Source organism: Zafaria cholistanensis (genome assembly GCF_008580665.1).
GTDB classification, from domain to species: Bacteria; Actinomycetota; Actinomycetes; order Actinomycetales; family Micrococcaceae; genus Zafaria; species Zafaria cholistanensis.
Genome location: NZ_BKDJ01000007.1, coordinates 112,492 through 168,557 on the forward strand (window position 1 = coordinate 112,492; position 56,066 = coordinate 168,557).

Here is a 56,066-nt window from a genome sequence, read left to right on the forward strand (position 1 = left end):
GGTCCGCGCACTAGCCCGTTCCGGGCCGTGGACCGTGGCGCGCGGCTTCGCCGGCGTACGGCGGGATACTGGTGCCCATGCCCGCCGTCCTTTCCCGCGCGCCCCGCGGCTTCCACGCCATCCTGGCCCACGCCTTCTTCATGCAGACCGCCTTGGCGATCGTGCGTCCCTCCGCCTCCTACCGGGCCCTGGAGATGGAGGTTGGGGTGGCGCTGCTGGGACTGGTGGTGGCGAGTTTCTCGCTGCTGCCGGTGTTCCTGGCGGTATGGGTGGGGCGCCGCCTTGACGCCGGGCACGAGGCCCCCGTGCTGCTGGCCGGCGCCGCGTGCATGCTGGCCGCGGGTGCGGGCCTGCTCTGGGCCACGCCCAACCTGCCGATGCTCCTGCTGTGGAACGCCGTGCTGGGACTGGGGCACCTGGGCGGCATCCTCGGCGAACAGGCCCAACTGGCGGCCTACGACCGGGCAAAGCTGGACCGCTCCTTTGGGCTGTACACCATGGTGGTGGCGGTGGGGCAGGCGCTCGCGCCGCTGTTCATGGGCGCCCTCGGCGGCGGCGCGGTACGCCCGGACACCACGCTGCTGCTGGGTACGTACCTGGCCGGGGCCGTAGCTGTCCTGGCCGCGGCCTTTGCCATGCTGCGCGGGCGCCCACGGACCCCGCGCGGAGTCCGGCCGCCGGCTGCCACCCTGCGCGCGGCCCTCGCCGTGCCACCACGCAAACGGCGGGTCCTGACCGGGGCCATCCTCTTCGGCATGATGGTGCTGTGCGCCATGGACCTGGTCCAGGTGTACCTGCCGGCGCTCGCGGTGGAGCGCGGAATTCCGGTCAGCGTGGTGGGCGCCCTGCTGTCCCTGCGGGCAGCGGCCACCGTGGTTTCCCGGTTCGGCCTGGACCGGCTGGTTTCCCGGTTCGGCCGGGGGCGGCTGCTGCTGGTTTCCTCCTGCGGGTCAGCGGTGCTGCTGGGCCTGCTCGCGGTGCCGATGCCGGCGGCCCTGCTGGGTGCACTGATGGTCGCGATCGGACTGGTGATGGGGGTGGGCCAGCCGCTGGGCATGACGCTGGTTAGCCTGTACGCCGAACCCGGCACCCGCGGCACCTGGATAGGACTGCGGATGACGGGCAACCGGCTGGGCCAGGCGGTCATTCCGGCCGCCGTGGGGTTCTTCGCCGGGGGGCTGGGTGCCGGGGGCGCGTTTCTGTGCATCGGCGCCGCGATGGGAGTTGCCGCGGCGTTCTCCTTCGGTGCCTTCCGCAGCCTGGAGTGAACGCGGCCGCCGGTCCGCCACACCGGCGCGGACGGCACGGGATGCAGACGCGCCGTCCCGGGGGATGGCACCATGGATGTGATGACCACTACAACACGGGCCGAGCGGACGGTCGCCGCCCTGAGCAAGGCGCTGTTTGACTTCCTGGCCGAACACGACCTCTCCGAGCTGAACGTTTCCGAGCTTTGCCGCCTCGCCGGGATCCACCGCACCACCTTCTATGGCCATTACCAGGGGATCGAGGAATTCGCCGCGGCGGTGTATGCGCAAACCCTTGACCGCCTGCTCGATGATACTTTCCCCGCGGGCCCGGCCATCGACACCCTCGAAGCGTTTTCCACCGTATGCCTGGAGGCGCAGATACGCGTCCAGCAACGGATCCTGGAGGAACGTCCCGTCTACCGCTCCCTCTTCACGGCCGGTGGCGCCGGCGCCTTCCGCCATGCCGTGGAGGAAAACGCCGTCCGCCGCACGCGGGTTGGCTTTGGCGTTCTCCGCCAGTTCGGCGTGCAGGAAGCCGATCCGGACGGCCCGGGCGTGGCCTTCGTCGCAGCCGGCTACGCGGCTTGGGTGGAGAAGTGGGCACTTTCCGAATCGGAGGACGCTGAGGGCTGGGCCCGTGACATGCTCCAGTACCTTCCGGTTTGGTGGCCGGCCCCCGGGACGCCGCAGGCCCTGCCGGGGGCGTAACCCCGGCAGGGCCTGCGGTGCTGCGGCGCGGGGGCCGGCCGCTACGGCTGCGCGTACTCGGCGAGGACCTTCCTGCCGATCTTGAATGCAGTGTTCGCCGCCGGGACCGCACAGTAGATCGCTGACTGGAGGAACACCTCCTTGATTTCCTCCGGGGTGAGCCCGTTGCGCAGCGCGGCGTGCACGTGCATCTCCAGTTCCTCCCAGAACCCGCCGGCGATCAGCGCGGTGAGCGTGATCATCGACCGTTCGCGCCGGGCCAGCCCGTCGCGGGTCCAAATAGTGCCCCACGCGTAGCGGGTGATCATTTCCTGGAACTCGTCGGTGAACTCCGTGGAGGTCTCGGTGGCGCGGTCCACGTGCTCGGAACCGAGTACCTCGCGGCGCACGGCCATGCCGGCGTCGTAGGGGTCTCCGGGAAGGCGGGCGGAATCAGTCATGGGTGGTCTCCAACAGGTCTGCGCCGAAAAAGTCCAGCAGCAGGCGGCTGGTCTCCTCCGGGGCTTCGGCGGGGGCAAGGTGGGCGGCCGAGGGCAGGGTGGCGGCCCGTCCGCGGGCTACGCCCGCGGCGATCGATCCGGCCTCGGCGGGCGGGCAGACGGCATCCTGGGCGCCGGCGAGCGCCAGCACCGGGTCGGTGACCGCCCCCAGGCGCTCGCGCAGGTCGAACCCGGCCAAGGCGCCGCAGGCATGGGCGTAGGAAAAGCGGTCCGCCTCCTGCAGGGTGTGCAGGAGGCCGGTGGCAACCGCCGGGTGCTTCTCGATGAAGCCCGGGGCGAACCAGCGCTGCGCCGATCCGGCGACCTGGGTGGGAGTGCCGGCGGCGGCCACCAGTTCGGCACGTTCGGCCCAGGCCTTGGGGGTCCCGATCTTCGCGGCCGAGCAGATGATGGCCAGGCCCGCGAACAGGCCCGGGTGGTCATGTCCCAGCTGCAGGCCGACGGCCCCGCCGATGGACACACCTGCGTAGTAGAGCGGCGCGGCCGGACCGGCACCGTCCGGGCCCTGCGGACCGTTGGCGCGCAGCTCTTCCACCAGGGCGGCAACGGCTGCGGCCAGTTCCGCCATCGAGAACGCCTCCGTGGACGGGGCCGAGGCGCCGTGCCCGGGCAGGTCCCAGGCGGCCAGCCGGAAATGGTCCGCCAGGTACGGCACCGCCGGGCCCCAGAGGGCCCGGGCTCCGCTGCCCAGGGAGGGGCCGAGTATGAGCGTGGGTTTGGTCCCGGCGGGGTCCTGCGCAAGCAGCGTGGCCGTGAGTTGCGGTTGCGTCATGATTCCTTCCACCCGGCGTGTTCGGCCAGGATGCGCTCGATGAAGTCCCGGTGCTGGCCCAGGTACCCGGCCGGGTCCAGCAGCTCCTCCAGCCCCCGGTCGGACAGGGCCTGCACGGGCACCGCGGCGCGCAGGGCAGGCCGCAGCGGGACCCCGGGGGCCTCGGGGGTGCCCAGGGATTCGCGGACCAGCCGCTGCACCGTTGCCTTGCCGCCGTCCACCAGCGGCGCCAGCCGGGAGGCGAGCCGTTCGGAAACCAGCAGGTCCCCGGTCAGCTCCATATTGCGCGCCATCGCCTCGGGATGCACTCCCAGGCCCTCGGCGAGCGCGGCCAGCTTGGCCGCAGCCCCGCCGGCCAGCCGCAGCAGTTCGCGCAGCGCCGCCCACTCGGTGTGCCAGGCCCCGTCGGGGCGTTCGTCCACGGCGGTGCCCGCGGCCAGGAACAGCTGGGCCGCGTGCTGCGGGGCGGCCAGCGCGGCATTGCGGATCAGCACGGAGAGCACCGGGTTGCGCTTTTGCGGCATCGCGGAGGAGCCGCCCTTGCCCTCCTCTTGGGGCTCGGAGACCTCGCCCAGTTCCGGGCGGGAGAGCAGCAGCACGTCGGCGGCCATCTTGCCCGAGGCGGCGGCGACGTCGGCCAGGGCAGCACCCAGTCCGGTGACGGGCAGCCGGTTGGTGTGCCACGGCGCGGCCGGTTGGGCCAGCCCCAGCCGCTCCGCCAGGGAGGCGGCCAGGGCGTCCGCGGTGGTGCCGCCGTCGGGCTCGAGGAAGTCGGTGAGGGAGGCCAGCGTGCCGACCGCCCCGCCCCACTGCAGCGGCAGGGCCGCCAGCGCGGCATCCAGCCGGCGCGCCGCCAGCACGACGCCGGAGAGCCAGTTCGCCGCGCGCAGCCCGAACGTGGTCGGCAACGCGTGCTGGGTCAGCGAGCGGGCCACGCAGAGCGTGTCCATGTGCTCGCGGGCCAGCCCCGCCAGCGCATCCGCCGCACGCAACAGGTCCGCCCGGACCAGCGCGCCGGCCCTGGCGGCCACCACCATCAGCGCGGTGTCCACGATGTCCTGGCTGGTGGCGCCGCGGTGCACCGTGGACGCTGCGGAGGCGCCGGCGCCGTTCTTTTTCAGCTCCCGGCGCAGGTCCGCCAGCAGCGGGATCAGCGGATTGCCGCCGTCCTGGCCCCGCGCGGCGAGCGAGGGGAGGTCGTACAGGGCCGCGTCGGCGACCTCGTCGACCGCATCCGCGTCCTCCGCGGGGGCCAGGCCGGCGTCCGCGAGCACCGCCACCCAGGCGGCCTCCACATCCAGCATCGCCTGGACCACCGGTCCGTCCGCCGTGGCGGCGGCCACCGGGGTTCCGGCCCAGGCGGGGGAGAGGATTCCGTAGTCGGGGTGGGTCATGGTGCTCCCGGGGCTAGGCGTTGCGGGGGTAGCTGAGGAAGACGGTTTCCTCCGGGCCCTGCAGGCTGATGTCGAAGCGCAGGTCCCCGTTGGCCTCACGGACCGCCACCAGCGTACTGCGGCGCTCCGGGGGCAGCGAGGAGAGCAGCGGGTCATTGGCCAGGGCCGCGGTGTCCTCCGGCAGGTAGATGCGGGTGAACAGGCGGTTCAGCAGCCCGCGCGCGAAGACGGTGAGCATGATGAACGGGGCCTTGCCCTCCTCAGTGGGGCCCGGGTTGACCGTGGTGAAGGAGTAGCGGCCCACGTTGTCCACCGCGGTGCGGCCCCAGCCGGTGAAGGTGTGCCCGTCGCGGATCAGCGACCCGGTCTCCTGCGCGATGCTGCCGTGCTCGTCCGCCTGCCAGATCTCCAGCAGGGAGTCCGGGATGGGGGCGCCGTGGCCGTCGCGGACCGTGCCGTGCAGGCGGATGGCGCCCGGGTGGGCGCGGTCCACGAGCTTCTCCCCGTCCGTGAACGGCAGGGCGTAGCCGTAGAAGGGGCCAATGGTCTGTCCAGGGGTCGGGGCCAGCTTCAGTTCGGGTGCCTGTGCCATTTAGTGCTCCTCCTCGGTTTCCATCAGGGTGCGGTTGCTGCCGGTCAGGACGATGTCCCAGTTGTAGCCGGTGGCCCACTCGTGGCTGGTCACGCTGTGGTCGTAGGTGGCCACGAGGCGGTCGCGGGCCGCCGGGTCGGTGATGGACTGGTAGATCGGGTCAAGCGGGAACAGCGGGTCGCCCGGGAAGTACATCTGGGTGATCATGCGCTGGGTGAAGTCTGTGCCGAACAGCGAGAAGTGGATGTGGGCCGGGCGCCAGGCGTTGTGGTGGTTTTTCCACGGGTACGGGGCCGGCTTGATGGTGGTGAAGCGGTATTCGCCGTTGGGCCCGGTGATGGCCCGGCCGACGCCGGTGAAGTTCGGGTCGATCGGAGCAGGGTGCTGGTCCCGCTTGTGCACGTAGCGCCCGGCCGCATTGGCCTGCCAGATCTCGATCAGCTGGCCGGACACCGGCCGGCCGTCGCCGTCCAGGACCCGGCCCTGGACCACAATGCGCTCGCCGATCGGCTCGCCGTTGTGCTGGATGGTCAGGTCCGACTCGAGGACGTGCACGTCGCGTTCGCCAAAGGCCGGGCTCCACAGCTCGATTGTCTCCGGGTCCGCGTGGTGCAGGCTCTTGGTGGGGTGGCGCAGCAGGGAGCTGCGGTATGGGGCGAAGTCGATGCGCGGCTGGGTCTCCTCCGGGGCACCGTCGGCGACGGACGCCCGGTAGGCGGCGTGGATGTCCGCAATCTCGCGGTTCACGGTCTCCTGGGAGTCCGCGGTGGCGGCGGGGTCCAGCACGTGGGTGTTTTCGAAGCTTTCGGCGGTTTCTTCGGTGCTCATGTCCACTCCTTTCGGGTAGGGGCTGCGGGTGGGTTGCTGTGGGGGCGGGGGGCTACTTGGTGGGCCAGCCGGTGTAGCCCTCGGCCAGGTACGCCTTGCCGTGCTCGGAGTTGACCACGGTGTTCAGCTCGCCCAGGGCGCGCTTGATCTCGAACGGGGTGGCGTCCTTGCGGGTGTGCAGCATGCTGGTCATCCAGTAGGAGAAGTTCTGGGCCTTCCAGATGCGCTCCAGGGCGTCGTCGGAGTAGGAGTCCAGCAGCGAGGAGTCCTGCTCGGCGTAGAACTTCTCGATGGCGGCGAAGAGGACGCGCACGTCGTTGAAGGCAAGGTTCAGGCCCTTGGCGCCGGTGGGCGGGACGGTGTGCCCGGCGTCGCCGACCAGGTACATGTTGCCGTAGCGCAGCGGCTCGCACACGTAGGAGCGGAACTTCAGCACCATCTGCTCGAAGATCGGCCCGCGCTTGAGCTGGAACCCGTCCGGGCCGTCCACGCGCTTCTGCAGCTCGTCCCAGATCTGCTCCTCGGTCCACGCGGAGGCGTCCTCGTCAGGGTCGCACTGGAAGTACATGCGCTGCACGTGCTCGTTGCGCTGGGAGATCAGCGCGAAGCCGTGCTCGGAGTTCGCGTAGATCAGTTCCGGGGCGCTCGGCGGGGCCTCGGTGAGGATGCCGAACCAGGCGAACGGGTACTCGATGAAGTTGTCCGTGCGCTCCTCTCCGGGGATGGACCACTTGCAGATGCCCTGCGATCCGTCGGCGCCGACCAGGATCTCGGTGTGGATTTCGAACCGTTCGCCGTTGGCGTCGGTGAAGCGGATCTTCGGCGTGGCGGTGGTCTGGTCCAGGACCTCGGTGTCGGACACGGAGTAGCGCACGTCGCCGCCGTCGCGCTCGCGGGCCGCGGCGAGGTCGACGAAGACCTCGTTCTGCGGGTAGAGCCATACGGACTCCCCAACCAAGGAGGGGAAGTCGATTCGGTGGCTCACGCCGTTGAAGCGCAGGTCGATCCCGTCGTGGCGGTGGCCCTCGGTGAGCACGCGGCCGTTGATGCCGGTCTCGGTGAGCATCCGGACCGAGCCGGCCTCGAGGATGCCCGCCCGGTGCGTGTTCCTGATGGTCTCGTGATCGCGCTTCTCGATGACGATGTTCTCCACGCCCGCCTTGGAGAGCAGGTGGGAGAGCATGAGGCCGGCGGGGCCGCCGCCGACGATGCCGACCTGGGTCTTGAGGATGGTGCGCTCGGCAGCCATGGGTCTCCTTCGGGGGTGCGGGGAATGGGCGTGCGGACGCGCCCCGGGGCATTCGCCCCCTGCCGTCCGGTTTTCTCGCTCCAGTGTGTGTGAGCTGCGCTACCCTTCGCCAAGCCCGTCTCATTCAATGAGAATAGTGGCGTGGCTCTCGGTCATTGCGGCACCGGCCGGGGGCGCCGGCCCGGACCGGCCTTCCCAAGTGGCGCGGGGGTCGCCGGGCAAATGTCTCACAATTGAGACACCCAACTGCTGGCAATGCCTATGAAGGTAGGTACTCTGGAGGCATTGCGTGACGCCAGTCACTCTTATCTGCCGCCGTTGCCGGAAGGAAGTTCATGTCATCGAATCGAGCTGTCGCCTACCAGGGCCCCGGGCGCGTGGAGGTCATCGACACTGAGTACCCCACGTTCGAACTGAAGGACGGGCCGGGGGTGAATCCGGCCAACGTGGGAAGGAAGGTCCCCCACGGAGTCATCGTGCGCACCGTCACCACCAATATCTGCGGATCGGACCAGCACATGGTGCGCGGCCGCACCACGGCCCCGCTGGGCCTGGTGCTGGGCCACGAGATCACCGGCGAGGTGGTTGAGGTGGGCCCCGACGTCGAGTTCATCCGGGTCGGGGACATCGTCTCGGTTCCCTTCAACATTTCCTGCGGCCGCTGCCGGATGTGCAAGGAAGGGAAGACTGGCATCTGCCTCAACGTCAATCCGGACCGGCCCGGCAGCGCGTACGGCTACGTCGACATGGGCGGGTGGGTCGGGGGCCAGGCCGAGTACGTCCTGGTCCCGTACGCCGACTGGAACCTGCTGAAGTTCCCCGACCGCGACCAGGCGCTTGAGAAGATCATGGACCTGACGATGCTCTCCGACATCCTGCCCACCGGATTCCACGGGGCAGTGACCGCCGGGGTCGGGGTCGGCTCCACGGTCTACGTGGCGGGCGCCGGACCCGTGGGACTGGCCGCGGCGGCCAGCGCGCAGCTGCTGGGTGCCGCCGTCGTCATCGTCGGGGACATGAACGAGGAACGCCTGGCCCAGGCCCGCTCCTTCGGCTGTGAAACCGTCAATGTGGGCGAGGGTGACCCCGCCGACCAGATCGAACAGCTCCTGGGCGTTCGGGAAGTCGATTGCGGCATCGATGCCGTGGGCTTCGAGGCGCGCGGCCACGGCCACGGCGAGGCTGCGGCCGAGGCCCCCGCCACGGTGCTGAACTCCCTGATGGACCTGACCGTGGCCGGTGGCGCAATCGGGATCCCCGGGCTCTACGTCACGGGGGATCCCGGCGCGGTGGATGCGGCCGCCCAGCGCGGCAGCCTCTCCCTGAGCCTGGGGACCGGCTGGGCCAAGTCGTTGTCCTTCACCACCGGGCAGTGCCCGGTAATGAAGTACAACCGCCAGCTGATGATGGCGATCCTGCATGACCGGATCCAGATCGCCAAGGCGGTCAACGCCACGGCCATCAGCCTGGACAAGGCTCCCGAAGCCTACGCCGCGTTCGACGCCGGAGCCGCCACGAAGTTCGTGCTGGACCCGAACGGCTACGTGAACGCCTGACGCTTCGGGCCGGGGCGTCCCGGCCCTAAGGGCCGTTGCGCGGGCGGGGCACCCCCGCCCGCGCAACGGCCCGCTGTGTAACCGGTAAAACCCGACCACAGCCTGCCGGCGGCTTCGCCGGCAGGCCGCTTCGCCGTGCCCCCGCGCGCCCGGCCTGCCCGGTCGAATCTCAGTCTCAAATTGAGACAAAAACGCTTCGGACCTCATGACTATGGTTTGTGTGGCAGCTCACACTTCAGCAAATGCGGGCGCCCAACCACCACGTACAGCGCCACATTGTGCAGAGCGGGAGTCATAGTGAAGTCCACCCTTGAGGTCCTCGGGACCACCGGCATAGAGACGATCCGGGTGCCCATGCGCGACGGCATCAGCCTTGCGGCAACCCTCTACCGGCCCGCCGGCGACGGGCATCCCGTCATCCTGGTGCGCACCCCCTACAGCGAACCCATGAGCCGGTCGCTTCCGGTCCTCCCCGCGCTCGCCGAGGGGTTTGCCGTGCTAATCCAGAACTGCCGCGGCACCGCCGGCTCCGAGGGGGAGCTGCGCGCCTTCGAAAATGAAAGCGCCGATGGCCTGGACACGCTGGCCTGGATCGTGGACCAGCCCTGGTGCGACGGCCGCGTCGCGATGTTCGGAGCCTCCTATCTGGGCATGTCGCAGCTCGCGGTCAGTGGCCACCGTCCTGCCGGGCTGCGGGCCATCGTGCCGATCGTGGCCACCCACAGCTACCGTGACGGACTGGTCTACCGCCAGGGCGCGCTGCAGCTGGGGCAGGGCCTGGGATGGCACATGCTGAAGGCGGCCCAGACCCTCGGCGACCGGCGCGCCCGGGGCGAGGACGTGGGCGCGCAGGGCGGGGCCTTCGCCGCTGTCGCCTCCAACCCGGACGCCGCCTACCGAACGCTGCCGCTGACCTCACTGACCGGGGTGTCCGACCTGGTGCCGAGCTGGACCACGTGGCTGGAGCAGGAAAACGAGCCGGCCTACTGGGACCGCATCGGCTATACGGCCCACCGCCGCGCCACGGCGGTTCCCGGCCTGCACGTGGGGGGCTGGTTCGACCTTTTCCTGGGCGGCACGATCGACAACTTCGTGGAGATCTCCACCCGGGCCGCCGACGAATCGGTGCGCCGCGCCCAGCACCTGATCATCGGTCCCTGGACCCACGCCGACCAGAGCGGGGCCGCGGGCGAGCTCTTCTTCGGAGCCGGCTCCGCGGCTGCCATCGGCCTGGAGGCACAGCAGCTGCGGTTCCTGCGCGAAAGCGTTGAGGGCCTCGACTCCTCCCTGCCACCCGTGCAGCTGTTCGTGATGGGGGCGAACGTGTGGCGCAGCGAGAACGAATGGCCCCTGGCCCGCACCGACTGGCAGCGCTGGTACCTGGCCCCCGACTCCGGACTGGGCACCGCGGAGCCGGCCGGGGATGCGGCCCCGCGCAGCTACCGCCACGATCCCCACGATCCGGTCCCGACCCTTGGCGGCGCCACGCTCATCGGCGGCGGGATCGACGGCGGCGCCGAGTACATGCCCGGCTCCCGCGACCAGCGCCGGCTGGACAAACGCCAGGACATCCTGCGCTTCAGCAGCGCCCCGCTGGAGGAGGACCTGGAGGTGACCGGGCCGGTGACCGTGACTCTGCATGCGGCCACCAGCGCCGCCGACACCGACTTCACCGCCAAACTCATCGACGTGTGGCCCGATGGCCGGGCCATGGGTGTCACCGATGGAATTGTCCGTGCCCGCTACCGCGCCGGGATGGACGACCCACAGCCGGTATCCCCCGGCGAAGTGGTCCGCTACGAGATCGACCTGGTGGCCACCAGCCAGCTTTTCCGCCGCGGACACCGCATCCGGGTCGACATCGCCAGCTCGAACTTCCCCTGCTACGACCGGAACTCCGGCAGCGGGAAACCCTCCGGAAGCGTCGAGGCGGAGGACCTGGTCCCGGCCAACCAAACCGTTTTCCTCGACCGCGACCGTCCCAGCTACATCACTCTCCCGGTCATTCCGACCAACTGACCACCCACCGAAGGAGCAATCTTCCGATGCAAGCCCAACGCCGTGTTCTTGCCCTGGCCGCCAGCGCCGCCCTGCTTCTGACCGGATGCGCCGGCAACGCCGTGTCCGCAGGCAACGAAGGAAGCGACGGTCCCAAGGAATTGGTGAGCGTCCCCGGCTTCGATGCCGCCACCAAGACCATCACCGTCGGCTCGATGGTTCCGACCTCGGGGATCTGGGCCCCGGCGGCCACCAACATTGTTGGGGCCGAAGCCTACTTCCACCGCGCCACGCAGCCGGGCGGCCCGTTGGAGGGGTTCACGGTCAAGGTGAAAAACGTGGACACCGAATACAACCCGTCCGTGGCCGTGCCGCTCTACAGCTCGCTCAAGAACGATGTCCTGATGTTCACCAACGTGCTGGGCACCGCCATCAACCAGGCGCTGCTGCCCCAGCTGAAGGCCGATGACATGCTCGTGGTCCCCGCCTCGTCCGACCAGAGGCTGGCCGACGAGCCGAACCTGCTCCCCTTCGGCGCGTTCTACGGCGTCTACCACTCGGCGGCGCTGGACTACATGGCCAACGAGGAAGGCAAGAAGGACGCGGTGTACTGCGTGCTTGCCGAGGACAGCGACTTCGGTGCGGAGGTGGTCGAATCCTTCGAATTCGCCACCGAGAAGTTGGGGCTGACCACCGGCGCCACGGTGCGCTACCCCGGAACGCTGCAGGACTTCACCCCCCAGATCTCCAAGCTCAAGAGCGCCGGCTGCGAAGTGGTCGACCTCGGCGGCGTCGGCGCCGTCGTGCAGAACGCCGCCGTGCGGGCCGTCCAGCTGGACTTCCAGGCGGACTGGATCGCCGGCCACACCGCCTACAACTCATCCCTGGCCACCGGTGCCGCGGCCGATTACATCAAGGACAACGTGCGCTTCGTGGTCACCGGCACCGAGTGGGGCGACGATTCCGCGATCGGGCAGGTCCAGATGGAGGAGGACATCGCGGCTGTGGACCCCCAGGCCAAGCCGATGGCCAACAGCTACCAGACCGGCTACCTTGCGGCGCTGACGACGACGGCGGTGCTTGAGCGGGCCATCGCCGACGGAGACCTGTCGCGCGAGCACCTGCTGGAGGTGGCGGCCTCGCTGGGAACCGTTGATGACCTGGGCCTGGCCGGCGGTGCCTTCAACTACGGAGCCAGCCCCGCGGAACGGCGTTCCGGCACCAGCATGTCCATCTTCACGGTGGACGATTCCTCCCCGACGGGGCTGAAGCTCAAGAAGTACGGCTACGAATCGGCGGTCGCCGCCGAGTACAACGAGTCCGCGACCGCCCAGTGACGCACCGCGCGAAGGAGGAGCCATCATGAGCGAAGCCAACACCGTGCCGCCACCACGCGCCGGCACCGAACTCCTGGCTGTCGAGCGGCTCTCGGTCAGTTACAGCGGCGGCTCCATCATCGCGCTCGAAGGAGTCGACCTGACCGTGCACGAGGGCGAAATCGTCGCCCTGCTCGGGGTCAACGGGGCCGGCAAGACCACCCTGCTGCGGGCCATCTCGGGACTTCTGGGCATGCACGGCGGAACCCTCAAGGGCGGGTCGATCAGCTATGGAGGCCGCGACATCACGGGTGCACCGTCCTGGAAGCGCGTCGGGGCCGGAATCTCGATTTCCTTGGAGGGCCGGCGCATTTTCGCCGACCTGAGCGTGGCGGACAACCTGCGCGCCGGGGGCTACACCCGCCCCCGGGCGCAGGCCGCCCGCACCATGAACGAGGTCTACGACCTCTTCCCGGTCCTCCGGAAGAAGCGAGAGCTGGCCGCCGGCCTCCTCTCCGGGGGAGAACAGCAGATGCTGGCCGTGGGCCGGGCGTTGATGCAGGGCCCGCGCCTGCTGCTGCTCGACGAGCCCTCGCTGGGGCTGGCGCCGCTGATCGTCGCCCAGATCATGCAGATGGTCACCCGGATCAACGAGCGCGGATGCAGCGTGCTGCTCATCGAACAGAACGTCTCGACGGCACTGCCCGTCGCCGACTACGCCTACGTGCTCGAAAGCCGGCGGGTGGCCCACCATGGACCGGCTGCCGAACTGATGGCCGACGGCCGGCTGCGCGAGCTGTACCTGGGTTCAGCGGGCGAACCGGCCACCGTACCCCGAGAGAAGGTCCTGCCATGATGCTCCGTGTCGAAGCGCTCACCCTGTCCTTCGGCGGCGTGCGCGCACTGAACGAGGTGGGCTTCGAGGTCGCCGAGGGTGAGTTCTTCGGGATTCTCGGCCCGAACGGGGCCGGGAAAACCTCCCTTTTCAACTGCCTCAGCGGGCTCGTGGCCCCCACCGGCTCCGTCACCGTGGAGGGGACCGAGCTGCTGGGCCGGCGCCCGCACGAGATCGCTGAGCTCGGGGTGGCCCGCACTTTCCAGAACCTCGGGCTTTTCGGGTCGATGAGCGTCACCGGGAACATCCTGGTCGGGGCGCACCGACAGATCAGCGGCGGTGCGCTGTCGGCCGCGCTGCGCTGGCCCCGCACGTTCCGTTCCGAGCGGCAGGCCCGGGAACGGGCGGACGAGCTGATCGACCTTTTGGGCCTGGGCGCCTACCGGGACGCGACCGTCGATACGCTGCCCTACGGTATCCGCAAGCGCGTGGAGATAGCCAAGGCGGTGGCGTCGGGTCCGAAGCTGCTGTTGCTGGACGAGCCGGTCGCCGGCATGAACCACGAGGAAACCGACCAGTTCGTCGAGTTCGTGCTCGAACTCAAGGCCCGGATGGGGCTCACGATCGTGATGATCGAACACGACGTGCCGATGGTCATGCGTATCTCCGACCGCATCCTCGCGCTGGACTTCGGCGAAGTCATCGGCGTGGGAACCCCGGAGGAGATCCGGCACAACGAACGCTTCATCTCCGCCTACCTCGGCACCCCGGCGGGCGCCGACGCCCCGGCGGAGCCCCAACTGCACGGAGGAAACCGGTGACCAACCTGATCCAACTCACCGTGTCCGGGCTGTCCTTGGGCATCCTCTATGCCCTGGTTGCCATCGGCTTCGCGGTACTGCTCAAGGCCACCGGCCACTTCAACATGTTCCCCGGAGCCCTGGTGCTGCTGGGCGCATACCTGACCTACCAGTTCCACGTGCTGTGGTCGCTGGACTTCGTGCTGGCCGTGGCGCTGGCGGCGATCCTGTGCGCCGCGCTCGGCCTGGCCGGGGAGCGGCTGCTCTTTTCCCGGCTTGGCGGAAAGGGGCACCGCTCGATCGAGCACCTCTCGGTGCTGCTGGTCAGCCTGGGGCTGATCTCCCTGGCCCAGGCCGCGGTCGTGAGCGTGTGGGGGCCGCTGACCCACCTGATCGAGGACCCCTGGGGACTGAGCATGATCCGGTTCGGCGGCGTTGCGATTGCCGTGCGGGACCTCTGGGCGCTCGGATTGAGCCTGATCCTGCTGGCCGTCTTCTACCTGGTCATCCAGCACACCCGGGTCGGCGTGGGCATGCGGGCGGTGGCGAGCGACCCCGAAGCGGCCCGCGCCCAAGGCGTGAACCCGCATGTCATCTCCGCTACGGCCTGGGCCATGTGCAGCGCGGCCTCCGTGCTGGCCGGAATGATGCTGGCCACGGAAATGGGCGGCGGACTCGTTCCCAACCTGGACCAGATCGCCTTCTCCGCGCTGCCGGCCCTGATCCTCGGCGGGCTGTCGTCGCTGCCCGGCTGCATCTACGGCGGCCTGGCGCTGGGCCTGGTGCAGACCTACGCCGCCGGCTACGCCCCCGAGAGCATGGGACAGGGATTTGCCTCCATGCTGCCGTGGGTCGTGATGATCCTGCTGCTCGTCGTCAAGCCCAGCGGCTTCGCCAAGACCCTCGAGACACGAAAGGCCTGAGCCCATGGCACTGACCGAAACCGCACCCCGGCTGCGGCCTGTCCGCACCGGGCAGCCGCCGGCACGACGCCGCGACGACTCCCGGCTGTGCCGCACGCGCACCCAACGCATCCTGCTTGCGGTGGCGTTCGTGGCCATCGTGGCCTTCCCGCTGAGCGTCGAGAGCGCGTTCCTGATCTCACTGACCGGCACCATTGGCATCTTCGCCCTCGCGGCGCTGGGCCTGAACATCCTCTCCGGCTATGCCGGCCAGATTTCGCTGGCCCAAAGCATCTTCGTGGGCATCGGCGCCTTCGCCGGCGTCGCCCTCGGGGGCCTCGCGGAGTTGCCGCTGCTGGTGTGGCTCCCGGGAACCTTCGTGGCCGGGGGACTGGCTGCCGCGCTGGTGGCCCCGCTGACGTTGCGGCTCAAGGGCGTTTTCCAGATTGTGCTCAGCCTGGCGCTGATCTTCGTGGGCCACTACGCCTTCATCAACCTGCCGGCACTGACCGGGGGCAATGGCGGCATCTCCGCCACCCCCAGCCTGTCCCTGGGGTTCATCGACTTCGGCGAGCTGACCGTGGCCGGCATGCGCTACAGCTACGAGCAGGGGCTTTTCATCCTCATCTGGCTGGTGCTGGCGGCCAGTATGATCGCCGTTGTGAACATGCACCGCACCCGGTTCGGCCGGGCACTGGTGGCGGTGCGCGAGGCCGAGACCGCCGCGGAGATCGCGGGGATCAATGCCGCCCGCGTCAAGGTACAGGCCTTTGTCCTGGCCGGCGCCTTTGCCGGGCTGGCCGGGGGCCTGCTGATGGCGCAGCTGCGCTATGTGCAGGCCGAGCAGTTTGGGATCAACATGGGCCTGGAGCTGCTGATCATCGTTGTGGTGGGCGGCCTCGGAACCACTTGGGGCCCGGTGGTCGGCGCCGCAGTCATCAGCTCGATCCCCGTGCTGGCCACCCAGTACGCCGAACACATCCCGTTCCTGCAGGCGGACTTCAGCCAGAGCGGGGAGATCGGCATCCCGGTGGGGCAGGTGGGCCTGCTGATCTACGGCCTGGCGCTTGTCCTGGTCATGGTTTTCGAACCCCGGGGCCTGTCCCACATTTTCGGCGCGGGGGGCCGGTCCCTGCTCCGCCTTGCGAGGCGGGCCCGCACCACGTCGGAGCCGGTCCTGGTTCCGCAGCCTCACGCACACCTTGGAGGGAAAGCATGACGCTCATGACGGCGGCCGTGGTCCGGGATCCGGACCGCGGATTCGAACTGGAGCAGGTGCGGCTGGATGCACCCCGCGCGGACGAGGTCCTGGTGCGGCTGGTGGCCACCGGGATCTGCCACACCGACCTGGGGGTGGCCCGGGGCACCAGCTCCCCCCGCGTGCTCGGCCATGAGGGTGCCGGGGTCGTCGAACGCGTCGGTTCCGCCGTGGACGGGGTGAAGCCCGGCGACAAGGTGATCCTCTCCTTCGCCTGCTGCGGCGAGTGCGACAAATGCCTGGGCGGGACTCCCGCGCACTGCCGCCACTTCATCCCGCTGAACATGGCCGGTGCCCGCCACGACGGGTCACTGACCCTCAACGGCGAGGCGGGGGAACCGATTGCCGGAAGCTTCTTTGGCCAGTCCTCGTTCGCCCAGTACGCCCTGACCAGCCCGCGCAACCTCGTGCCGGTCCCCCAAGACACCCCCGAAGAGCTGCTGCGGATCCTCGGCCCGCTGGGATGCGGCATCCAAACCGGAGCCGGGGCCGTCCTTAACAGCCTGCGCGTGCGGGCGGGCAGTTCAATGGTCATCACGGGAGCCGGCAGCGTGGGCCTGAGCGCGCTGCTGGCCGGCCTGGCAGCCGGGTGCACCACGGTCGCCGTGGCCGACCTGAACCCGGACCGCCTTGCGCTGGCCCGGGAGCTGGGGGCCACCGCCACCGTCAACGTCTCCGACGCCGACGCGCTGGACCAGCTCCGCGCGGCCACCGGAGGAGGTGCGGACTACGCGGTCGAGACCAGCGGCGCCGCCGCGGCCGTGCGCCTGGCCGTCGACGCCCTCGACGTGGGAGGCGTGGCCGGACTGGTGGGACTGGGGCGCCCCGGCGCCGAGATCGTGCTGGACCACGCCACCGTCGGCTTCGGCCGCTCGATCGTGGGCATCGTGGAGGGCGACTCCGTACCCCAGACACTGATTCCGGCCCTGCTGCGGCTGCATCTGGCCGGACGTTTCCCCTTTGACCGGTTGGTGACGCTCTACCCGTTCGACCAGTTCCAGCAGGCCGTCGAGGACAGCATTTCCGGGACCACGATCAAGGCGGTGGTGGTGCTGTGAGCGTGGGAGAAGCGATTCCGGTCCTGCCCGGCACCGAAGGCCTGTATTGCGGAGGCCAGTGGGCCGCCCCGCTCCAGGGCCGCGAGCGTGAACTGCGTGACCCGAGCACCGGGGCCGTGCTCGGCGTCGCCCCCCTGGCCGGCGCGGAGGACGTCCCCTCCCTGGTCGGGGCTGCCCAGCAGGCGGCAGCGGGCTGGGCCGGCTGCGGTCCGCAGCGGCGCGCGGAAGTCCTCGAGGCGATCGCCGAGCGCTGGGAAGCGCGCGGCGAGGAACTTGCCGAACTGGTCTCGCGCGAAATGGGCATGCCGATCACCGCCTCCCGGGGCCACAACGTCTATGGACCGGCGGCAGCCCTGCGCTACTACGCCGGCCTGGCCCGGGACCTGCGGACGGCGGAGAGCCGCGCGCCACTCTTCTTCGAGGGAAGCCTGGACCTGCGCCGGGTGCCGGTGGGCGTGGTGGCCGCAATCGTGCCCTGGAACTATCCGTGGATGCTGCTGGCCACGAAGCTGGGCCCCGCCCTGGCGGCCGGATGCCCGGTGATCGTTAAGCCGGCCGAGGAGAACGCGCTCAGCGCCCAGCTGCTGGCCCAGGTGTTCGACGAGGCCGGAGTGCCCCCGGGCGTCGTCAACGTGGCGGTCGGCGGTGCGGACTTCGCCGCGGCGCTGGTCGCCCACCCGGGAATCGCGAAGGTGGCGTTCACCGGTTCGACCGCCGTCGGCCGATCCATCGGCGCCGCTGTCGGGGGCCGCCTGGCGGCCTCCACGCTGGAACTGGGCGGCAAGTCGGCGGCCATCGTGCTCGACGACGCCGACCTCGAACGGACCCTTTCCCGCTTGCCGGCGCTGTCCTACATGAATACGGGACAGACCTGCTTCGCCCAGACCAGGGTGATCGCAACCCCGGGCATATACGAACAGATCGTGGAGGGCTATCGGGACTACGTCCAGGCCCAGCGGGTGGGCCCTGCCCTGGACGAATCGACCCTGCTGGGTCCGGTGGTCTCCGCGGCCGCCCGCGACCGCATCGAGGCGGTGGTCGCCGATGCGGTGTCGGCGGGGGCGCGCCTGATCCGCCCTGCGCTGCCGGCGGACCTGCCGCCCGGCGGGCACTACGTCGCACCGGCAGTGCTGGCCGATGTCGAGAACCACTGGCCCGTGGCGCGGGAGGAAATCTTTGGACCCGTGACCTGTTTGATCCGGGCCCGCGATGCCGAGGACGCGGTGCGCCTGGCCAACGAGAACGACTACGGCCTGGCCGGGACGGTGTGGACGCGCGACCTGGACAAGGCCCGGGACATCGCGGCCCGGGTGGAGGCAGGTTCCTTCGGCATCAACGGATACCTGCCCGACCTGGGCGCGCCATGGGGCGGGGTGAAGGCCAGCGGCACGGGACGCGAACACGGACCCGAAGCCATCGGCAACTTCCTGCGCACCGACACCGTTTACGTGTTCGACTCCTAACCTGCCCGGCCCGCCTCCGCCGGGGGCCCGCCGAAGCCGTTGGCCCGCCCGCACGCACCGTGCGGGCGGGCCAACGGCGTTTCCGGGAAGGGCGGGGGAGTGAAACCGGCGGTCTCAAAGTGAGACGGGAAGGCGGGGGGCGCAAGCCTAGTGTGATATCAAATACATCACCCGGTGATGTTGGCGACAGCCAGAAATTCCAATCACTGAAAGGGAAAACCATGCTGAACATCGGTATCAACCTGGGCTTCGGCAAGCTCGAAGAGGGCCTGAGCGATGAGGAGATGTACCACGGCGAACTCGACCTCGCCGTGCGCGCCGAGGGCCTGGGATACGACAGCGTGTGGGCTGTCGAACACCACTTCAGCGACTACTCCATGTGCCCGGACAACCTGCTGCTGCTGGCCCACGTCGCCGGCCGCACCGAGCAGATCAAGCTCGGCACCGGCGCCATCATCGTGCCTTGGAACGACCCGCTGCGGGTGGCCGAGAAGGCACTGATGCTCGACACCATTTCCCGGGGGCGCCTGCTGCTCGGTGTCGGGCGCGGGCTCTCCCGCAAGGAGTATGTGCCCTTCCGCATCCCCCTGGAGGAAACCCGCGAACGTTTTGACGAAGCCTCCGCGATGATCTTCGAGGCTGTCGAATCCGGCGTCATCGAAGGCGACGGACCGTTCTACCCGCAGCCGCGCACCGAGCTGCGCCCGGGCCCGCGCGGCTCCTTCATGGACCGCCGCTACTGCGTGGCCGGCTCGCCCGATTCCCTGGTCTCCGCGGTGAACCTCAAAGCCCGCCTGATGTCCTTCATCGTGCGTCCGGTGCCGGACCTGATGGGCAACTTCACCACCTACCGCGAAATGTACGAAAACCAGCACGGCGAGGTGGCCCCGGCGATCTGCCTGAACGTGAACATGTACTGCCACGAGGACGACGCGCTGGCCCAGGAACGCCATTTCGAGTACATCTCCCGGTTCTTCCACTCCAACGTCGACCACTACGAGATGGCCGGGGACCACTTCGCCACCACCAAGGGCTACGAGCGTTACGCCGACGGTGCCCAGCGCATCAAGGACGCCGGCCTCCAGGGTGCCGCGGACAAGTACGCCGAAACGGCACTGTGGGGCAACCCGGAGCGCATCCTGGGGCAAATCGAGGAAATCCGCGACACCCTCGGCGACTTCGAGCTCATTGTGGCCCCCTGCTTCGGCGGGATGCCCTACGACCAGGCCCGTGCCAGCCTGGAGCTCTTCTCCCGCGAGGTCATGCCCAAGGCCCGCAGCCTCAACGGCCAAAAGGTCAGCCTGGCCGTCTAGGCCCGGCAGGCGCCCGAACGGCCGTGCGGGCGGGACCGCGGCAACGCCCCGCCCGCACGGCCGTCATGGCCGCTGCCACCCGCTCCAACAGAGAGGAACATCCCGATGGACACGTTGAACCCCGCGGTGCCTGCCGGCATCGCGGAATGGGACGCGATCCGCGCCGCCAAGCTTGAGGTGCTGGCCCGCGACCCGCGGTCCATTCGGGAAAGCGACTATCCCCAAGTCCGTCCCGAGGTGGTGCGGTCCTGGAAACGCTCCATGCTCTCCGGGGTGGACCCGCACGCCACCGCGATTCCCCACGATCCCGGCTTCGTCGCCCAAAGCCGGCTGGCCCAAGCCGCACAGCCGATCATGAACCGGCTCGAAGACCAGATCTCCGACCTCAGTTCCTGGGGGTTCCTGACGGACCGTGCCTCCAGGCTGCTGACCGTTGTGGTGGGCGACTCTCCCCAGGCGGTGCGGCTGCGCCAGAAAGACCTCCGCCCCGGGTTGTGCTTCGCCGAGGACCTGATCGGCACCAACGGCATCGCCTGCGCCCAGGAGGAGCAACGCCCTTCCATCATCTCGGGCACCGAACACTTCCGTTTCGATTCCGAGATCCTCACCACGACCGGGGTCAACATCCGCGACCCCTACACCAAGCGCTTTGTCGGCACCCTGGGGGTGCACTGCCGCCGCGAGTACGGTTCCGCCGCGCTGCTCCAGCTCGTGGCGGAGATCGGACGCTCGATCGAAGCGCAGTTGCTGGCCAGCCGCGCCGATGAGGAGCGCGTGTTCTTTGACCACTACCTGCGCATGCAGCGGCGGTTTCGCGGCGCGATCGTGGGCATCACCAAGAACCATTGGGTCGCCAACTTCCAGGCCCAGGCGCTGCTGGGCGAGAACGACCACCACATCCTGCGCCGCCTGGCCGAGGAGGCGTGCCTGCGCGGGCAGGAACGCTCGACGCGCCGCCGCCTTGCCAACGGAACCGGTGCCACGATCACCATCACCCCACTGGAGCACTCGGCCGGACGGTTCGCAGCGGTGCTGACCCTCAGGCCCGAACAGGCGGCGGACGCCTCCAGCCTCTACGCCCTGCCGTTCAGCGAGGGCGGAGCGGTGCGGGAGGACTTCCGGGCGCAGGCACGGCGGGCGCTCGGCGGCGGCCAGGCGGTACTCTTCAGCGGCGAACGGGGCAGCGGCAAACGGCACATCGCCCATGACGTGCTCACCGAGCTGTGCGCGCCGGCAACGGTGGTGGAGGCCGACGCCGCCCAAGCGCACCTGGCCCCGGATGAATGGTTTGCCCGGTTGAGCCGCGCGCTGGGGGACCGGGGCGCCCCGGTGCTGCTGACGCACCTGGAGGAGATTCCGGCGGAGCTGGTGCCCCGCGTCGCGAACCTGGTCAATGCGGCGACCGGCCCCCTCGTTGGCACCACCAGCGAGCAGCACGGCGAGGACAGTCCCACGGTCTTTTTGCGCGAGTGCTTTCCCGCCGCGCTGGAGATTCCGCCCCTGCGGGACCGCGCCGATGAATTTTCGGCACTCTGCCGCGGCCTCCTGGCCGCGCTCGACGCGGCCGACGGCCAGCGCAGCAGCATCGCCCCCAAGGCGGTCGCCGCCCTGGTATCCAACGACTGGCCCGGCAACGTGCGGCAGCTGCGCCAGGTCCTGGCCACCTCACGCATCCGGGCCATGGGACGGGAGATTGGCCTCACCGACCTGCCTGCCCGCTACAGCAACGCGGCGGCCTCGCGCCCCCTGGGGGAAATGGAACGGGTCGAACGGCAAACGCTGATGGTGGCGCTGCGCGAATCCGGGGGCAACCGGGAGCTTGCGGCCGAAAAGCTGGGCATCTCCCGGGCCACGATCTACCGAAAGCTGAAGCGCTATGAGCTGCGCTAAGGGATACACCGAAGGAAGGGACACACAACAATGACACGGAGGGACGATCTCGCCGGCGCGACGGCGGTCGTGACGGGGGGAGCCTCGGGTATCGGGCGCGGCATCGCCTCCACGCTGGTGGCCCGCGGCATGAACGTCGTGGTCGCCGACATCGACCAGGCCGCCCTGGACCGGGCCGAGGACGAACTGGGCGTGCTGGGCGTGGCCACCGACGTCACCGACGCGGACAGCGTCGCTGCGCTCGCCGAGCGCACCATGGCCGAATTCGGTGCGGTGCATTTGGTGTGCAACAACGCCGGTGTAGGTCCGATGGCCCCGATGAACCAGCTGACCCTTGAGGACTGGCGGTGGATGTTGGAGGTGAACCTGTGGGGCGTGATCCATGGGGTGGATGCCTTCCTGCCGCTGCTGGAGCGCAACACCGACTGGGGACACATCGTCAATACCTCCTCGATGTCAGTGCTGGCCCCGCCCCCCAAGCTGGGCGCGTATGTCGCCTCCAAGGCAGCCGTAATGGGCCTGACCGAGGTGCTGGCCGCTGAACTCGCCGCGGCGGAATCGGTGGTTTCGGCCAGCGTGCTGATCCCCGGTCCGGTGCGCACCAACATCGCAGCGAGCCTGAGGCACCGGCCCGCCACTTCGAATGGGGCCCTGTTCGACGTGGACATCTCCGGAAACGGGAAGAACTTCCGGTTCCTGGACCCCGAACAGGTCGGCGAGCTTGTGGTCGACGCCATCGGCGACCGCCGCCTCTATATTCCCACCCACGGCGAGTGGCGCCTCCAGGCCGCCGAGCGCCACCACCGCATCCAATCCGATTTCCCCGCCCACGGCGACGCCATCGGCAGCACCACGGCCCAGGAGGCATCATGAGCACAAGCACTGCAGCCAGCACCACCGGCACCCCGGCGGCGGCATCCCTGCAGGAGACCGTGCAGGATCCCGTGCAGGAGCTCGCAGCCCGCGTACGGGCCGTCCACCGGCAGTATCCCACAGGCGTCACCGTGGTTACGGCCGCCGTGGACGGCGTCCCCTATGGACTGGCCGTCAACGCGTTCTCCTCCATCTCGCTGGACCCGCCGCTGGTGCTGGTATGCGTCAACGAATCCTCCCGTTCCTACCCTGCGGTGTTCGACAGCGACTACCTCGGGGTCAATATCCTGGCCGCCGACCAGCGGCCGGTGGCCGGCGCCTTTGCCGTGTCCGGCGGGGACAAGTTTGCGCAGCTGGACTGGACGCCCAGCGAGCGCGGGGTCCCGGTGCTCGACGGCGTCGCCGGCCACTTCGAACTCGAGGTCAAGTACAAGATTCCGGCATTCACCCACACGATCTTCATCGGCAGGGTGATCGACGCCCAATCCTCGGGCAAGGCGCCCCTGGTCTACCAGGGCGGCGGTTTTTTCGACGGCACACAGCTTGTCCCGGCCGGCTAGAACACCCTTGCAGCGAATCGACGAAGGAGCTCCCAGCATGCCCATCACCGCGTCCACAGAGCAGCTCGAGCAGGAGCAGCTCAACCACGACCTGCTCCTGCGGGCCCTGTCCCACCAGGGGCATGAGGCTGCCCTCAAGGCCCTGGACACCTACTACGCCCCCGGCTTCGTCCGCCACGGCGACAAGGCGGACTACAACCGCGACCAGTTGCGGGAGGGCCTCACCCGGCTCTATCGCGGCTTCCCCGATTTGGCGCGCACCCACAGCGACGTGATGGTGCAGGGGGACCGCGCCGCCTACCGGTGGGAGGCCCGCGGCACCCACTTGGGTGACTACCTGGGGGTCCGGGCCACCCGGCAGGCGGTTCTCGCCCGCGGCCTCGTCATGTGCAGGTTCGCGGACGGCAGGATCGTCGAGGAATGGGCCTCATGGAACAAGGCCAGCCTGCTGCACGACCTGGGCATCATTCCCCTGGGACGGGAGGAGGGGAAATGAGGGAATTTGCGGGCAAGATCGCCTTTATCACCGGTGGCGCGTCGGGGGCCGGCCTGGGACAGGCCCGGGTGTTCGGGCGTGCCGGATGCCGCATCGTCATTGCCGACATCCGCCGTTCCGCCATCGATGAGGCGCTGGAACTGCTGCGCTCCGAGGGGATCGAGGCGCACGGGATCGAACTCGACATCACGGACCGGACAGCCTACGCGGCCGCTGCGGACGAGGTCGAGGCGGTCTTCGGCTCGGCGCCGCAACTGCTCTTCAACACCGCGGGCGTGAACAGCTTCGGGCCTCTCACCGCAGCCACCTATGAGGATTTCGACTGGGTGATGGGCGTCAACCTCCAGGGCGTCATCAACGGCATCCAAACGTTCCTGCCCCGTATGATCGCCAGCGGGCGCGACGGGCACATCGTCAGTACCGCCTCCATGGCCGGCTTCGAGGGAAGCCCCACTGCGGCGATCTACTCGGCCAGCAAGGCGGCGGTGATCAACCTGATGGAAAGCTACGCGCTTTCCCTGCCGGCCCACGGCATCGGGGCGTCGGTGCTGTGCCCGGCCAGCATCAAATCCAACATCGCCTACGCCCAGCAGACCCGGCCGGCCCACCTGGCCGCGAATTCGGGCTTCCGGGCGGACCCGGAATTCATCGCGTTGCAGGACCAGCTCTACAGCGGCGGCATGGATCCGCTTGTGCTGGCCGAGCACGTCAAGCGCGGCATCGAGGAGGACGCGGTGTACATCCTGCCTTACCCGGAAACGCGGGACGGGATCGAGCGGCACTTCCGCACCATCCTGGATTCCTTTGCCGACCCCTCGGTCGATCCGGAAGGCGCCCGGGAACGCGCCCTGGCCTTTGAGCGGTACCGGGCCCAGGCGGCGGCCCTGGCCGGTTCGGGGGACTGAACCGGCCCGCCGGAGGCGGAAGGGGGCCGGGGCGACGACGTCGGAGGCTGCGGCGTCGTCGCCCTTCCGCGCCGGCGGACCGCCGGCGTTCGGGATGCGCGCACCACATCCAGCGCCTCGCGCACGCGCCGGGAGGGCCGGTGCCCGGCCGCCATAATGCCCACGATCGCGTTGCCGCGCACCGGGTCGGCCACGGGTCGGTACGCGACCTCGCGCCCATCGAACGTCGCCCCCGTGGCGGGGATGCTGTGGACCAGCGAACAGCCCAATCCGCGCGCGACCATGGAACGGGTGGTCTCCATGTTGCTGCTGCGCCATCGCACGTCCAGCCGCAAGCCCAGGTCCGCGATGATCGAGGTGAGCCGTTCGACCGTCGGGGGATGTCCAGGACGACCGCAGGCTCTGCGATGATGTCGCGCAGGTGGATCACGGGGCTGGAGGCCAGGCGGTGGGCGGCTGGCAGCATCACATGCAGGGCGATCTCCGCCAGCCGCAGGGCCTCAGGGTCCGGGTCCGCCTGGAGCTCGCAGGCGAGCGCCAGGTCCAACTGGCCGCGGCGTACGCCATCCTGGATTTCCGCCGGCGTGCCCTCCCGGAAGCTCAGGTCCACGTCCGGGAAGCGGAGCGTGAAATGTTCGGCCAGGCGGGCCGGCACGCCCCGGGCGTGGGCGGCGAAGTCGAGCCCGGCGGCGGTGGGAAAGGCCCGCTTGGACCGGCTGCGGATCAGCAGCTCCGTGTCCAGCGAGCGTTGGAGCTGGACCACGTCCGCTACACCCCGGGCCCCAAGGCCGGCTGCAACCCCGAGGTGATCCTGGAACTGGACCGGCAGCTGGCCGCGGCCTTCGACCAGGGGACAGGCCCCGGCACCCACCCGCCGACCGCGGAGTCCGGCGGACTTTTGCCCGTGCGGCATACCGGGCTGGGGCAGGGGCGCCGAACCGCGCGCAGGGAGCGCCGGCGCGGTGGGCCCGTGCCGCTCCGCGGACTAAGCCCCCGCGGACTCATCCCCTTCCGGGGGATCCGTCCGCGGAGTGGAGGCGAGCACCTCCGCTTCATACCGGATGAGGTCCTCCTTGGCATCCAGCATCTTCCGCAAGGCATTGTTGAGGACCCGGATTTCCTCAGGCTCCAGGCGGCGATGGAGGATGCGCTGGCGTTCCATGGCGACCGGCATCATCTGAGCGTGCATCTCGGCGCCGGCTTGGGTAAGGAAGAGGAGGCGGGAGCCCCGCTTCCCGTCCTTGCCGGTTATCAGGCGCCGCTCCATAAGGGTATTGATCGATATCGAGGCGATCGATTTGTTGATGCCCAGGACCTCGCAGAGCTCGCTTGCGGATGAGCCCGGATGGTTGCCCAGTGCGCTAATGATCCGCCATTCGTTGGTGCCGACTCCAAACAGGTGGTTGAAGACCCGGGAGCCGCCCCAGACGAGCATGTTGGATACGAGTCCGACGAGGGCGGGCGTGTAGGAGTCGCGGTCGATCCTGTCGGGAAGCCGGTCGGTCACACGCCCCTCGTCGTCGACGTGCTGCGGGGTCGAAGCAGTTGGATTGGACATCGCACCTAATTCGCTTGGGTGGGAATCGGTTGTTCTTTATCGGCCGGGGGGACGAGCGGTGCCCGGTCCCGAAACCACGATACGCGAGGGCCGGGGCCGGCGTCCGGCTCGTGTTCGGCCCCGTTGCCGCCCCGCCGGAGGGCTCTTTCCGAACAACCCTTGACGGGGTGTCCGAAATCTAGTTTATATGTAAATCAGTTTAGGTGTAACCCACATCACCCTGTCCTGTGTCGGGGGTTACAGGGGAAATGTCCAGGATCAAGGAGGGTCCATGCGGGGTTCAACGGAGTTAGACGGACGCATTGTGTTGGAAATTGATCCCTTCTCGCGGGAGGGCCTGCTGCATCCGGCCGAGGTGGACCGGACAGTGCGCGAGGCGGGCGACGTCGTGTGGCTGGAAAAACACGGGATCTGGGCTACCGGGCGCCATGCCGTGGTGGAGCAGGTCTTTCGCGACTACGCGACCTTCGAATCCTCCTCCGGGACCGGCCTGACAAACATCAAGAAGGAAGCCAACTGGCGCAAGCCCAGCGTCATCCTGGAGAACGACCCGCCGGACCACGCCAGGTACCGGCGGGTCATGGCATCGGTGCTCAGCCAGCGGGTGGTCCGCCGGCTGCGCGACGGATTCCGGGACACTGCAGTGGAAATCGTCGACCGGGCCCTGGCCCAGGGCTCGATCGACGGTGCCAAGCAGCTCGCCGAGGCTTTTCCCCTGGCCGTCCTGCCCGACGCGATTGGCTTCAGTCCCGAGGGGCGGGAGAACCTGCTGCCGTATTCGAACCTGAACTTCCAGGCCCAGGGGCCCCGGAACGAGTTCTACTGGGCGGCGGTGGAGGAATCGAAGTCGGCGGTTCCCTATGTGGATTGGCAGATCAGGCGTGAAGCGCTGGCCCCGGGCGGTCTGGGCCGGGACATCTACGCCTTTGCCGATTCCGGCGACATCAGCGAAGAGGACGCCGCGATGCTCGTGCGTACCTTCCTGTCTGCGGGTGTTGACACGACCATCTTTGGCATCCAGTTCGCGCTGAAGGCACTCGCGGAGAACCCCGGGGCATGGGCTGCGCTGAAGCAGGATCCGGGACTGGCCAAGGCCGTTTTTGAGGAGTCGCTGCGCTGTTACGCCCCCAGCCCTTACATCGGCCGAACCACCGCCTGCGAAACCCGGATCGGCGAAACGGCCATTGGAGCCGGCGAGAAGATCCTGCTGATGCTCTCCGCGGCAAACCACGATCCCCGTTTCTGGGACCGCCCGGAGGAGTTCGATATTTCGAGGGACACCTCGGGACACCTGGCCTTCGGAACCGGAGTCCACGGTTGCGTCGGACAGATGATGGCGCGAATGGAGGCGATCACCCTGCTGACGGTCCTGGCCGAGCGGGCGGACGTCCTGGAACTGGCCGGCGAGCCGGTCCCTTTCCTCTCGAACTGGCTGCGCGGGTTCGAGTCGCTGCCCCTGCGGATCGGGCGCAGCGTGGCTTGAGGCCCGCCCTGGAAACAGTTTTTGATACGCACGCACTTCAAGGAGACAACAGATGAAACGACTGCCCAAGTTGATGTTCGCCCTCGGCGCGGTGGCCCTGGCGGTGACCGCCTGCTCGCCTGCCACCGGCAGCGGGGACCAGGCTGGCGGCGCTGCCAGCGGCGGACTGCGGGAAGTGAATATCGGGGCCGTTCCGGTCGTTGACGTGGCAGCACTCTACGTGGGGGAGAAGCAGGGGTACTTCGAGGAGGAGGGCCTGAAGCTCAACATCGAGTTCGGCCAGGGCAGCGCGGCCATGATCCCGTCCCTGCTGAACGGACAGTTCGACATGCTCTACGGCGGCTCCGTGAACATGGTGCAGGCCGCCGGCCAGGGTCTTCCCATCCAGGCCGTCGCGGTGGGCGGGCGCTCGACGGGCGTCGAGGGGGAGGACCACGGCGGGGTGCTGGTGCTGCCGGAGAGCGGCATCGAAAACGCCGCCGGGCTGGAAGGCAAGAAAGTTGCGGTCAACGCACTGCGCGGCCTGCACGAGGTAAGCCTCTGGGCCTCCATCAGGAAGGCTGGCGGGGACCCGAAGAAGGTCACGTTCCTGGAAATGCCCTTGGCCGACATGGGCGCCGCACTCGAGTCGGGGCGGATCGATGCCGCGTCCACCTCGGAACCGTTCCTCGGCGTCATTGAAGGCGACGGCGCCAAGAACATTGCCAGCCTGTATGTCGATGCCGCCCCCAACTTCGTCGGGGCCACCTACTTCACCTCCACCAAGATGACGGAAACGGATCCCGAATTCGTCCAGGCCTTCGTGCGGGCCCTGGAAAAGTCGTTTGCCTATGCCGATGCCAATCCGGAGGCGGTCCGGGCCGAATTGGGAAACTTCACCAAGATCGATCCGGCCCTGATTGATTCCATGACCCTCACCAGCTTCAAGTGGGGGCTCACCACCGAAGACATCCGGGTAATCGCCGACCTGGCCGCCGCTGCCGAGTCCCTCGAAAACCCGGACGAGGCCACCGAGGCCGTAACCGCGTTCCTGAACAAGCAGTAGGCGTTCGGTGCGGACATGAAGAAGATCATCAACGCGGCAGAAGAAGTCATTGACGACTACATCGATGGGCTGGTCGCCGCCGGGCACGGCCTGAGCCGCCTGCGCCGTGAACCGGTAGTGCTGCGGGCTCCGGGGTTCCGGAAGGATCCGGGGAAAGTCGCAGTGATTTCGGGAGGCGGTTCCGGGCACGAGCCGGCCCACGCCGGCTATGTCGGCCCCGGAATGCTCGACGGCGCAGTGCTCGGCCCGGTCTTCACCTCGCCGTCGGCAGACCACGTGTATTCGGCCATCAAGGCCGTGGCGGCGGATGCCGGGGTCCTCCTGATCGTCAAGAACTACACCGGTGACAGGCTGAACTTTGGGATTGCCATGGAAATGGCCCGGGCGGATGGCATCGACATCGACATGGTGGTCGTGGCCGACGACGTCGCGCTCGGTGACGGGTCCCGGGCGGGCCGGCGCGGCCTGGCCGGAACGGTATTGGTCCACAAGCTGGCCGGGGCATTGGCGGAGCAGGGCGCCGGCCTGGCCGGGATCGTTGCGGCGCTCAGGGGCTTCCTGCCCGGGGTGGGCACCATGGGGGTCGCGCTGGGCCCGTGCCACTCGCCGGGACGGCAGGAGCCGAACTTCCTGCTGGGGCGGGATGAAATCGAGTGGGGCCTGGGCATCCACGGCGAGGCCGGCCGAAATCGGGGCCCCCTCCCCGGCTCCCGTGAGCTCGCCGCCGCTCTGGTGGAATCGATCGCCGTCGACCGGGGACTTGCGGAAGGGGCCGGGGTCGCCGTCCTCGTCAACGGCCTGGGCGGAACCCCCGACCTGGAGTTGCGCATCTTTGCCGGCAACGTCATCCAGGCCGTGCGTGCCCGGGGACTCTCACCCGAACTGCTCTGGACCGGGGCGTTCATGACGTCCCTGGAGATGCCGGGAGTCTCCGTCACGCTGGCCGCACTGGACGACGCGTCGCGGTCCCTGCTTCTGGAGCCGGCTGCTGTCCCGGGCTTCGGCGCACCGGGACACCCAAACGGCGTCCCGGACCATGGGGGAGACCTTCCGGAGGCCCCGCAGCACGAGGGAAGGGTGCGGAACGAGACCCCGGCCGCCGTGGCGGCCGCCCACGAATTCGTGGCGCTGCTCTGCCGGCGCCTGATCGAGGAGGAGGACCGCCTCACGGCGCTTGACCGTGCGGTGGGGGACGGGGACCTGGGGACAAACCTGGCCCGCGGTGCCCGGACCATCCTGTCCTGCGGGGAGGAACTGGCGGCAGGCAACAGCCTGCCTGGCTACTTCCGGGGTCTTTCGGAGGCGATCCGCAGGGTGGTGGGCGGGACCTCCGGTCCGCTCTACAGCCTGTTGGCCCTGGGGATGGCCGAAGGTATCGGCCGCAACCCGGAGGCGCCGCAGCCGGAGGATTGGGGCAGGGGCCTGGAAATCGGTACGGCCCTGATCCAGGAACTCGGCGGCGCCCAGGTCGGGGACCGCACCATGGTTGACGCGCTCGTTCCCGCCGTGGAGGCCCTGAACGGGGCCGCCGGGGACCCCGAAGCCGTGGCCGCGGCGGCACAAGCCGCACGCCACGGTGCGGAGGCCACCGGGACCATGGTTACCGGCCTGGGGCGGAGCAGCTACCTGGGCCGGCGGGCGCTGGGACACCCCGATCCGGGGGCCATCGCCATCGCCATCCTCTGCGAAACGGCTGCCACGTATCTTGCAGCGATGGCCGGCGCAGACGGACACCCCGGCGGCGGACGATGACGACGGCCCCGGTGCAGGCCAGGAAGCAGCCCGGGAAAGGTTCCCGCCGGGAACCGCTGCTGTGGGGGATGCTGGGCATCGGAACCCTGCTGGCGCTCTTCGAGATAATTCCCCGGTTCGGACTGATCAACTCCCGGTACGTTCCGCCGCTGTCCGATGTCCTGGCAGCGCTCGGCGGGCAGCTGACGGACGCAGGCTTTTGGACGGCCCTGGGTTCAACGATCCTGGGCTGGCTGCTCGGGCTGGCCATCGCGTCGGTTTTGGGCGTGGTGGGCGGCGTGGTCGTGGCCAGCATCCCCCTTGTGAACCGGATGCTCTCCTCGACCATCGAGTTCCTGCGTCCCATTCCGTCGGTGGCACTGGTGCCGATTGCCGCATTGCTCTTCGGCACCACCATGCAGGCGACCCTGTTGCTGGTGGTCTTCGCCAGCTTCTGGCAGGTCCTGGTCCAGGTCATGTACGGGGTGCGGGACATCGACCGGGTAGCGCTGGACACCGCGCGCACCTACCGGCTGGGGACGTTCTGGACGGTGCGCCGGGTCGTGTGGCCCAGCATCATGCCCTACGTCGTCATCGGCATCCGCCTGGCGGCGGCCGTCGCGCTCATCCTGGAGATCACCGGAGAACTCGTGATCGGGTCTCCGGGCATCGGAAAGCTCATTGTCATCGCTCAATCCTCAGTGGCCACCTCAACCATGTACGCGCTGGTCCTGGTGGCGGCCCTGCTCGGGGTGCTGGTCAACGTGGGTACCCGCCACATCGAGCACAGGGTCCTGTTCTGGCACGCATCGGTTCGCTCGGAGGGAGCGTGAAATGAAAACGGGCAAGCTATCCGCCTGGTTGTTCGTGACGCTGGCCGTTCCCGCGGTCATCCTGGCGCTGTGGACACTCCTGGCGGAACTGACGGAGAGCCTCTACTGGCCCTCGCCGCTGGCCATTGCCCGGGTCTTCCCAAAGGCCTGGCTCGATGGACGCATGACGGAGGACGTGTTGCCCAGCCTGGTCCGGCTCGCACTGGGCTATCTCTGCGCCCTGGCCATCGGGATCGCGGTTGGCCTCGTGGTCGGATCGGTGCGGCGGCTGCGCCTGGCCGTTGAACCGGTCTTCGAATTTTTCCGGGCCATCCCGCCGCCGGTCCTGGTGCCGATCATGATGCTGATCGCCGGCATCGGCGACGGCATGAAAATCAGCGTGATCGCCTTCGGGTGCGTGTGGCCGATCCTCATCAACACGGTGGAAGGTGTCCGCGGCATCGATGGGGTCCAGATTGACACGGCCCGGTCGTATTCGCTGCGGCGGAGACAGCGGCTTTTGAACGTAACCATTCCCTCCGCTGCCCCGAAGATCTTCGTCGGGGCCAGGCAGTCCCTGGCAATCGGCCTGATCATGATGGTCATCAGCGAGATGTTCGCGGCGAGCAACGGTCTTGGCTACAACATCGTCCAGTTCCAGCGGCTGTTCCAACTCAAGGAAATGTGGAGCGGGATCATCCTGCTCGGCATCATCGGCGTCGCGGCCAACGCCATTTTCAAGCTTGTTGAGAAGCGCTGCCTGCGCTGGTATCTCGGCATGCAGTCCCAGGAAAGGTAACCGAAAGATGCAACACGTCGAAAAACATCCGATCCTGTCGGTGGAATCGCTTCGCAAGGTCTATGGTGCCGGTGCCGGAGCGGTGGAAGCCATTGGAAATCTCGACTTCACTGTTGCCCGCAACGAACTGATCTGCATCGTGGGACCGTCGGGCGCAGGAAAAACCACCTTCCTCCGCTGCCTTTCGGGACTGCTTGCCCCCACGTCGGGGCAGGTCGTGCTGGAAGGGAAGAAGGTCGAGGGCCCGCCGGAAGGCATGGCCGTGGTGCTGCAGGAATACAGCCGCAGCCTGTACCCGTGGATGACCGTCTACGACAACGTCGAACTGCCGCTCAAGGCGAAGGGTCTCCCCGCGGGTGAACGCAGGACGGCCGTCACCGAGGCCCTTGGAGCCGTCGGGCTCTCTTCGTCCACGAAGGCGTACCCCTGGCAGTTGTCCGGCGGCATGCAGCAGCGCGTGGCTATCGCCAGGGCCATCGCCTACAGGCCAAAGATCCTGGTCATGGACGAACCCTTCGCTGCGGTCGATGCCCAGACCCGGGCGGAACTCGAAGACCTGGTGCGGGACCTCTGGCAGCGCCTGGGCGTGACTGTCCTTTTCGTCACCCATGACATTGACGAGTCCGTCTACCTGGGCCAGCGGGTGCTGGTCCTGTCCAGTGCTCCCACGTTCATCATGGAGGAAGTGCGGATCGGCCTGCCCGACGAGCGTGACCAGCTCTCCACCCGGGCCCTTCCGGAGTTCGCGCGGCTCCGGACGCAGGTGTACGAGCTGATCCAGCAGGCCAAGCTTGTCACCTACCGGACGGAGCGCCCCGTTGCCGGGGAGGCGGTGTCCCACAGTGTCTGATCCAACCATGCTCACCCTGCAGGTCGTAGCCAGAAACTTGGAGTCCGACGGGGTCATCTCACTGGTGCTGGCCGACCCGATGCGGGCGTCCCTTCCCGCCTGGACTCCGGGCGCCCACATCGACCTGCACATGGAAGTTCCCGGCCGGGGGGAAGTGGTGCGGCAGTACTCGCTGTGCGGCGATCCGTCCAGGGACACCGAGTACCGGATCGCCGTGCTGCGTGAGCCGGACGGCGGGGGCGGCAGCCGGCACATCCACGACGCCCTGTTTCCCGGCACCCTGACGCGGGTATCGAGCCCGCGAAACCTGTTCGAGCTCGGTCCCGGAGCTCCGCTGGTCTTCGTAGCCGGTGGAATCGGCATCACCCCGATCCTGCCCATGATCGCCCGGGCGCAGGAACAGGGGATCGACTGGCAACTGCACTACGCCGGACGGTCGATCGAGACGATGGCGTTCACGCGCGAACTGGAACCGCACGCGGGGCGCACCTTCCTGTATCCCGCCGATCAGGGCCGGCGGATGGAGGTACGCGAGATCGTGCGCAACGCGGGGCAGGCGGTGATATACGCCTGCGGGCCGGGCCGGCTCCTGGATGCCCTGCAGGAGGCCGCCGACCGGTACGGCCGGGACCTGCGGGCCGAGAGGTTCGTGAACGAAAACATCGTCAGCGCCGCGTCGGACGAGCCCTTCAGCGTCGAGCTCTCCGAGTCGGGGCTGACGCTGGAGGTCCTTCCCGGGGAATCGATCCTGGAAGTGGTCAGCGCGGCAGGGGTTCCCGTTCCGTCCTCGTGCCGCGGTGGAACCTGCGGTACCTGCGAGACGTTCGTTCTGGCGGGGCGGCCCGACCACCGCGATGCGATTCTCAGCGCCAAGGAGCGCGAGGAGTCGGAGGTCATGATGATCTGCGTATCCCGGAGCAAGGGCGGGCCGATCAAACTGGAACTGTAATTCCACGGCCGGCATCCCCGGCTGACCTCCAAACCGCCCGGGTGCGGCCGCCCTCTTGGGCTGCACGCGGGCGGTTTCCTGCAATCAAACCTAGGTCAGCCCTCTCCGCCCGGGAAGGCGGCCTTGGTGAGCAGGCGGCGCAGCTCGTCCCGCTCGGCGGGGGAGAGCGAACCGAGCGCGGCATCCTCCGCGCGGTGCGTCGCCTCGCGCGCCTGGCGGTACACGGCCACGCCCTCGCCGGTGGCGCGGATGATCTTGGAACGCCGGTCCTGCGGGTCCGGGGCGCGCAGCACCAGCCCGCGCTTCTCCAGCTGGTCCACCAGGGCCACGATCTGGCTGGGGTCCAGGCTGAGGAACCCGGCGAGTTCGCGCTGGGTGGGTGGCGTGGGCCCGCAGGCCAGGGACAGGACGGAGTAGGAGCGGACCTTCAGGTTTAGAGGGGCCAGCTCCCGGTTCGCCAAGAGGGAGCCAATCGAACGGGTCCGGGCCGTGAGGAACTCGATCTCTCCGGCCAGGTCGCTGGCCAGGAGCCGGCCATGCTCCTCGAGGACCGCAGTGTTCTTCTCATCGGGGGCCATGCCCCCTCCTTCCACGCATGTTGATGTGGAACTTAATCGTTGACTTTTTCAAGAATATAAGTTGCCATGTATTTAACGCCAGATTCGCACGAAACCGAACGCCGGGCAAGGCCGGGCAGAAGGAGCCACCCCATGTCACTCGCAGGAAAAGTCGCCATCGTCACCGGCAGTGGCCGCGGCCTCGGCCTGGCCTACGCGCAGGAACTCGCCCGCCAGGGTGCGGCCGTGGTCGTCAACGACGTCGACGCCACCGTCGCCGGGGAGGCCGTGGCCGCGATCACCGCAGCCGGCGGGCGGGCGACCGCCGTCGTCGCCCCGGTGGGCACCACCGAGGTCGCCCGGCAGCTGGTCCGCGCCGCCGTGGACACCTTCGGCGGCCTGGACATCCTGGTCACCAACGCCGGCGTGCTGCGGGACAAGTCCCTGCTGAAGATGACGGACGAGGACTTCGACACCGTCATCAACGTCCACCTGCGCGGCACCTTCACCTGCGTCCGCGAGGCCTTCGCCTACTTCAAGGAGAACGGGATCCCCGGGCGCATCATCGCCATCGGTTCCCCCACGGGACAGCGCGGCAACTTCGGCCAGACCAACTACGCCGCCGCGAAGGCCGGCATCGTGGCCATGGTCCGGACCTGGGCGCTGGAGATGAAGCGCGCCGGCGTGACCGCCAATGCCGTCATCCCGGTCGCCGCCACCGCCATGACCCGCACCGTGCCGTACTTCACCAAGGCCGTCGAGGCCGAAGACCGCGGCGAGCCCATGCCGGAGTTCTTCCGCAAGGAGCTCGGCTTCGGCACGGCCGGCGACGTCTCCGGGCTGGTCGCGTTCCTCGCCTCCGACGAGGCGGCCGGGATCACCGGCCAGGCCATCGGCGCCGGCGGGGACCGCCTGCAGCTGTGGAGCCACCCGGAGGCCATTGAGTCCGCATACCACGACGGCGGCTGGGACCACGCGGCGCTGCAGGCCGGCTTCCCGTTCTCGGGCAAGCTGCAGTCCGTGGGCGAGAGCCTCCCGGAGCTTCCCGCGGAGCTGCAGCCGGAACCCGTGGCGAAGTAGGCGGCCCGGCAATGTCCACCCGCTACGAACCCGCGCTGGACGTGGCCGCGCTGACGGCCATTGACATGCATGTCCACCTGGAGGTGGACAACTGCGGCCACCGTGCCATGCCCGACGACCTCTTCGACGCCTCGGCGAAGTATTTCAAGGCCGAGGAACGCACCCCGTCCATGGACCGCATCGCCGAGGTCTACCGCGAACGCTCCATGGCCGCCGTCGTCTTCACCGTGGACGCGCGCACGGCGCTGGGCCACCTGCCCAACTCCATCGAGGACCTGGTCGCCGGGGCCGCGCGCAACAATGACGTCCTGATCCCGTTCGGCAGCGTCGATCCGCGCACCGGCGGGGAGGCGATCGCCCAGGCCCGGCGGCAGGCGCTGGAGTTGGGCGTGCGCGGGTTCAAATTCCACCCGTCGCTGCAGGGCTTCGACCCCTCCGGGGAGGCCTTCTACCCGTTGTGGGAGGCGCTGGAGGAACTGGGCCTGCCCTGCGTGTTCCACACCGGCCAGAACGGCATGGGCGCCGGGCTGCCCGGCGGGCGCGGGATCAAGCTGCGCTACTCCAACCCGATGCTGCTCGACGACGTCGCCGCGGATTTCCCGGGCCTGACGGTCATCATGGCCCACCCTTCCGTGCCGTGGCAGGACGAGGCCAACTCCATCGCCACGCATAAGGCCAACGTGTTCATCGACCTGTCCGGATGGAGCCCGAAGTACTTCCCGGCCTCGCTGGTGAAGCTGGGCAACAACGTGCTCTCCTCCAAGCTGCTCTTCGGAACCGACTTCCCGCTGATCACTCCGGACAAGTGGCTTGAGGCCTTTGCCGGGCTGCCGTTGAAGGACGAGGTGCGCCCGCTCATCCTCAAGGGCAACGCCCTGCGCGTGCTGGGCCTGGAGGTCCCCGCGCTGGACGCTGCAGTCGAGGAAGCCAAGGCGGCCAAGGCGGCCGAGGCGGCCGAGGGGGCCCGGGCGTGAGCCGCGGCCGGGATGGTGACGTGGGCGACAACGCCATGGAAGGGTTCTACCCCTCGGACGTCTACGGGTTCGCGCAGCTGCTCACCGAGGCCGAACGCTCCGCACTGACCCGGCTGCGGGCCGTTTTGGATACGCACGTGCGCCCCCTCCTGGCCGAGTATTGGGAGCGGGGCGAGTTTCCCGAGCAGATCATCGCCCCGTTCGTGGACCTGGACCTGATGGATCCGGTGGAGGTCCGCGAGGCCGGGCAGGCGCCCAGCGGTCTGTACGGGGGGTTCCGGAACTTCGAGATCGGCCGCGTCGACACCTCCACCGTCACCTGGTACAACGCCCAGGCGGGGCTGTTCCGCACCACCGTGAACCTGGGAGGAAGCGCCGGGCAGGTCGCCGAGCTGGATCCGCGGATCCGTTCCTTCGATGTCACCGGGGTCTTCGCCCTCACCGAACCCGACCACGGCTCGGACATTGCCGGGGGGCTGGCCACCACCGCCACCTTCGAACCGGCCGCGGGCGAGGACGGGCAGGAAGGGGGCCACTGGACCATCGACGGGGCCAAGCGCTGGATCGGCGGGGCCTTCCTGGCCGACGTCCTGGCGGTCTTTGCCCGCGACACCGCCGACAACCAGGTCAAGTGCTTCCTGGTTCCGCGGGAGGCGGCCGGGGTGAAGCTGACCAAAATCGAGCGCAAAACCAGCCTGCGGATCATGCAGAACGCCGACATCGAACTGTCTGGCGTGCGGGTCCCCGAATCGGCGCGGCTGCAGAACATCAACTCGTTCGCCGACGTCGCCGGGTGCCTGCGCAACATGCGCTCGGACGTGGCCTGGATCGCCGCCGGTGGCGCGGCCGGGGCCTATGAGGCGGCGCTCAGGTACGTGCTGGAGCGCCGGCAGTTCGGCAAGCCGCTGGCGGCGTTCCAGCTCATCCAGGAGAAGCTGGCGCACATGCTCTCCAACGTCACCGCGGCCCTGGCCGTGGTGGTGCGCCTGACGCAGCAGCAGGAAGCCGGAATCTACCGGGACGAGAATTCGGCGATGGCCAAGATGTTCACCGCCCGCATGTACCGTGAGACCGCCGCCCTGGCGCGCGAGGTCTGCGGCGGTAACGGCATCCTGCTGGACCACGACGTGGCCCGGTTCCACGCCGACGCCGAGGCCGTCTACTCCTACGAGGGCACCCACGAGATCAACGCGCTGATCGTGGGGCGCTCCATCACCGGGCTCGGAGCCTTCCGCTAGCCCGGCACCCTCCGCCAGCCCGGCACTTCCCGCCAGCTGAGCACCTTCCGCCCGCCCGTGCCTTCCGGCCCGGCCACAACGTCCCACACACCACACCAAGAAAGAGGACCACCCCCATGAGCAACACCGTCGTCACCTTCGAAGAGCTTCCCGGTCTGGCCGGCAAGGACCTCGGCTATACCGACTACCTCGAGATCACGCAGGAACAGATCAACACCTTTGCCGACGCCACGAATGACCACCAGTGGATCCACACCGACCCCGAGCGCGCCAAGGACGGCCCCTTCGGCGCCCCAATCGCCCACGGCTTCCTGAGCCTGTCGCTGATCATCCCGCTGTGGAGCGAACTGTTCGACGTCGAGGGCGTCAAGACCAAGGTCAACTACGGGCTGGACCGCGTCCGCTTCACCAACCCCGTGAAGGTCGGCTCCAAGATCCGGATGCGCTCCACCATCGCCGAGGTCACCGAGGTCAAGGGCGGCGTGCAGATCAAGACCAGCAACACCATCGAGATCGAGGGGGAGGAACGCCCGGCCGTCGTGGCCGAGTTCCTGGCCCGCTTCTACGCCTAGGCACCAGGGTGCGGGGCGCGGGGCCCCGCACCCTTCCCGCAGCCCCACCCCAAACCATTGACGAGCAGCAGGAAAGGCAAGCGAAGAATGCGCAACGCAGGATTGGGATCCTGGATCCACAAGCGCCGCGTCAAGTCGGCGGGCAAGACCGCCGTCATCCACGGCGACTCTGAACTGACCTACGACGTCCTTGCGGAGCGGATTGACCGCTTGTCCAATGCCCTGGCCGAACGCGGCGTCGGCAGGGGCACCCGCGTGGCCTACCTGGGCAATAACCACCCCGCCTACCTGGAGACGCTGTTCGCATGCGGGCTCCTCGGGGCCCTGTTCGTGCCCCTGAACACGCGCCTGGCCCCGCGCGAGATCCAGTACGCGCTCAACGACTCCGGGAGCACCGTGCTGGTGGGTTCCGGGCTGCTGGAGCCGCTCGCCGAGAGCGGCAGCCGCGGCACCGGCGTCGTGCGCCGCCTGGTGGTGCACGACGGCGGCGGGATGGACTCGCCCGCCGAATCCTACGAGGCCGCGCTCGCGTCCGCGCCGGCGGAGCACCGGGACATCGACGTCACGCTCGAGGACCCGGCGATCATCCTGTACACCTCCGGCACCACCGGCAACCCCAAGGGTGCGCTGCTCACCCACGGCAACATGACCTGGAACTCCATCAACGTGCTGGTCGACTACGACATCGCCAGCGACGAGGTGGCGCTGCTGATCGCGCCGATGTTCCACGTAGCGTCCCTGGGCATGGGTGCCCTGCCGACCCTGCTCAAGGGCGGCAAGCTGGTGCTGCAGGACCGCTTCGAACCCTCCGCGGTCCTGGCCGCGATCGAGCACCACCGGGTTACCAGCCTCTCGGGGGTCCCCACCACGTACCAGATGCTCGCGGAGCACCCGTCCTGGATGTCCACCGACATCTCCTCCCTGCGCAAGCTCACCTGCGGCGGCTCCGCCGTTCCCGCTCGCGTCATGGACGCCTACGAGGAGCGCGGGCTGGCCTTCTCCGGCGGCTACGGCATGACCGAAACCGCTCCCGGGGCCACCTCCCTGCAGCAGGACCGCTCCCGCGAGAAGGCCGGGTCCGCCGGCCTGCCGCACTTCTTCACCGACATCCGCATCGTGGATGCGGCGGGCGAGCCGCAGCCGGCGGGTGCGGTGGGGGAAATCCAGATCTCCGGGCCCAACGTGATCCCCGCCTACTGGCAGCGGCCCGAGGCCACGGAGCAGTCCTTCGCCGACGGCTCGTGGTTCCGTTCCGGGGACATGGGGTACGTCGATGACGAGGGGTTCCTCTACATCTCCGACCGGCTCAAGGACATGATCATCTCCGGCGGGGAGAACATCTACCCGGCGGAGGTGGAGCAGGCCATCATGGAGCTCGACTCCGTCTCCGCGGTGGCCGTCATCGGCATCCCCGACGAAAAGTGGGGCGAGGTGCCGCGGGCGATCGTGGTTCCCGCCCAGGGCGGCGGCCTCGACGGGAACATCCTCATCGAACACCTCTCCACGCGGTTGGCCAAGTACAAGATCCCCAAGACCGTGGTCTTCGTCGAGGACCTTCCACGCACCGCCAGCGGCAAGATCCGCAAGGCCGACCTGCGCAAGACGCACGGCGCCTAGGCCGTGCGCCGGCGGCGTTCCCTGCCGGCCGGCGCGCGGTCTTCCAAATGGCCGGCTTTGGGGAGACCATGCGAGGACACCGCTGGAACGACCTGTTGGAGGAGTCATGGAAGAGCTGTCGGCGCACATGCGGTCCAAGCGGCCGCGGACGGTCTTGGCCGGTCCCTACGGACATCCCTTCCATGCCGTGATGGTCACGGTTCCCATCGGTGCCTGGGTCTCGAGCTTCGTCTTCGACGTGGCGGCGCTTCTGTCCGATGATCCCGGCGTTTTTGGCCGCGGAGCCCTCTGGCTGATCGGGATCGGCATCATCGGGGCGCTGGGTGCGGCAGTGCTGGGACTGCACGACCTTTCGCTCCTGCAGCGCGGCACGAAGGCGCGCCGCACGGGGCTGGTCCACATGGCGCTCAACCTCGTCGCCGTCGCCCTGTTTGCCGTGGGATTCTTCGTGCGCCTGGATGCGGTCCGGGACCAGGAGTTCAGCGTCTTCGCGTTCATCCTGAGCATCGTGGCTCTCGGCCTGATCGGCGCTTCCGGGTGGCTGGGCGGCAAACTCGCCTACCACTACGGCGTCCGGGTGGCCGACGAGGAAACGCAGCGCGAAGGGTTCCGCTAGCCGCGGACGGCAGTTGCGGTCCGGGGCTTTACCGGTGCCTCCTGCGCCATCCCCCCGTCACGGCATTGCTGGGGGGATCGGGCGCGAAGAGTGTCCCGTCGTGGGGTTCGACGCGGCCCTTGCGCAGAGCCAGGGCGTTCATGGTGGGGACAATGAAGCGGTCGTACAGTCCGGCCATGTGCGCATGGACGGGGATGAGGCTTCCCTGGACCTTGCCCACCACGGCGACCCGCTGGGGACGTTCCACCAGGCGCACGATCGTCCGTGCGACGCGGACGGGCGAAACCACCGGCGGCAGCGGATGCACCCGCCGGCCGGTGTGGTTCGCGGCGTGCTGGTAGATCGGGGTATCGGCCGTGGCCGGCAGGACCAGGCAAAGGTTGATCTCTTTGGCGTCGGCCAGTTCCTGGCGTACCGCCTCCGCAAAGCCGAGCAGCGCGTGCTTGCTGGCTATGTAGGCGGAGACATACGGGGAGGAGACCTTGGAGTAGACCGATCCGACCAGTACCAGCGTCCCGGCGCCCCGTGCCCTGAAATGGGGCAGGACGGCCCGCACGCCGTAGGTCTGGCCCATCAGGTTGGTCTCGATGATCTGCCGGAACACCTCCGCCGGGGTGTGCTCGAAGGCCCCGTATCCGAAGACGGAGGCGTTCCCCACCCACACGTCGATGCCCCCGAACTCCGCGATGGCGGCCCTGACCAGCGCCTGCACCTGCTCTTCGTCGGTGACGTCGGTGGGGACGGCCAGCGCCTCGGCGCCCAGGCGGCGGCACTCCGCCACCGCCTCGTCCAGGCTCGACGCGCTGCGCGCCGCCAGGACAAGGCGGGCGCCCTGCCGGGCGAATGCGTGGGCCGTTACCCGCCCGATGCCGCTGGAGGCCCCCGTGATGACGACGACGCCGGACGGAGGAGGGCCGGCCTTCCTGAGGTTTCTCATGGCCCTGTGTTCCCGGGACAGGTTGGGGATCCGGCACGGTTGGTCAAGGGGATCGCCTCCGGCGCTGCGATGGATGCCTGTGGGCGTTCAGCATAGGTCCCCGCGCCTCCGAAGCATAGCTTCGGGCCTTTGCCGCTGGCCCTGGGACCCCCGCTTCCGACGCTGATTCCGCGCGCCTCCAGCCGACTGTGCCTCCAGCGGATCCTCCGCCGGCAGGGGCCGGCCTAGTCGGGGGGAATTTCGCCGAGCCCGCGGGAGATGCCGCGTGCCGCGGTGCGCAGGGCCATGACTGCGGGGCGCAGCAGGTTCGATCCGCGCGGGACCACCACGGCCAGGACCGCCAGCGCGTGCCCGCGCCGGTCCAGCACCGGCACCGAGACGCCGGTGGTGTCAGTGTCGATGAATCCCTCCAGGGACGCGTACCCGGTCCGCCGGATGTGCGCCAGCTCGCGGCGCAGGTCCGGGTGGGCCGAACGCATCCTCTCCCCGTGCCGTTCCAGGTACCCCTCCAGGGCCGGGGCGGGGGAAAAGGCCAGCAGGGCCAGTCCCATCGAGGTCAGGTGGACCGGCATGCGCCCGGCCACATACGCCTGGTTGGCCACGGATCCGGGCCGGGACAGTCGCTCAAGCACCAGCACCTCGTCGTCGTGCAGCACGGCCAGTTGGGTGTTCTGCCGCACCACCTGGTTGACGTCCTCCATGAACGGCATCGCCACCCGCCTGAGGTCCAGCGTGGACGAGGCCCGGTTGGCCAGTTCCCACAGCCGCAGGCCCAGCCGGACCTCGCCGCCCTCGCGCGCCAGCAGCCCGTGCCGGAGCAGCTCCTCCACCAGCCGGTAGGCGCTGGCCCGGGGCACGTCGGCGCGCCGGGCCAGCGCGCTGACCGTGAGCGAGGGCGTGCCTGCGTCGAACGCATCCAGGATCCTCACCAGCCGGTCCAGCACGGAGTCGCCGGAGGGGGAATTGGCCACGGCTACCCCACGGAGGCCGCGACCGCGGCAACAGTGGCGGGGTCCAGTTCCGCGAGGGTGGCCGGGGACCAGTGCGGGTCGCGGTCCTTGTCGATCACCTGGGCGCGGATACCCTCGGCCAGGTCCGGGTGCCCCAGCAGGAACTCGGCGATGCGGTGCTCACGCTCGAACGCGGCGCGCAGGTCGTCTTCGGCGCGGGCGGCACGGATGGCGCGCAGCGCGGTTTCGACCGCAAGCGGTGAGTTGGCCCGGATCGCCGCGGCCGCCTCGGCCGCGCCGGGGTAGGGGGAGGCCTCCAGTGCGGCCAGGATCTCCGCGGCCGTTCCGTGGGCGTACGCGGCGTCGATCCAGCCCCGCGCGGCCGCGGCGGGGGCGGACGACGCCGGGGCGGGGGTGCCGTGGAGGATCTCCAGCCCGGTGGCGATCTCTTCCCCGGAAAGCCCGGCGAAGTCCGGCAGCGTGGCCAGGATCTCCTCCAGCGCTTCCGGGGCGGCGCAGAAGTCCGCGAAGCCGGCATGGATGGCATCCCCGGCGCCCATGCTGGCGGCGGTCAGCCCGAAGTGCTCGCCGAGCCTCCCCGGGGCGCGGCCGAGCAGGTGGGTGCCGCCGACGTCGGGGGAGTAGCCGATGCGGGTCTCCGGCATCCCGACCTGCGACCGCGGGGTCACGATGCGCACCGCCGCGTGCCCGGCCAGGCCGACTCCGCCACCCATGCACAGCCCGTCCATGAAGGCCACAACGGGCTTGGGGTAGGTGGCAATGGCCAGGTCCAGGGCGAACTCGTCGGCGAGGAAGTCCAGGAAGTCCTGGGGCCGGCCCGCGGTAATCGACGCGTGGAAGCCGCGGATGTCCCCGCCGGCGCAGAAGCCGCGCTCGCCGGCCCCCCGCAGCACCACGATTTGCACCGTGCGGTCCTCGCGCCACCCGGCCAGGGTGGCGGCGATGGCCTTGACCATGCCGCGGGTGAGCGCGTTGATCTTTTCCGGCCTGTTCAGCGTGATGATGCCGAGCCCGTCCCCGGTCCCGGTGATGACATGCTCGTCCATGCGCGTCCCTGGTGTCCTTCCGTGGTCCTGCCTGCCTGCCTGCCCCGTTCGGCGCGCCGGGCCTTTCGCGCCGGCGTGCTGGCTATGACGCTACCGGATTCGGCCCGATGGGGCCGGGCGGGGCGGCGCTGCCGCAGCGGACCCAGCGGACGGGGGCCTTGCCCGCGGGCCCTCCACTCCTTTAGAGTTCATTAGGCGCACAAGAGTTCACAATGTGAACATCCGATGACGAAGGCAGGAACCCCAATGCAGCAGGCCTATCTGTACGACGCCGTTCGCACCCCCTTCGGGAAGATTGGCGGGGCCCTCGCGGGACACCGCCCGGACGACCTCGCAGCCCTGGTCGTCAAGGCCATGGTCGAGCGGGCCCCGGGCCTGGACCCGGAGGCCATCGACGAGGTCGTCTTCGGCAACGCCAACGGCGCCGGCGAGGAAAACCGCAACGTCGCCCGCATGGCCACGCTGCTGGCCGGCCTGCCGACTTCCATCCCCGGCACCACCGTCAACCGCCTCTGCGGCTCCTCGCTGGACGCCGCGATCGCCGCCTCCCGCCAAATTGAGGTGGGCGAGGCCGACCTCATGCTTGTCGGCGGCGTGGAGTCGATGTCCCGCGCCCCCTGGGTCCTGCCCAAGACCGAGCGCCCTTTCCCGATGAGCAACCTGGAGCTCGCCAACACCACGCTGGGCTGGCGCCTGGTGAACCCCCAGATGCCCGCCGGGTGGACCGTCTCCCTTGGTGAGGCCACCGAGCAGCTGCGCGAAAAGCACAACATTTCCCGCGAGGCCCAGGACCAGTTCTCCGCCCGCTCCCACCAGCTCGCCGCCAAGGCATGGGACGAGGGCAAGTACGGCACCCTGGTCGTCCCCGTGCCCCCGAACACCAAAAAGGGCGTCGAGTTCACCCGCGACGAAACCGTCCGCCCCGACTCCACCGCCGAGACCCTGGCCGGCCTGCGCACCGTCTTCCGCACCGGCGGGAACGCCACCGTCACCGCCGGCAACGCCTCCCCGATGAACGATGGCGCCTCCGCCGCCTGGCTGGGCTCCGAGAAGGCCGCCCGCCTGCTGGGCGTCGAGCCGATCGCGCGGATCGCCGGCCGCGCCACCGCCGCCAACGAGCCCCAGTTCTTTGGCGAGGCTCCCGTGGAGGCCGCCAACCTCGCGCTCAAGCGCGCCGGGATCGGCTGGGAGGACGTTGCCGCCGTCGAACTGAACGAAGCCTTCGCCGCGCAGGCCATCGCCTGCCTGAACCAGTGGGGGATCGAGCAGGACATCGTCAACGCCTGGGGCGGGGCCATCGCGATCGGCCACCCGCTCGGCGCCTCCGGCCTGCGCGTGCTCGGCACGCTGGCCCGCCGGCTCCAGGACTCCGGCGAGCGCTGGGGCGTCGCGGCCCTCTGCATCGGCGTCGGCCAGGGCATCGCCGTCGTGCTCGAGAACACCGACGCCCGCTAAAGACCACCACAGGAAGAAGGAAGACCCATGGCACCACGCTTTGCGGCCTCCGCCGCGGACGCCGTCTCCGGCATCCGCGACGGGGCCACCGTGCTCATCGGCGGCTTCGGCAACGCCGGCCAGCCGATGGAACTGATCGACGCGCTGATGGATTGCGGCGCCACCGACCTGACGGTCGTGAACAACAACGCGGGCCAGGCCGATGCCGGGCTGGCGCTGCTCATCAAGGAACGCCGCGTGAAGAAGATCATCTGTTCCTTCCCGCGCCAGTCCGACTCCTGGCACTTCGATGAGGCCTACCGGGCCGGGGAGATCGAGCTGGAACTGGTCCCGCAGGGCAACCTGGCCGAACGCCTGCGCGCCGCCGGAGCCGGCATCGGGGGGTTCTTCACCCCCACCGGCTACGGCACCCTGCTGGCCGAGGGCAAGGAAACCCGGGTCATCGACGGCAAGGGCTATGTCCTGGAGTCCCCGATCCACGCCGACTTCGCCCTGGTCAAGGCGCTGCGCGCGGACCGCACCGGAAACCTGGTCTACCGCAAGACCGCCCGGAACTTCGGCCCGATCATGGCCGCCGCCGCCAAGCACGCCATCGTGCAGGTCTCCGAAGTCGTGGAAACCGGGGGCATTGACCCGGAGGCCGTGGTGACCCCGGGCATCTACGTGGACACCGTCGTCGAAATCGGAGGAACCAACCGATGAGCACCACCTACACCTCCACCCACACTTCCACCGACGCGCCGCTGGGCAAGGACGAGCTGGCGCAACTGGTCGCCGCGGACATCACCCGGGGCTCCTTCGTGAACCTGGGCATCGGCCAGCCGACGCTGGTCTCCAACTACCTCAGCCCGGACCAGGACGTCACCCTGCACACCGAGAACGGCATGTTGGGCATGGGCCCGCAGGCCACCGGGGAGCAGGTCGACGAGGACCTGATCAACGCCGGCAAGATCCCGGTCACCGAGCTGCCGGGGGCCTCCTACTTCCACCACGCGGACTCCTTCGCGATGATGCGCGGCGGCCACCTGGACGTGTGCGTGCTCGGCGCGTTCCAGGTCTCGCAGTCCGGGGACCTCGCCAACTGGCACACCGGTGCCCCCGGTGCCATCCCGGCCGTGGGCGGGGCGATGGACCTGGCCATCGGAGCCAAGGAGACCTGGGTGATGATGGGCCTGTTCACCAAGCAGGGCGAGTCCAAGCTGGTCGAGGCGCTCACCTACCCGGTCACCGGCCTGGGCTGCGTCTCCCGCGTGTACACCGAGTCCGCGGTGTTCCTGATCCGTCCCGAGGGGGTCACCGTCCGCTCCACGCACGGCATCACCTTCGAAGAGCTTGCCGGACGCCTCCCGGTGGAGCTCACGCGCGCCTAGCCGCCGCCGTGCCCGCCGGATCCGGCGGGCACGGCCGCTAGGATGGTCCGGTTGCCCGGCACCCGTGCCCGGCCCCGTCCCGTCCGGCCCCGCGTGGCCACCCGCGAAAGGAACCCATGGTGTACGACGCCGGAGACCCCGACGGCGCGGAGGAGTCTTCCGCGGGCGGTCCGCCGGGCACGCAGTATGTGCAGTCCCTGGCGCGCGGGCTGGATGTGATCCGCGCGTTCGACGCCGAACACCCCGCCATGACCCTCACCGACGTCGCCCGCCGCACCGGCCTCTCCCGCGCCACGGCCCGCCGTTTCCTGCACACCCTGGCCGACCTCGGCTATGTGCGCTTCGACGGCAAGCTCTTCGAGCTCACCGCCCAGGTGCTGCAGCTGGGCTACTCCTACCTGTCCAGCCATACCCTGCCGCAGTTGATCGAACCGGTCCTGGAGGAACTCTCCGCGGAACTGAACGAGTCCTGTTCGGCCTCCATCCTGGACGGTGCCGACGTCGTCTACATCGCCCGCGTCCACACCCGCCGCATCATGCGCGTGGGGATCGCCGTGGGCACCCGCTTTCCGGCCTACGCCACCTCGATGGGGCGGGTGCTGCTGGCCCATCTGGACCCGCAGGAGCTGGACAGGGCACTGGCCGCGCGCCCCCTGGTACCGCTGACCCCCAACACCATCGTCTCGGAGGAATCCCTCCGCAGGGAGCTGGCCGCCGTGCGCGAGCGCGGCTGGTGCTTCGTGGACCAGGAACTGGAAACCGGGCTGCGCTCGATCGCCGTTCCGGTCTTCGGCGCGGACGGAACCGTGCAGGCCGCACTGAACGCCTCCACCAGCACCCCCGCTCCCTCCCCGGGCACGCCGGAGGAGCCGCTGGCCACGGCCCTGGAGATGCTGCCCAAGCTCAGCGCCGCCGCGGACCGGATCTCCGCCGCCCTGCGCGCCCGCCGCTGAGCAGCCGCTGAGCAGGCGTCCTCCCTGCCCCGCAGGTTTCACAGGAACGGCCGCTTACGGCCGGCGGCCGGCAACCGAGAGGGCAGGGCGGTGCCGGACCCAATGGAGATGGACCCAATGGAGGTGGACGCAACGCCGGGCGGCTCCGTTGGCGCCGTCCCCGGTCCCTTCCGGGATAGGCTCGGCCCACCGTCAGATCCCGGGACAGCCCGGCGAAAGGTACTTCCGCATGCGTATTTCCGTCCGTACGGCCGTCGCGGCACTGGCTGCCGCGCTCCTTCTGCCTGCCCTGGCCGTTGCCGCCCCCGTGGCCTCCGCCCCGGTGGCGGCGGCCTCCACCGCCGGAGACAACACGGCCTACCTGGCGGCGGCGGAGAAGACGCTTGGCGGGGCGGACGCCCCGGCCAGCACGACGGCGGACGGCGTTTCCTGGCGCTCCTACCGCCACGGCCTGGTCTTCTGGTCGAACACCCGCAAGGCCCTCACCGTCAAGACGAAGATCGCCCGGGCCTGGGCGGACACCGGATGGGAAAACGGGCCCCTGGGCTATCCGGCGGGGGAGGAGTACAGGAGCGGCAGCGACCTGCGGCAGAAATTCGACGGCGGCATTATCGGCGTGCGTTCCGACGGCACCGCCTACCGCCTCGACCACGACGCGGTGCCCGCTTCCTTCACCGTCGCCGGAGCAGGATGGGGCCACGGCGTGGGCCTGAGCCAGTACGGGGCCCGGGCCATGGCGGTCAACGGGTACACGGCCCGGGGGATCATTGAGCACTACTACACCGGAGCGGAAGTCTCCGCCTGGTCCGCCTACGCCGCCAGCGACATCCGCGTCCAGCTGCTCCAGTCCGCCACCGCCTCGGCCACCGTCTCCGGGGGATCGCTCCGCCTGAGCGACGGCGCCCGGACCGTGACCGCCTCCGCCGGGGCCAAGGTCTCCTTCTCCGTCTCCGGGGGCAAGGCCCGGTATACGGTCACGAAGGTCACCTCAGCCACGGGAGGGCTCCAGGACGAGGTCAAGGACGGAACACTGACCGCCACCGCCGCCGGCGCGGTCGGCCTCACCTGGCAGGGGACCCGCGCCTGGGCCTCCACGGCCAAGGCGGTCGTCTCGGTGCCCAAGGCCAGCGGGGGCACCGGCACCGTCGGCTACCGCCACGGCCGGCTCGAGGCCAAGGTGGTCGGCGGCATGGTCAACCTGGTCAACATCCTGCGCCTGAATGACGAATACCTCTATGGCCTGGCCGAGGTGCCCTCCTCCTGGCCGCTGGAGACCCGCAAGGTCCAGGCGATCGCCGGGCGCACCTACGCGCTGCGCAAGATGGGAACCGTGCGCTCCTCCTGCGACTGCAACGTGGTGGACGAGGTCGGGGACCAAAAATTCACCGGCTGGAACAAGGAATCCGAGGGAACCAACGCCTACTACGGCAACCGCTGGAAGGAGGCGGTGGACGCCACCGTGACCCGCAACGCCGCCGGCACCCCCACGAAGGCCCAGGTTGTCACCTACAAGGGAGCGCTGGCCCAGACCTACTACTCCTCCTCCAACGGCGGCCACTCGCGTTCCTCCGCCGACGTGTGGGGAGGATCCGTGCCCTACCTGGTTGGCAAGGCCGACAAGTGGTCCCTGCACGCGGACGCGGGCAACCCGAACGCCTCCTGGAGCACCTCCATCACTCAGGCCCAGGCCGCCAAAGTGTTCGGCCTCGACGACGTCGCCAGGATTACCTACGCCCAAAACCCCGACACCACCATCAAGACGGCGACGGCCACTTCCTCGAACGGGACCACCTCGACTGTCAGCGGCACCGCGTTCCGCTTCACGGCGGTCTGGGCGGGAGGGAATTACCCCAAGTCTCCGTGGATCAAGAAGGTCACGGCCAGCAGCGCCCCCGCGGTAAGCCAAGGCATCTCGGCCCGCTCCCACTGCTCCGTCACTGTCGCGGCGGGCCGGAGCATCCAGGATGCGGTCAACAGGCAGCCGCAGGGAGCGGTGGTCTGCCTGGGCAGCGGCCGCTTCAACACCGGCAACGTGGTGCTCAAGGCCCGGCAGACCCTGGTCGGCGCCGGTTCCTCCGCCACGCACCTGGACGGCAGCGTGTCCGTGACGACCACCAAGTCCGGCAGGCTGTACAGGATCAAGAGCACGTGGGTGCCGACCTCCGACTCCGGCTCCGCGGCCTGCAAGTCCGGCTACAAGTGCAACACCGCGCAGATGCTCTTCCGCAACGGGGCCCACCTGGTGCCGGTCTCCTCCAAATCGAAGGTCCAGTCCGGCACGTACTGGGTGGACCACAAGTACCGCACTGTCTGGACGGGGCAGGCTTCCAGTTCCAAGGTCTCCTACGCCCTCGGGGCCCGCAGCTACGCCGTCAAGGCCGGCACATGGTCCCGGGTGGGCCGGCTGAACGTGGTGGCCTACGCGAACGGCACGGACACCGGGGCGCTCATCCTCTCCGGAGCCCACAGCCAGGTCTTCAGCGCCCGCGTGGCGGTCAACCACGGGGCCGGCATCCGCATCACCGGTGCCTCCGCCTCGGTCACCGGCACCACCGTCAAGCTCAACGGCCAGGCCGGCATCGCGGTGGCCCGGACCCGGGACGTGGTGGTCTCCACGTCCATCCTGACCTCCAACGGTTGGGCCGGATACGCCCCCGGCCGCTACACCGGAGGCCTCGCGGCCTACCGGGCCACGGTCACGCTGAGCGGCTCCACGCTCAGCCACAACACCGGCGCGGGCAGCAGCGGGATCCGCTCCACCGGGTCCTCGACGGTTACGAAGTCCTCCGTCACCACCCGGGGCAACAAGTAGTCGCACCCTCCATGGCGGGCACGGCGGCCACGCCGGGCTAGCGCGTCCGGCCGCCCTCCAGGATCCCGGCGAGGCGTTCAAGCAGCAGGTCCACCTGCGGGTTCGGCGCACCCTCGGGCCGCAGGGCAAGGATCCCGCGCACCGGGCGGATTTCGGGCACGTTCACGATGACGGCCTCCGGAGGCGGCTGCCGCAGGGCCAGGTCGGGGATCAGTGCCGCGCCCAGCCCGGCCCGGACCAGCCCCAGCGAGGCGTTGAAGTCGTCGCAGTAGGCGGCCACGTGCGGATGCATCCCGCAGGAGGCGAAGAGGCGGGCAATTACGGTGGCGTCCGGCGAGCCGGGGTGGTGCATGATCCAGGGCATGCCGGCCAGTTGTTCGGCGCTGACTTCCGAGCCGTCGGCCAGGCCCCAGGTCCGCGGCAGGACCACCCGGAACGGGTCCTCCCCCAGCCAGCGGCGCTCCAGGTGCCCGGGCCAGGCCAGGCCCGCGGCGCCGACCTGGAACACGACCGCCAGGTCCAGTTCGCCCCCGGCCCGCAGCCCCGGCACCGTTTGGGAAGGTTCGCCCACGCTCAGCCGCAGGGACAGGCCCAACTGGTCCCATCCGGGGGAGGCGAACAGCCGGGGCAGGGCGAAGGCCGCCAGGGAAGGGAAGACCCCCAGCCTGACCTCGTGCACCGGGCGGCCGGCGGGGCCGGCGGCGGTCGCGGCGAGCAGGGCGTCGAGGTCGGTCAGGACCCGGCGCGCATGGCGGACCATGGTGGTGGCGGCTTCGGTGGGGACGATGCTGCGCGCGGAGCGGGTGAACAGCACGGCCCCGGTGTCCCGTTCCAGTGCGGCCATCTGCTGGGACACCGCGGAGGCGGTGTAGCCCAACCGCGCTGCGGCCGCGGCGAAGGAACCCTGCCGCATAACCTCCAACAGCGTGCGCAGGTGCACGGGGTTGACCATCGCCGCTCCTGTCCGGTGCCCTCCGCGGCGTGATGCCGCCGGGCCAGCTTAGCCTCCCCGGCCGGCCGGGTCCCCGGCCCCGCAGGGTTCCGCGCCGCCCCTGTTACGGAGGCGGCGTCCATGGTTGGCTTAGCGGGAGCATGCCGACTCCCGAAGGACCACCGTGTTCGAAGTCCCCAGCATAGTTTTCGCCGCAGCCGGCGCGGCCGTCTTCGCGGCGGCAGTGCTGCCCCGCCTGCTGAGCCGTGCGCCGGTGTCGATGCCCATGGTCTTCCTGGGCGCCGGGGCGCTGGTCTTCGCCCTCCTGGGGAACCTCCCCGATCCGAACCCCGTCCGGTACGGGGAATTTACGACGCACCTTACCGAGGTGTGCGTCATCATCTCGCTCATGGGCGCAGGGCTTGCCCTGGACCGGCCCCTCGGGTGGCGGGGCTGGGCGACGACGTGGCGGATGCTCGCCGTGGCCATGCCGCTGTGCATCGCCATGCTGGCGCTGCTGGGATTGTGGGTGCTGGGCCTGGGCGTGGCCGCGGCCCTGCTGGTCGGGGCGGCCCTGGCCCCCACAGACCCCGTGCTGGCGTCCGAGGTGCAGGTGGGGGAGCCTGCGGACGAGGAAGAGGGAACGGACCGGGAGGACGAGATCCGGTTTGGCCTCACTTCCGAGGCCGGCCTGAACGACGGATTCGCCTTTCCGTTCGTCTACCTTGCCATCTCCATCAGCCTGGTCGGGGTCTCCCCGGCGGCCTGGTTCCCTGAATGGTTCGCCGTGGATGTCCTCTGGAGGATCGGCGCCGGCGTGCTCACCGGGCTGGGCACCGGCCGGCTGCTGGCCGTGGTGTTCTTCTCCCGCCGCCTCAAGGGGATCCGGCTGGCCGAGCACTCTGAGGGTTTCGTGGCCCTCGCCGCGACGTTCCTGGCCTACGGGGTCACGGAAATGATCGAGGGCTACGGCTTCGTGGCGGTGTTCGTCTGCGCGCTGGCCATCCGCGCGGCGGAACGCACCCACGGCTACCACCGGGTTCTGCACAGCTACGTCGAGCAGCTGGAGCGGCTGATGACCGTCGTCATCCTGGTGCTGCTGGGCGGGGCCATCTCCCGCGGCCTGCTGCAGGGCATCGGGTGGGGCGAGGTGGCGGTCGCACTGGCCTTTCTCCTGGTGGTCCGGCCCCTCGCCGGCTGGATCGCCCTGGCACGCGGCAGGACCGGGCCCCGGGAGCGGGTCGCCATCGCCTTCTTCGGTATCCGCGGCATCGGCTCGCTCTACTACCTCGCCTACGCGTTGGGGAAAGGCTCCTTTGGGGAGCAGACCGACGAACTGTGGGCCCTGGTGGGCCTGGTCGTGGCCATGTCCATCGTGCTGCACGGGGCCACCACCGGACCGGTCATGGACCACCTGGACACGCAGCGGCGCCGGATCGCGGAAAAGAGGTTTGGCGACGGGGACCAGGCGCCCAAGACCCCGGTTTAGGGCGGCCAGGCCAAGTGCCTGTCGGGGCCGGGGACAGCCCCGGCCCCGACAGGCACGGGGCCGGCTACTCGCCGATTTCCTCGGGGCTCATGGGAGGCTCGTCGTCGGTAGCGTCCCAGGGCTCGGGAACCTCTTCGTCGTCCAGTTCCTCGGGGGTTGAGAGGTCGTCGTCGAGGAGGTACTTGTGCTTGTGCAGCGGATCGATCTCATCCATCGTCTCCGGCGAGTCCGAGGATCCAACCGGCGGAAGCCCGTCCCGGCCGTCGTCGGGTTCCCCATCCAGGTCGTCGGCCGGCTCCTCGTCGAAGACGGTCTCGTCGTAGTAGTCGCTCATCCAGACTCCTCCTTGATGTGCCGGCGGTGCCGCCGGGGATGGTCACGGGCACGGGGCAGCGCCCAACCCCGGGCGGGCCAGGGACGCCGCTTCCGTGGTTGCCACCCCTAGCCTATGGCCGCCCGGGCATCGGCGAAAGGACCCCTTTCCGGCGGCGGTGCCGCGGAAAGGGATCCTTCGGGTGGGATCCGCCTCGGGTACGCGGGTGTGGAGGCCCGCGGGGTTCGCCCGCCTACCGGACGGCGCCTGCGAGGCCCAGGGCGTGCGCGGTCAGTTCGATCGAGTGCAGCCGCTCCTGGGCCTCGGGGAGGGCATGCATGGTGATCAGTTCGTCGGCGCCGGCGTGTGCAACGAACCCCTCGAGGTAATCGCGCACTGCGTCGGGCGAGCCGACTGCCGTGTAGGTGAGCATGCGCAGCACCTGCTCGGCGGAGCCCGAATCGATGATGGCATCGACCTCGTCGTCGGTGAACTCGCGGGTCTGCCCGCGCAGCACGAACCGGCGCACCCGCTCGCGGCGCACGCGCTCCATGCCGGAATGGGCCTCCGCATTGCTGTCTGCCGCCACCACGCCGACACCGGCCAATACGTAGGGTTCGGCCAACTGCTCCGAGGGGCGGAATTCCCTGCGGTAGAGGGCGACCGCCTGCTGCAGCGCCTCCGGGGCGAAGTGGGAAGCGAACGCATAGGGCAGGCCCAACTGGGCGGCCAGGCGTGCCCCGAACAGGCTTGAGCCGAGCATGTACAGGGGAACGCCGGTGCCCTTGCCCGGGTAGGCGTCCACGCCGGGGATGCGGCTCTCCCCGGCGAGGAAGGCCTGCAGCTCCAGCACGTCGTGCGGGAACGCATCCGCTGCCGCCGGGTCGCGGCGCAGCGCCCGGAACGTGGCCATGTCGCTGCCCGGGGCCCGTCCCAGCCCAAGGTCGATGCGGCCCGGGAAGAGGGTCTCCAAGGTGCCGAACTGTTCGGCGATCACCAGCGGGGAGTGGTTGGGCAGCATGATGCCTCCGGCCCCCAACCGGATGGTGGAGGTGTGGTTGGCCACGTGGGCGATCAGCACCGCGGTGGCGCTGGAGGCGATGCCGGGCATGTTGTGGTGTTCGGCGTACCAGACGCGGCGGTACCCGGCAGCCTCGGCGGCCTGTGCCAGGGCGACGCTTTCGGAAAAGGTTTGGGCGGCGCTGCCGCCGTAGGGGATCGGGGCAAGGTCGAGTATCGACAAAGGAAGGCTCACACCCCTCCCAACCCGGACGCCGGACGGATCATTCCCCGGCCCGTTCCCCGGCGGTGCCGCAACGGGCCCCGGAAACCCGGGCAACGGGTCCCCGGGAGGGTGCGCATGGAAGGCTCCACGCTCCCTTGCACGCAAAAAACCCCTGCACGCAAAAGAACGGCGGCAACACCCGTGGGTGTTGCCGCCGTTCTTTAGGAACTGGTGGTTCCGCGCTGGTTACAGCGGGCGGATGTCCGTGGCCTGCAGGCCCTTCTGGCCCTGGGAGACCTCGAACTCGACGCGCTGGCCCTCTTCGAGAGCGCGGAAGCCCTTGGACTGGATCGCGGAGTAGTGCGCGAAAACGTCATCGGAGTTGTCGTCCGGAGCAATGAAGCCGAAGCCCTTTTCGGCGTTGAACCACTTAACGGTACCGGTTGCCATGATGTGTGTCCTTTCGAGACTGTCCTGGATGGACGTAGGGGAGTGGCCGCCGGAATGGGCAACCACATGCAGCTACGTGATTCACCGCTGGTCAAAAAGGAACACGCCCCGGGAGCCCGGGACTTGGTACCGAATTACTGCGAGAAAACAACGACTACAGCCACTAACACTACGGCACTCCGGGACCGGTTACTACCCCACCGGCGGTGAAAGTTCGGAAGTTTGCCTAACTGTGTCCGGAACTTCACCTTGCATGCCGGGTGGGGGCGGCCCGCAGGACGGCCCACGGGCCCGGGTTGATGCGGCGCGGGCGGGCACCGCGCAGGAGCGGATGTACCTGATGCAGGGCCTCCGTTCGGTCACCCGCATCGTCTCGGTGCCTTAAGCATCGGACGGATGTGACCTTGCTCCCGCCCCGCGGGCAGCCGGTGTGGGGAGCCTGGGGAGTATTCACTCTTGGGGAAGCTGCAGCGTCGCGGCCCCCACCAGGACCCGCCCTGCCTCAACCCGGACGGGGTGGACAGGCAGGCGCGGGCGGTCCGGGGCCAGGCACTCCCCGGTGTCCAGCCGGTACCCCTCCTTGCGCCCGGCGCCGGTGAGGGTATGTACCAGCCCCTCGGAGGTCAGCCGGGTGCCCATGATGCCCGCCGCCATCACCGGCGCTCCGGTCGAGGGACAAGCGGGCGAGGTTGCGTGGACCGTCCCGTCGGGGAAGCGGAAGATGGCGACCTGCCGGCCGTCCAGCCAAAGGCTCTGGCCCCAGCCGATGGGCAGGTCGTCAATCCAACAGGCGGGCAGCCAGTCGGCCGCGACGCCGGAAGTCATTCCAAGGGCCACGTCCGTGTCCTTTCCGTAGGCCTGCGCGGAGCCGAAGGCCGGCTCCGCTGCGGCGCATGGCGGCGCCGCGGGTGGCCCCAGCCTAGGCGGCCGGCGTTACGGCAACCCCAAGCACAGGTTTCCGGCCCGTAAAACCATGGCGTTGCAGGGTTTCCGGGCGGAAGGAGGCGTGGTGGGCGCCGAAAATGGCGCCCCGTACCGCTGTCCTGCCCGTACCGCTAGGGGCCCGGATGCCTCCGCAGCGTGCGGAAGGCCACGATGGCGGCCGCCAGGGTGAGGGCCACCGCCACCGCGGACGTGATGGCCACGCCCGAATCGAAGGAGTGGGCAGCGGAAGCGAGCAAAGCCCGGGCGGCGCCGGCCTGGTCCGGGGGCAACTGCGCGGCGACCTCCACGGCTCCGCCGAGGGTTTGCCGCGCCGCCTCGGCCTGCCCGGGGTCCAGTCCGGCGGGAAGGTGCAGCCCCCGGGCGTAGGAGGCGTTGAGGATGCTGCCCAGAACGGCCGTTCCCAGGACGGCCCCGACCTCGTAGGCCGTCTCCGATACGGCTGCGGCGGCACCTGCCTTGGCCGCAGGGGCGGCGGCAAGGGCGAGGTCGTTGGAGACGGTCTCGGCGAGGCCGACGCCGGCCCCCAGTACGGCGAACGCCGCCATGATGGCCGCCAGTGATCCCTCGCGGCCCCAAACCAGCACCACGGTGTAGGCCGTGGCGCTCAAGGCGAGTCCCGCCAGTACCACCGCGGCGGGACCGAAGCGGCGCACCGCCGGAACGGAGGCGAAGCCGCCCAGGACCGTCAGGGCCAGCCCCGGGAGCATCAGCGCGCCCGCCTCGACCGGGGACTTGCCGGCGACCAGTTGCAGGTGCTGGGACAGGAAGTAGA

General features: G+C 69.4%; 53 protein-coding genes and 1 pseudogene (1 of these 54 running past the window's edge). 36 read left to right on the forward strand and 18 right to left on the reverse strand.

Translation table 11 applies throughout. The features are described 5' to 3' along the window. Nucleotides 1-77 precede the first annotated feature (77 nt). Both NCCP_RS08265 and NCCP_RS08270 read left to right on the forward strand, forming a co-directional pair. Nucleotides 78-1,268: an MFS transporter gene (locus NCCP_RS08265; RefSeq protein WP_149956767.1), complete on the forward strand. Its 1,191-nt coding sequence runs from the start codon at nt 78-80 to the stop codon at nt 1,266-1,268. 81 nt (nt 1,269-1,349) lie between these two features. Further along, nucleotides 1,350-1,958, forward strand: a complete 609-nt coding sequence (locus tag NCCP_RS08270) for a TetR/AcrR family transcriptional regulator (protein ID WP_149956768.1) — start codon at nt 1,350-1,352, stop codon at nt 1,956-1,958. A 41-nt stretch (nt 1,959-1,999) separates the two neighbouring features. Here NCCP_RS08270 and pcaC read toward each other — a convergent pair whose 3' ends face one another. Genes pcaC through NCCP_RS08300 form a run of 6 tightly spaced genes read right to left on the reverse strand, consistent with a single transcriptional unit; the run spans nt 2,000 to nt 7,293 of the window. Further along, nucleotides 2,000-2,398, reverse strand: a complete 399-nt coding sequence (gene pcaC / locus NCCP_RS08275) for a 4-carboxymuconolactone decarboxylase (RefSeq protein WP_149956769.1) — start codon at nt 2,396-2,398, stop codon at nt 2,000-2,002. Further along, nucleotides 2,391-3,230: an alpha/beta fold hydrolase gene (locus tag NCCP_RS08280; RefSeq protein ID WP_149956770.1), complete on the reverse strand. Its 840-nt coding sequence runs from the start codon at nt 3,228-3,230 to the stop codon at nt 2,391-2,393. The genes pcaC and NCCP_RS08280 overlap by 8 nt, the downstream gene beginning before the upstream one ends. Then, nucleotides 3,227-4,624 (reverse strand): lyase family protein, encoded by a 1,398-nt coding sequence (locus tag NCCP_RS08285; protein WP_149956771.1) that lies wholly within the window; start codon nt 4,622-4,624, stop codon nt 3,227-3,229. The genes NCCP_RS08280 and NCCP_RS08285 overlap by 4 nt, the downstream gene beginning before the upstream one ends. Nucleotides 4,625-4,637: 13 nt before the next feature. After that, nucleotides 4,638-5,216 carry a protocatechuate 3,4-dioxygenase subunit alpha gene (gene pcaG, locus NCCP_RS08290; RefSeq protein WP_149956772.1) on the reverse strand — a complete coding sequence of 193 codons (579 nt, stop codon included), beginning with the start codon at nt 5,214-5,216 and terminating at the stop codon, nt 4,638-4,640. Further along, nucleotides 5,217-6,044, reverse strand: coding sequence for a protocatechuate 3,4-dioxygenase subunit beta (gene pcaH / locus NCCP_RS08295; RefSeq protein ID WP_149956773.1), 828 nt, complete (start codon nt 6,042-6,044; stop codon nt 5,217-5,219). A gap of 52 nt (nt 6,045-6,096) precedes the next feature. Continuing rightward, nucleotides 6,097-7,293 (reverse strand): 4-hydroxybenzoate 3-monooxygenase, encoded by a 1,197-nt coding sequence (locus NCCP_RS08300; protein ID WP_149956774.1) that lies wholly within the window; start codon nt 7,291-7,293, stop codon nt 6,097-6,099. A 335-nt stretch (nt 7,294-7,628) separates the two neighbouring features. Between NCCP_RS08300 and fdhA the strand changes: the two genes are divergently transcribed. From fdhA to NCCP_RS15265, 15 genes are all read left to right on the forward strand, one after another. Then, nucleotides 7,629-8,849 carry a formaldehyde dehydrogenase, glutathione-independent gene (gene fdhA, locus NCCP_RS08305; RefSeq protein ID WP_149956775.1) on the forward strand — a complete coding sequence of 407 codons (1,221 nt, stop codon included), beginning with the start codon at nt 7,629-7,631 and terminating at the stop codon, nt 8,847-8,849. Between the two features lie 297 nt (nt 8,850-9,146). Then, complete coding sequence (locus tag NCCP_RS08310; protein ID WP_149956776.1) at nt 9,147-10,868, forward strand: CocE/NonD family hydrolase; 1,722 nt, start codon at nt 9,147-9,149, stop codon at nt 10,866-10,868. Nucleotides 10,869-10,894: 26 nt separating this feature from the next. Continuing rightward, nucleotides 10,895-12,184, forward strand: a complete 1,290-nt coding sequence (locus NCCP_RS08315; protein ID WP_149956777.1) for an ABC transporter substrate-binding protein — start codon at nt 10,895-10,897, stop codon at nt 12,182-12,184. 25 nt (nt 12,185-12,209) lie between these two features. Beyond that, complete coding sequence (locus tag NCCP_RS14965) at nt 12,210-13,019, forward strand: ABC transporter ATP-binding protein (RefSeq protein ID WP_172627340.1); 810 nt, start codon at nt 12,210-12,212, stop codon at nt 13,017-13,019. After that, nucleotides 13,016-13,819, forward strand: coding sequence for an ABC transporter ATP-binding protein (locus NCCP_RS14970; RefSeq protein WP_216364681.1), 804 nt, complete (start codon nt 13,016-13,018; stop codon nt 13,817-13,819). The genes NCCP_RS14965 and NCCP_RS14970 overlap by 4 nt, the downstream gene beginning before the upstream one ends. Then, on the forward strand, nt 13,816-14,721 hold the full coding sequence (locus NCCP_RS08325) for a branched-chain amino acid ABC transporter permease (protein WP_149956778.1): 906 nt from the start codon (nt 13,816-13,818) through the stop codon (nt 14,719-14,721). Before NCCP_RS14970 ends, NCCP_RS08325 begins: the two co-directional genes overlap by 4 nt. Before the next feature lie 4 nt (nt 14,722-14,725). Further along, entirely contained in the window at nt 14,726-15,919 is a 1,194-nt protein-coding gene (locus NCCP_RS08330; protein ID WP_149956779.1) for a branched-chain amino acid ABC transporter permease, read from the forward strand. Further along, on the forward strand, nt 15,916-17,016 hold the full coding sequence (locus NCCP_RS08335; protein ID WP_149956780.1) for an NAD(P)-dependent alcohol dehydrogenase: 1,101 nt from the start codon (nt 15,916-15,918) through the stop codon (nt 17,014-17,016). The genes NCCP_RS08330 and NCCP_RS08335 overlap by 4 nt, the downstream gene beginning before the upstream one ends. After that, the gene (locus NCCP_RS08340; protein ID WP_216364682.1) at nt 17,013-18,479 is read left to right on the forward strand and encodes an aldehyde dehydrogenase family protein; all 1,467 of its coding nucleotides are present in this window, start codon (nt 17,013-17,015) and stop codon (nt 18,477-18,479) included. Before NCCP_RS08335 ends, NCCP_RS08340 begins: the two co-directional genes overlap by 4 nt. Before the next feature lie 221 nt (nt 18,480-18,700). After that, entirely contained in the window at nt 18,701-19,792 is a 1,092-nt protein-coding gene (locus tag NCCP_RS08345) for an LLM class flavin-dependent oxidoreductase (protein ID WP_172627341.1), read from the forward strand. Nucleotides 19,793-19,897: 105 nt separating this feature from the next. Beyond that, complete coding sequence (locus NCCP_RS08350; protein ID WP_149956782.1) at nt 19,898-21,682, forward strand: sigma-54-dependent Fis family transcriptional regulator; 1,785 nt, start codon at nt 19,898-19,900, stop codon at nt 21,680-21,682. A gap of 30 nt (nt 21,683-21,712) precedes the next feature. Beyond that, the gene (locus NCCP_RS08355) at nt 21,713-22,555 is read left to right on the forward strand and encodes an SDR family NAD(P)-dependent oxidoreductase (protein ID WP_149956783.1); all 843 of its coding nucleotides are present in this window, start codon (nt 21,713-21,715) and stop codon (nt 22,553-22,555) included. Next, nucleotides 22,552-23,115, forward strand: a complete 564-nt coding sequence (locus NCCP_RS08360; RefSeq protein WP_149956784.1) for a flavin reductase family protein — start codon at nt 22,552-22,554, stop codon at nt 23,113-23,115. The genes NCCP_RS08355 and NCCP_RS08360 overlap by 4 nt, the downstream gene beginning before the upstream one ends. A gap of 37 nt (nt 23,116-23,152) precedes the next feature. Next, nucleotides 23,153-23,611, forward strand: coding sequence for an ester cyclase (locus NCCP_RS08365; RefSeq protein WP_149956785.1), 459 nt, complete (start codon nt 23,153-23,155; stop codon nt 23,609-23,611). After that, on the forward strand, nt 23,608-24,516 hold the full coding sequence (locus tag NCCP_RS15265) for an SDR family NAD(P)-dependent oxidoreductase (protein WP_149956786.1): 909 nt from the start codon (nt 23,608-23,610) through the stop codon (nt 24,514-24,516). Before NCCP_RS08365 ends, NCCP_RS15265 begins: the two co-directional genes overlap by 4 nt. Nucleotides 24,517-24,623: 107 nt before the next feature. Here the strand turns inward: NCCP_RS15265 and NCCP_RS15580 are convergent. Both NCCP_RS15580 and NCCP_RS08380 read right to left on the reverse strand, forming a co-directional pair. Continuing rightward, nucleotides 24,624-25,429: pseudogene (locus tag NCCP_RS15580) on the reverse strand (LysR substrate-binding domain-containing protein); the annotation flags it as partial. Between the two features lie 72 nt (nt 25,430-25,501). Continuing rightward, nucleotides 25,502-26,074, reverse strand: coding sequence for a MarR family winged helix-turn-helix transcriptional regulator (locus NCCP_RS08380; RefSeq protein ID WP_149956788.1), 573 nt, complete (start codon nt 26,072-26,074; stop codon nt 25,502-25,504). Between the two features lie 304 nt (nt 26,075-26,378). On the opposite strand from NCCP_RS08380, the gene NCCP_RS08385 reads away from it, so the two are divergent. The 7 genes from NCCP_RS08385 to NCCP_RS08415 are packed head-to-tail and all read left to right on the forward strand — an operon-like array spanning nt 26,379 to nt 33,743. Beyond that, on the forward strand, nt 26,379-27,557 hold the full coding sequence (locus tag NCCP_RS08385) for a cytochrome P450 (protein ID WP_172627342.1): 1,179 nt from the start codon (nt 26,379-26,381) through the stop codon (nt 27,555-27,557). 52 nt (nt 27,558-27,609) lie between these two features. Then, on the forward strand, nt 27,610-28,602 hold the full coding sequence (locus NCCP_RS08390; RefSeq protein WP_149956790.1) for an ABC transporter substrate-binding protein: 993 nt from the start codon (nt 27,610-27,612) through the stop codon (nt 28,600-28,602). Between the two features lie 15 nt (nt 28,603-28,617). Continuing rightward, entirely contained in the window at nt 28,618-30,354 is a 1,737-nt protein-coding gene (locus NCCP_RS08395; RefSeq protein WP_149956791.1) for a dihydroxyacetone kinase family protein, read from the forward strand. Continuing rightward, nucleotides 30,351-31,166 (forward strand): ABC transporter permease, encoded by an 816-nt coding sequence (locus tag NCCP_RS08400; protein WP_225873758.1) that lies wholly within the window; start codon nt 30,351-30,353, stop codon nt 31,164-31,166. Before NCCP_RS08395 ends, NCCP_RS08400 begins: the two co-directional genes overlap by 4 nt. 1 nt (nt 31,167) lies before the next feature. Next, nucleotides 31,168-31,944 (forward strand): ABC transporter permease, encoded by a 777-nt coding sequence (locus tag NCCP_RS08405; protein ID WP_149956792.1) that lies wholly within the window; start codon nt 31,168-31,170, stop codon nt 31,942-31,944. Nucleotides 31,945-31,951: 7 nt separating this feature from the next. Beyond that, a complete protein-coding gene (locus NCCP_RS08410) occupies nt 31,952-32,794 on the forward strand; it encodes an ABC transporter ATP-binding protein (protein WP_149956793.1) in 843 nt (280 codons plus the stop codon). Next, nucleotides 32,787-33,743, forward strand: a complete 957-nt coding sequence (locus tag NCCP_RS08415; protein ID WP_216364684.1) for a PDR/VanB family oxidoreductase — start codon at nt 32,787-32,789, stop codon at nt 33,741-33,743. The genes NCCP_RS08410 and NCCP_RS08415 overlap by 8 nt, the downstream gene beginning before the upstream one ends. 95 nt (nt 33,744-33,838) lie before the next feature. On the opposite strand, the gene NCCP_RS08420 is transcribed toward NCCP_RS08415, so the two are convergent. Then, nucleotides 33,839-34,321, reverse strand: a complete 483-nt coding sequence (locus tag NCCP_RS08420) for a MarR family winged helix-turn-helix transcriptional regulator (RefSeq protein ID WP_149956794.1) — start codon at nt 34,319-34,321, stop codon at nt 33,839-33,841. A 132-nt stretch (nt 34,322-34,453) separates the two neighbouring features. Between NCCP_RS08420 and NCCP_RS08425 the strand changes: the two genes are divergently transcribed. The 6 genes from NCCP_RS08425 to NCCP_RS08450 all read left to right on the forward strand — a co-directional run bounded on the left by NCCP_RS08425 (nt 34,454) and on the right by NCCP_RS08450 (nt 40,397). Then, nucleotides 34,454-35,380 (forward strand): SDR family NAD(P)-dependent oxidoreductase, encoded by a 927-nt coding sequence (locus NCCP_RS08425; protein ID WP_149956795.1) that lies wholly within the window; start codon nt 34,454-34,456, stop codon nt 35,378-35,380. 11 nt (nt 35,381-35,391) lie between these two features. Further along, a complete protein-coding gene (locus NCCP_RS08430; RefSeq protein WP_149956796.1) occupies nt 35,392-36,354 on the forward strand; it encodes an amidohydrolase family protein in 963 nt (320 codons plus the stop codon). Nucleotides 36,355-36,389: 35 nt separating this feature from the next. Then, nucleotides 36,390-37,592, forward strand: a complete 1,203-nt coding sequence (locus tag NCCP_RS08435; RefSeq protein ID WP_149956838.1) for an acyl-CoA dehydrogenase family protein — start codon at nt 36,390-36,392, stop codon at nt 37,590-37,592. 116 nt (nt 37,593-37,708) lie between these two features. Then, on the forward strand, nt 37,709-38,164 hold the full coding sequence (locus NCCP_RS08440; RefSeq protein WP_149956797.1) for a MaoC family dehydratase: 456 nt from the start codon (nt 37,709-37,711) through the stop codon (nt 38,162-38,164). An 87-nt stretch (nt 38,165-38,251) separates the two neighbouring features. Beyond that, complete coding sequence (locus NCCP_RS08445; protein WP_149956798.1) at nt 38,252-39,781, forward strand: acyl-CoA synthetase; 1,530 nt, start codon at nt 38,252-38,254, stop codon at nt 39,779-39,781. A gap of 106 nt (nt 39,782-39,887) precedes the next feature. Further along, complete coding sequence (locus NCCP_RS08450; RefSeq protein ID WP_149956799.1) at nt 39,888-40,397, forward strand: DUF2231 domain-containing protein; 510 nt, start codon at nt 39,888-39,890, stop codon at nt 40,395-40,397. Between the two features lie 28 nt (nt 40,398-40,425). On the opposite strand, the gene NCCP_RS08455 is transcribed toward NCCP_RS08450, so the two are convergent. The 3 genes from NCCP_RS08455 to NCCP_RS08465 all read right to left on the reverse strand — a co-directional run bounded on the left by NCCP_RS08455 (nt 40,426) and on the right by NCCP_RS08465 (nt 43,351). Beyond that, nucleotides 40,426-41,334, reverse strand: a complete 909-nt coding sequence (locus NCCP_RS08455; RefSeq protein ID WP_149956800.1) for an SDR family oxidoreductase — start codon at nt 41,332-41,334, stop codon at nt 40,426-40,428. A 224-nt stretch (nt 41,335-41,558) separates the two neighbouring features. Further along, nucleotides 41,559-42,305: an IclR family transcriptional regulator gene (locus tag NCCP_RS08460; RefSeq protein WP_149956801.1), complete on the reverse strand. Its 747-nt coding sequence runs from the start codon at nt 42,303-42,305 to the stop codon at nt 41,559-41,561. A 2-nt stretch (nt 42,306-42,307) separates the two neighbouring features. Further along, nucleotides 42,308-43,351 carry an enoyl-CoA hydratase/isomerase family protein gene (locus NCCP_RS08465; protein WP_149956802.1) on the reverse strand — a complete coding sequence of 348 codons (1,044 nt, stop codon included), beginning with the start codon at nt 43,349-43,351 and terminating at the stop codon, nt 42,308-42,310. A 246-nt stretch (nt 43,352-43,597) separates the two neighbouring features. Between NCCP_RS08465 and NCCP_RS08470 the strand changes: the two genes are divergently transcribed. The 5 genes from NCCP_RS08470 to NCCP_RS08490 all read left to right on the forward strand — a co-directional run bounded on the left by NCCP_RS08470 (nt 43,598) and on the right by NCCP_RS08490 (nt 49,941). Further along, entirely contained in the window at nt 43,598-44,806 is a 1,209-nt protein-coding gene (locus tag NCCP_RS08470; RefSeq protein ID WP_149956803.1) for a thiolase family protein, read from the forward strand. A 27-nt stretch (nt 44,807-44,833) separates the two neighbouring features. Beyond that, complete coding sequence (locus NCCP_RS08475) at nt 44,834-45,508, forward strand: 3-oxoacid CoA-transferase subunit A (protein ID WP_149956804.1); 675 nt, start codon at nt 44,834-44,836, stop codon at nt 45,506-45,508. Beyond that, nucleotides 45,505-46,176, forward strand: a complete 672-nt coding sequence (locus tag NCCP_RS08480; RefSeq protein ID WP_149956805.1) for a 3-oxoacid CoA-transferase subunit B — start codon at nt 45,505-45,507, stop codon at nt 46,174-46,176. The genes NCCP_RS08475 and NCCP_RS08480 overlap by 4 nt, the downstream gene beginning before the upstream one ends. A gap of 116 nt (nt 46,177-46,292) precedes the next feature. Beyond that, a complete protein-coding gene (locus tag NCCP_RS08485; RefSeq protein WP_149956806.1) occupies nt 46,293-47,129 on the forward strand; it encodes an IclR family transcriptional regulator domain-containing protein in 837 nt (278 codons plus the stop codon). 229 nt (nt 47,130-47,358) lie between these two features. Next, the gene (locus tag NCCP_RS08490) at nt 47,359-49,941 is read left to right on the forward strand and encodes a SpoIID/LytB domain-containing protein (RefSeq protein ID WP_149956807.1); all 2,583 of its coding nucleotides are present in this window, start codon (nt 47,359-47,361) and stop codon (nt 49,939-49,941) included. Between the two features lie 37 nt (nt 49,942-49,978). Here NCCP_RS08490 and NCCP_RS08495 read toward each other — a convergent pair whose 3' ends face one another. After that, nucleotides 49,979-50,893: a LysR family transcriptional regulator gene (locus NCCP_RS08495; RefSeq protein WP_149956808.1), complete on the reverse strand. Its 915-nt coding sequence runs from the start codon at nt 50,891-50,893 to the stop codon at nt 49,979-49,981. 163 nt (nt 50,894-51,056) lie between these two features. Here NCCP_RS08495 and NCCP_RS08500 point away from each other — a divergent pair, with 163 nt between their 5' ends. After that, complete coding sequence (locus NCCP_RS08500; RefSeq protein WP_149956809.1) at nt 51,057-52,361, forward strand: cation:proton antiporter; 1,305 nt, start codon at nt 51,057-51,059, stop codon at nt 52,359-52,361. A gap of 64 nt (nt 52,362-52,425) precedes the next feature. Here the strand turns inward: NCCP_RS08500 and NCCP_RS08505 are convergent, their stop codons facing one another. The 5 genes from NCCP_RS08505 to NCCP_RS08525 all read right to left on the reverse strand — a co-directional run. After that, a complete protein-coding gene (locus tag NCCP_RS08505) occupies nt 52,426-52,695 on the reverse strand; it encodes a hypothetical protein (protein ID WP_149956810.1) in 270 nt (89 codons plus the stop codon). A 232-nt stretch (nt 52,696-52,927) separates the two neighbouring features. Continuing rightward, nucleotides 52,928-53,929: an LLM class flavin-dependent oxidoreductase gene (locus NCCP_RS08510; protein ID WP_149956811.1), complete on the reverse strand. Its 1,002-nt coding sequence runs from the start codon at nt 53,927-53,929 to the stop codon at nt 52,928-52,930. Nucleotides 53,930-54,145: 216 nt separating this feature from the next. Next, nucleotides 54,146-54,349 carry a cold-shock protein gene (locus NCCP_RS08515; protein ID WP_149956812.1) on the reverse strand — a complete coding sequence of 68 codons (204 nt, stop codon included), beginning with the start codon at nt 54,347-54,349 and terminating at the stop codon, nt 54,146-54,148. 450 nt (nt 54,350-54,799) lie between these two features. Further along, complete coding sequence (locus NCCP_RS08520) at nt 54,800-55,186, reverse strand: nitrite reductase (NAD(P)H) small subunit (RefSeq protein ID WP_149956813.1); 387 nt, start codon at nt 55,184-55,186, stop codon at nt 54,800-54,802. A 218-nt stretch (nt 55,187-55,404) separates the two neighbouring features. Continuing rightward, nucleotides 55,405-56,066 carry the end of an MFS transporter gene (locus NCCP_RS08525; RefSeq protein WP_149956814.1) on the reverse strand. The gene runs 880 nt beyond the window's last position, so 662 of the gene's 1,542 nt are visible here — the last part of the coding sequence; its start codon lies beyond the right edge, outside the window — the gene reads right to left on this strand; the stop codon is at nt 55,405-55,407.

Bases quoted from the DNA above. Each gene is read 5' to 3' on its own strand.
- NCCP_RS08265 (WP_149956767.1), top strand. From the start codon at position 78: ATGCCCGCCGTCCTTTCCCGCGCGCCCCGCGGCTTCCACGCCATCCTG.
- NCCP_RS08270 (WP_149956768.1), top strand. From the start codon at position 1,350: ATGACCACTACAACACGGGCCGAGCGGACGGTCGCCGCCCTGAGCAAG.
- pcaC (WP_149956769.1), bottom strand. From the start codon at position 2,398: ATGACTGATTCCGCCCGCCTTCCCGGAGACCCCTACGACGCCGGCATG.
- NCCP_RS08280 (WP_149956770.1), bottom strand. From the start codon at position 3,230: ATGACGCAACCGCAACTCACGGCCACGCTGCTTGCGCAGGACCCCGCC.
- NCCP_RS08285 (WP_149956771.1), bottom strand. From the start codon at position 4,624: ATGACCCACCCCGACTACGGAATCCTCTCCCCCGCCTGGGCCGGAACC.
- pcaG (WP_149956772.1), bottom strand. From the start codon at position 5,216: ATGGCACAGGCACCCGAACTGAAGCTGGCCCCGACCCCTGGACAGACC.
- pcaH (WP_149956773.1), bottom strand. From the start codon at position 6,044: ATGAGCACCGAAGAAACCGCCGAAAGCTTCGAAAACACCCACGTGCTG.
- NCCP_RS08300 (WP_149956774.1), bottom strand. From the start codon at position 7,293: ATGGCTGCCGAGCGCACCATCCTCAAGACCCAGGTCGGCATCGTCGGC.
- fdhA (WP_149956775.1), top strand. From the start codon at position 7,629: ATGTCATCGAATCGAGCTGTCGCCTACCAGGGCCCCGGGCGCGTGGAG.
- NCCP_RS08315 (WP_149956777.1), top strand. From the start codon at position 10,895: ATGCAAGCCCAACGCCGTGTTCTTGCCCTGGCCGCCAGCGCCGCCCTG.
- NCCP_RS14965 (WP_172627340.1), top strand. From the start codon at position 12,210: ATGAGCGAAGCCAACACCGTGCCGCCACCACGCGCCGGCACCGAACTC.
- NCCP_RS14970 (WP_216364681.1), top strand. From the start codon at position 13,016: ATGATGCTCCGTGTCGAAGCGCTCACCCTGTCCTTCGGCGGCGTGCGC.
- NCCP_RS08330 (WP_149956779.1), top strand. From the start codon at position 14,726: ATGGCACTGACCGAAACCGCACCCCGGCTGCGGCCTGTCCGCACCGGG.
- NCCP_RS08335 (WP_149956780.1), top strand. From the start codon at position 15,916: ATGACGCTCATGACGGCGGCCGTGGTCCGGGATCCGGACCGCGGATTC.
- NCCP_RS08345 (WP_172627341.1), top strand. From the start codon at position 18,701: ATGCTGAACATCGGTATCAACCTGGGCTTCGGCAAGCTCGAAGAGGGC.
- NCCP_RS08350 (WP_149956782.1), top strand. From the start codon at position 19,898: ATGGACACGTTGAACCCCGCGGTGCCTGCCGGCATCGCGGAATGGGAC.
- NCCP_RS08355 (WP_149956783.1), top strand. From the start codon at position 21,713: ATGACACGGAGGGACGATCTCGCCGGCGCGACGGCGGTCGTGACGGGG.
- NCCP_RS08360 (WP_149956784.1), top strand. From the start codon at position 22,552: ATGAGCACAAGCACTGCAGCCAGCACCACCGGCACCCCGGCGGCGGCA.
- NCCP_RS08365 (WP_149956785.1), top strand. From the start codon at position 23,153: ATGCCCATCACCGCGTCCACAGAGCAGCTCGAGCAGGAGCAGCTCAAC.
- NCCP_RS15265 (WP_149956786.1), top strand. From the start codon at position 23,608: ATGAGGGAATTTGCGGGCAAGATCGCCTTTATCACCGGTGGCGCGTCG.
- NCCP_RS08380 (WP_149956788.1), bottom strand. From the start codon at position 26,074: ATGTCCAATCCAACTGCTTCGACCCCGCAGCACGTCGACGACGAGGGG.
- NCCP_RS08390 (WP_149956790.1), top strand. From the start codon at position 27,610: ATGAAACGACTGCCCAAGTTGATGTTCGCCCTCGGCGCGGTGGCCCTG.
- NCCP_RS08395 (WP_149956791.1), top strand. From the start codon at position 28,618: ATGAAGAAGATCATCAACGCGGCAGAAGAAGTCATTGACGACTACATC.
- NCCP_RS08400 (WP_225873758.1), top strand. From the start codon at position 30,351: ATGACGACGGCCCCGGTGCAGGCCAGGAAGCAGCCCGGGAAAGGTTCC.
- NCCP_RS08405 (WP_149956792.1), top strand. From the start codon at position 31,168: ATGAAAACGGGCAAGCTATCCGCCTGGTTGTTCGTGACGCTGGCCGTT.
- NCCP_RS08410 (WP_149956793.1), top strand. From the start codon at position 31,952: ATGCAACACGTCGAAAAACATCCGATCCTGTCGGTGGAATCGCTTCGC.
- NCCP_RS08420 (WP_149956794.1), bottom strand. From the start codon at position 34,321: ATGGCCCCCGATGAGAAGAACACTGCGGTCCTCGAGGAGCATGGCCGG.
- NCCP_RS08425 (WP_149956795.1), top strand. From the start codon at position 34,454: ATGTCACTCGCAGGAAAAGTCGCCATCGTCACCGGCAGTGGCCGCGGC.
- NCCP_RS08430 (WP_149956796.1), top strand. From the start codon at position 35,392: ATGTCCACCCGCTACGAACCCGCGCTGGACGTGGCCGCGCTGACGGCC.
- NCCP_RS08435 (WP_149956838.1), top strand. From the start codon at position 36,390: ATGGAAGGGTTCTACCCCTCGGACGTCTACGGGTTCGCGCAGCTGCTC.
- NCCP_RS08440 (WP_149956797.1), top strand. From the start codon at position 37,709: ATGAGCAACACCGTCGTCACCTTCGAAGAGCTTCCCGGTCTGGCCGGC.
- NCCP_RS08445 (WP_149956798.1), top strand. From the start codon at position 38,252: ATGCGCAACGCAGGATTGGGATCCTGGATCCACAAGCGCCGCGTCAAG.
- NCCP_RS08450 (WP_149956799.1), top strand. From the start codon at position 39,888: ATGGAAGAGCTGTCGGCGCACATGCGGTCCAAGCGGCCGCGGACGGTC.
- NCCP_RS08455 (WP_149956800.1), bottom strand. From the start codon at position 41,334: ATGAGAAACCTCAGGAAGGCCGGCCCTCCTCCGTCCGGCGTCGTCGTC.
- NCCP_RS08465 (WP_149956802.1), bottom strand. From the start codon at position 43,351: ATGGACGAGCATGTCATCACCGGGACCGGGGACGGGCTCGGCATCATC.
- NCCP_RS08470 (WP_149956803.1), top strand. From the start codon at position 43,598: ATGCAGCAGGCCTATCTGTACGACGCCGTTCGCACCCCCTTCGGGAAG.
- NCCP_RS08475 (WP_149956804.1), top strand. From the start codon at position 44,834: ATGGCACCACGCTTTGCGGCCTCCGCCGCGGACGCCGTCTCCGGCATC.
- NCCP_RS08480 (WP_149956805.1), top strand. From the start codon at position 45,505: ATGAGCACCACCTACACCTCCACCCACACTTCCACCGACGCGCCGCTG.
- NCCP_RS08485 (WP_149956806.1), top strand. From the start codon at position 46,293: ATGGTGTACGACGCCGGAGACCCCGACGGCGCGGAGGAGTCTTCCGCG.
- NCCP_RS08490 (WP_149956807.1), top strand. From the start codon at position 47,359: ATGCGTATTTCCGTCCGTACGGCCGTCGCGGCACTGGCTGCCGCGCTC.
- NCCP_RS08495 (WP_149956808.1), bottom strand. From the start codon at position 50,893: ATGGTCAACCCCGTGCACCTGCGCACGCTGTTGGAGGTTATGCGGCAG.
- NCCP_RS08505 (WP_149956810.1), bottom strand. From the start codon at position 52,695: ATGAGCGACTACTACGACGAGACCGTCTTCGACGAGGAGCCGGCCGAC.
- NCCP_RS08515 (WP_149956812.1), bottom strand. From the start codon at position 54,349: ATGGCAACCGGTACCGTTAAGTGGTTCAACGCCGAAAAGGGCTTCGGC.